This is a genomic window from Mesorhizobium sp. M0140, assembly GCF_040322475.1.
GTDB lineage: Bacteria > Pseudomonadota > Alphaproteobacteria > Rhizobiales > Rhizobiaceae > Mesorhizobium.
On sequence record NZ_JAMYTM010000033.1, the window covers coordinates 1 to 56,402 of the forward strand.

The following is a 56,402-nucleotide window of genomic DNA, read 5'->3' on the forward strand; positions in this document are numbered from 1 at the left end:
TCGTCGAAACCATCGAGGCAGCCGAATGCAAGAACTACTTCGAAAACGCAGGCTACGCTTCCGTCAAAATATGAAACGCTCTAGCGCAAGCCGCATGACGAAAAGGGGCGGGCGACCGCCTCTTTTTTTGTTTGGACTACGCCTTGTCGCGTATCTGCGTCATCGTCTTGGTCGGCGTGATCGCTTCGGGGTCGAGGCGGATTTCCACGATCGCCGGCTTGCCGCTGGCGCGGGCACGTTCGAAGGCGGGAGCGAAATCGGCGGTCTTGTCGACCGTTTCGCCATGGCCGCCATAGGCGCGGGCGAGAGCCGCGAAGTCGGGGTTCTTAAGATCGGTGGCGACGACGCGGCCGGGATATTCGCGCTCCTGATGCATGCGGATGGTGCCATAGATGCCGTTGTTGACGACGACCACAATGATAGGCAGGTCATACTGCACGGCGGTGGCGAATTCCTGCCCGTTCATCAGGAAGCAGCCGTCGCCGGCGAAGGCGACCACGGTGCGCTCCGGAAACAGCTCTTTGGCAGCGACGGCCGCAGGCGTGCCATAGCCCATCGAGCCCGATGTCGGCGCACCTTGAGTGGCGAAGCGGCGGAAGCGGTGGAAGCGATGCACCCAGGTCGCGTAATTGCCGGCGCCGTTGGTGAGAATGGCGTCGTCGGGCAGCATCTTTTCGAGGTAGTTCATGATCGGGCCCATCTGGACCGAGCCGGGGCCGCCTTCCGGTGGCGTCGACCAGTCGAGATAGGAGGCATGCAGCTTTGGTGTCTCGGCTGCCCAAGTCGGCTCAGAGGCCGGCTTGCGCTTGGCGAAAGCGTCGATGAAGGCAGAAGGCGAGGCGTTGATCGCCAGTGTCGGCCTGTAGACGCGGCCGAGCTCGCCAGCGTCGGCATGGACATGGACCAGTGTCTGGTCGGGGTAGGGGCTTTTCAGCAGCGTGTAGTCCGAGGACGGCATTTCGCCCATGCGGCCGCCGATCAGGAGCACGAGATCGGCCTGCTTGATCGCTGTGGCCAGCTTGGGGTTGATGCCGATGCCGACATCGCCGGCATAGTTCGGATGTAGATGATCGAACAGCATCTGCCGGCGGAAGGAACAACCGACCGGCAGCGACCACGCCTCGGCGACCGTGCGCATTTGCGCCACCGCCTCGGCGTCCCAGCGCGTGCCGCCGAGGATGACGAACGGCCGCTTGGCCTTAGCCAGCAGCTTTTCCAGCGCATCGAGCTCCGCTTCGCCCGGCCGTGTCTCAACCGGCGTGTGCGGCAAGGCGATAGGTGCTTCGACGATGCTGGTCAGCATGTCTTCGGGCAGCGAGATCACCACCGGGCCGGGCCGGCCCGATGTCGCCACCGCGAAGGCGCGGGTGACGAATTCGGGGATGCGCGAGGCGTCGTCGATCTCGACCACCCATTTGGCGATATCGCCGAAGAACCTCTTATAATCGACCTCTTGGAACGCTTCACGCTCCTTGGCGTGGCTGGCGACCTGGCCGATGAACAGGATGACGGGTATAGAATCCTGCATGGCGATGTGGATGCCGGCCGAGGCGTTGGTGGCGCCGGGGCCGCGGGTGACGAAGCAGATGCCGGGCTTCCCGGTCAGGCGGCCGTGGCAATCGGCCATCATCGCGGCACCGCCTTCCTGGCGGCAGACGATGGTGCGGATCGCAGAATCGTGCAGCGCGTCGAGCACCGCCAGATAGGATTCACCCGGCACACAATAGATGCGGTCGGTGCCGTTGGCTTCGAGCGCGTCGACGATGAGTTGTCCGCCGGTCTTCATTGTCCAGACTTCTCCAGTTCGGCAAGGATTTCTTGCGTGTGCTCGCCCAGGCGCGGCGAGGGGCGCTCATAGACCAGCGGCGTGCCCGACATCACCATCGGCGCACGCACCGAAGGCAGAAGATTGCCATGGCCGTCGTCGAGATCAAGCCGCATGCCGCGCGCGATCGTCTGCGGATCGGCAAACATCTGGCCGATCGTGTTGATCGGGCTCGCCGGCACGCTGGCCGCTTCCAGCTTGGCCAGCAGCGGATCGCGGTCAAAAACCTTCAGCGCCTCGATCATGCGCTCATGCAATTTCACCCGGTTGGCGACCCGGGCGGGGTTGGTGGCGAAGTCGGGATTGGCAGGCAGGTCGCCCAGTCCGACAGCGGCGCAGAATTTGGCGAACTGGCCGTCATTGCCGACCGCCAGGATGATGTGCCCATCCCGGACCGGCACCACCTCGTATGGGGCGATGTTCATATGCGCATTGCCCATCTGCACCGGCGATTTGCCGGAGACGAGATAGTTCAAATTCTGGTTGCCGAGCGCCGAGATCTGGGTGTCGAAGAGCGCCATGTCGACGTGCTGGCCTTCGCCGGTTTGTTCGGCATGGCGCAATGCTGCCTGGATGGCGATGACCGAATAAAGGCCGGTGAAGATGTCGGAGATGGCGACGCCCGCTTTTTGCGGCTCGCGGCCGACCTCGCCGGTGATCGACATCATGCCGGCCATGGCCTGGATGATGAAGTCGTAGCCGGCGCGCGGCGCATAGGGTCCGTCCTGGCCGAAGCCGGTGATCGAGCAATAGACGAGGCGCGGGTTGATCTTGCGCAGGCTGTCATAGTCGAGGCCGTATTTCTTCAGACCGCCGAGCTTGAAGTTCTCGATCAGCACGTCCGAGGTGGCGACCAGCCGGCGCACGGTCTCGGCCCCTTCCGGTGTCGAGAAATCGATGGCGATGGAGCGCTTGCCGCGATTGCAGGAATGGTAATAGGCGGCCGACAGGTTCTCGCCGTCCTTGCCCATGACGAAGGGTGGCCCCCATTTGCGGGTGTCGTCGCCGCCATCGGGGCTTTCGACCTTGATGACATCGGCGCCGAGATCGGCAAGCAACTGCCCGGCCCATGGCCCGGCAAGGATGCGGGCGAGTTCGACGACGCGGACGCCTTTCAGCGGGGGCTCAGCCATGGATCACCGTGGTTGCCGCAATCACCGTGACTGCTGCGAAAGCAGAGCCTCTATCAAGCCCTGCAACGGCTGTCACGGCTCTTGCAATGGGCCAATCCGTCACGCTTTGAGGACTTTGTCGGCCCAGGCGGCGAAATCATCCATGATGATGTCGCGATTCACCTCGTTCAGGCTTTCGTGGCGGGTGCCGGCGTAAACCTTTGAAACCAGATTCGAAAAGCCCATCGCGCGCATGCGGCTGGCAAGATGCGTGATCCCTTTGCCATAATCCGAGGCGGGATCTCTTTCGCCGCCGACGATGCTGATGGGCAGGTCGCGCCGGATGCCGGCAAAGCCGGCATCCTTGCCGCCGTTCAGCGCCATCGAGACCACATCGCGCCACATCGACACCGAGGCATCCCAGCCGCAGAGCGGATCGGCGATGTATTTCGCCACTTCCGCCTCGTCGCGCGACAGCCAGTCGAACAATGTGCGGTGATTGGGCACCGCCTTGCCCCAGGCCTGGAAGGTGAGCTTCGGCAGCAGACGCGATGGCACGTCGGAGCCGAGCCGCATCCGTTCCCAGGCAAGGATGCCCAGCGCCACCTGTCCGAGCAGGCCTTGGGAGAAATTGCCGTTCCAGATACCGGCGGCATGAACGCGCGGCGAGTGGCGTAACAGGTAGTTCAGCGCGACCGACGCTCCCATCGAATGACCAAACAGGATGACCGGTCTGTTTGGCTGTTCGCGGGCGATAAGATCATGGATGGCGCCGACGTCGGCTATCACCTTGGCCGGGCCGTCGCTGGCGGCGAACCTGCCGAGCGGCGCGTCGGGCGCCTTGGTCGCGCCATGGCCGCGATGATCGTGGACATAGACATCGAAGCCGCGGGAGCCAAGAAAATCGGCAAAGCGGGCATAGCGCGCTGCGTGCTCGGCCAGGCCATGATTGATCTGGACGACGGCGCGTGCCCGGCCATCGGCCTGCCTGACGAAAAGATTGAGCTCGGCACCGGTTGGGGAGCGAACCACGCGCTGCTGGCTGAATGACATGCCGCTCGGTCCCGCCCTTGCATTATCGTCGTTGGCTTTGTTTGCGCCGGCCCACATTATGCGTCAATCCAGCAAACCCGCTTTTCGCGACGATGTTTCTTGCGTTTGGCCAGCAAAATATCGCAATTCTGACATGGAGACAGCTTCAGTCTGTCGCCCACTTGTCCAGCCGAGGATTTTCCATGCGCATTGGTGTCGTTTTCGGATTGGCCATGCTGGCCGCGTCGCTGGCCGGTGCCGCGCGTGCCGACGTCAAGATGAGCGGCTCCTTTGTGGCCGACGCTGCCTGTCCGGCAACGCAAGCCATCAAGAACGGCAAGAACCCCGGCAATGTCTCGACCGATGCCGGGCAGAGCTATCGGCTGCTTGCCGGCAACAAGGATACGCCGACGCATTATCTCATCCTGGTGCCGGGCGCCGATCCGGAGCGCCGCTGGGTGAAGGTCAGCTGCGGCCACGTTTCCGGCAGCAGCGCGGCGACCGTGCCGGCCGCACCTGACGGGCAAGGCAAGCCGGCGGCATCGGGGAAACCCGAATACGTCTTCGCGCTGAGCTGGCAGCCGGCGTTTTGCGAGACAAAGTCGAACAAGACCGAATGCAGGGCGCAGAGTGCTGGTGATTTCGACGCCACGCATTTCACCTTGCACGGTCTCTGGCCGCAGCCGAACGGCAATTTCTATTGCCAGGCGACGGCGAGCGACAAGGCCAACGACAATCCGGCCCACTGGAAAGACCTGCCGCCGGTCAATCTTGACGCCAACACCCGCACGGAACTCGATCAGGTGATGCCCGGCACGGCCTCCCACCTCGATCGGCATGAATGGATCAAGCACGGCACCTGCTACGGCAAGAGCCAGCAGGACTATTTCTCCGATGCGCTCAACCTGATGCGCGCGGTGAACAGCTCGCCGGTGCGCGAACTCTTTGCCAAGAACATCGGCGGCAAGCTGACGGCGGACCAGATCCGCGGCGCTTTCGACACTGCCTTCGGGGCGGGAGCAGGGGATCGCGTGCGCGTTTCCTGCGTCATCGATCCGTCGAGCGGCAGGCGGCTGATCGGCGAACTGACGCTCGGCCTCGCGGGTCCGATCGGGCCCAACAGCTCGCTTAAGGATCTGCTGCTGGCTTCGGTGCCGACCAACAAGGCCGGCTGCCCGACAGGCAATGTCGACGCGATCGGCTTCCAGTAACTCTCAACAGAGATACCGGACTGTCGCGCTGCCGCGCCCTGGTGCTATGCTGCGAGCGCATCATTCTGGCGGGGGCGGCAATGGATGGCATGACGAGCAGCGCGCTGGCGCGGCTGGCTTTCTGGGCCAAGGGCATGGTCTCGATAAACGATGCCCGCATGGAATGGCCGGGCTTTTCGTATACCGACGCCGAGTGGGCACGCATGCGGACGCTCTCCGAACCGATCGGCGTCGGCACCTACCAGCTGTTCACGATCGTCAATGCGGCGATCTTCATCACGATCGCGGCGATCGGCATTTTCGGTGTCTTCCTGCCGCTGGCGACGCTGCTGTTTCCCATAGCGGCGGAAACCAGCGCGCTGAAGTTTTCGCTCCTGCTGGCCGCTTGCGCTTTCCTGATCATCGGGCTCGGTCTGCCGATCTCGATGCACCTTTCGGCCATGCTGGTGGGCGGCAAGACGGTGCGGGCGGTGCTGGTTCCAGCACTCGGCGACGAGGCGTTGGCGTCAAAAGTGTCCTGGCAGATCAACCGCATCATGCTGGTCATGTGCGGCTTGCTGGTGCCGGGCATCCTGCTGTTCATTGCCTACGATATCCAGGCCGGGCCGATCATCACGGTGCTGAAATGGCTGGCGATCGCGCTGATGGCGGTTTCGACCGTGACGGGCTTTCGACGGCAGAGGAATTCGTAACGAACTAGATCTGTGCGGATTTGGTCCGCGCAGCGGCTGTGTCGGCTTCTTGGCCGCCCGGCTCGCCGACGACGCGATCGCGGCCGGTCGACTTCGCCTTGTAGAGACGCTGGTCGGCAAGCGCGAACAGGTCGGCAAGGCAGCGCGTGGTTTCGCTGACGCTGGAAACGCCAGCGCTGACGGTGAGCTCGAAGCGACTGGTGGCGGCCGAGCCCTTGACCGCGTGGCGAATGCTTTCGCCGAACAGCCTGGCGACCGAGTGCGGACGCGAACTGAGGATGGCGAATTCCTCGCCGCCGATGCGGAACACCTGGTCCTCGGCGCTTGCCGTCTCGCCAAGCAGGGCCGCGACCGCCTTCAACACCTTGTCGCCTTCGGCATGGCCGAAACGGTCATTGATCGATTTGAAATGGTCGACATCGATGATCAGCAGGCTGAGCGGCCTGGCGGTGCGCAGGCTGGCCTGGACGGCGGCTTCACCGTCGGCGTCGAAGCGCCCGCGGTGCAGCAGGCCGGTCAGGCCGTCCCGCCCGACATGTTCGACCAGCGCTTCGTAGCGTTCGCGATAGGTCAGCGTATCGAAGATATCGGTCAATCCGCGCGGCGCGGTGACTTGGCGCTCCTCGAACCATTTGAGATAGGCGACGAGCATGGTGCTGAACGTCACCGCCGCCGCCATCTTGGCGAACCAGCCGCCGAAAAAGACGGCTATCGGCGCGCCGGCAACGAAATGCAGGGCGGTGAAAAACCCGGCCTGGTCGAATGTCAGCACGCAAGCGACCGAAATCAGGATGCGCGCGAACGGCGCCTTGCGCAGATAACGCCCGAGCTTTTCATAAAGCAGGATGATCAGGATGGCATCGACGAACAGCAGCGTCGTGCCCCACACCATCAGCCAGCCCATCTGGTCGATGAAGCCGATGTCTGGGAGCCTGCCGTCGGGAAGTGCCGCGATGACGTGCAGGCGCAGCAGCAGCACCAGCCCGATCATCAGCGCATTGCCGAGCAGCAGGCCGTAGATCGGCTGACGCACAGTTGCAGCGTCCTCTTTCATATAGAGCAGCAAAAGCATCACCAGCTTGCCGGAAAACAGCACCGCCGAGCCAGGCGAGACCATGCCGAACGGCAAGGCGACATAAAAAACGCTGGCGAGGTAGGTCTCGAGGAAGTGCATGACACCGAGCGCGCAGATGAACACGCCGAGGCCGATGCGCCTCCGGAAGCGGAAAAGCGTCACCATGACGCTGAAATAGACGACCGCTTCGGCAAGGAGCAGGAAACTGTTCAGCAATGCCGTCGACCCGATCTCTTTCTCGAAATCGCGAATAGCGAGCGATTCCACTCCGATCCTGTTTTGACGCCGAAGAGTTAACCGGAGATTTCAGCACGCTTCGTGCTGGTGGAAAACTTCGGCGGTTGGCGGACACTTCCGCGTGTGACCGGGCAGATATGGCAAAAGCGATTGCCGTTCGCCGCCGCATCGCCTACATAGCGGCCAACCTCCACTCAATTCGACAGATCCAGTCAGTTTTCTGGGCCAGTCAGTTTTTTTCAGGGAAAGCGCGCGTGGCACGCCAGTTCATCTATCACATGGCCGGCCTCAACAAGGCCTATGGCACCAAGAAGGTGCTCGAGAATGTCCATCTCTCCTTCTATCCCGACGCCAAGATCGGCATCCTCGGCCCCAACGGTTCGGGCAAGTCGACGATCCTCAAGATCATGGCCGGGCTCGACAAGGAGTGGAACGGCGAAGCCTGGCTGGCCGAAGGCGCAACCGTCGGCTACCTGGCGCAGGAGCCGGCGCTCGATCCGGACAAGACCGTGTTCGAAAACATCATGGAAGGCGTCGCCGCCAAGACCGCGATCATCGAACGCTATAACGAATTGATGATGAACTACTCCGACGAGACGGCCGACGAGTCGGCCAAGCTTCAGGACGAGATGGACCGGCTCAACCTGTGGGATCTCGAACAGCAGGTCGAGATGGCGATGGAAGCGCTGGGCTGCCCGCCCAAGGATTCGGAAGTCACCAAGCTTTCGGGCGGCGAGCGGCGCCGCGTCGCGCTTTGCCAACTCTTGCTGCGCCAGCCCGACCTTTTGCTGCTCGACGAACCGACCAACCATCTCGACGCCGAAACCACGGCGTGGCTGGAAAAGCATTTGCGTGCCTATCCGGGCGCCGTGATGATCATCACCCACGATCGCTACTTCCTCGACAACGTCACCGGCTGGATCCTCGAACTCGATCGCGGCCGCGGCATTCCCTATGAGGGCAACTACACCAAATACCTCGAAGCCAAGGCCAAGCGGCTCAAGCAGGAAGGCCGCGAGGACGATGCCCGCCAGCGCGCCATCGGCCGCGAGCGCGAATGGATCCAGTCGAGCCCGAAGGCCCGCCAGACGAAGTCCAAGGCGCGTATCCAGGCGTTCCAGGATCTTTTGGATGCAGCCGACAAGCGGCGTCCGAGCGATACGCAGATCGTCATCCCGCATGGCGAGCGGCTCGGCAATGTGGTGATCGAGGCGGAAGGCCTGTCGAAGGGCTTTGGCGACACGCTTTTGATCGACGGCCTGGAATTCAAGCTGCCGCCCGGCGGCATCGTCGGCGTCATCGGCCCGAACGGCGCCGGCAAGACGACGCTGTTTCGCATGATCACCGGCCAGGAAAAGCCGGATGCGGGCTCAGTGCGCGTCGGCGAAACGGTGAAGCTCGGCTATGTCGACCAGAGCCGCGATGCGCTCGATCCGTCAAAGACGGTATGGGAAGAGATTTCCGGCGGCGCAGAAGTGGTCAAGCTCGGCAAATTCGAGGCCAACACGCGTGCCTATTGCGCGTCGTTCAACTTCCGTGGCGGCGACCAGCAGCAGAAGGTCGGCAATCTGTCCGGCGGCCAGCGCAACCGCGTGCATCTGGCCAAGATGCTGAAGACCGGCGGCAATGTGCTGCTGCTCGACGAACCGACCAACGATCTCGACACCGAAACGCTGGCGGCACTCGAAGACGCGCTGGAAAACTTCGGCGGCTGCGCCGTCATCATCTCGCACGATCGCATGTTCCTCGATCGCCTGGCGACGCACATCCTCGCCTTCGAGGGCGACAGCCATGTCGAGTGGTTCGAAGGCAATTTCGAGGATTACGAGCAGGACAAGATCCGCCGCCTCGGGCCGGATGCCGTCAACCCGCACCGCATGACCTACAAGAGGCTGACGCGGTAAGGGGTTTTCCGGGCGGCGAATTCTCAAGAAGACGTGAGGAGTTCACATGGCTGATTGGTCCGCCGCCCAATATCTGAAATTCGAGGATGAGCGCACGCGGCCGGCGCGGGATTTGGTCGCGCAGGTGCCGGTGGACTTCCCGCGCCGGGTCGTCGACATCGGCTGCGGGCCGGGCAATTCGACCGCGCTGCTTGTCGAGCGCTGGCCGGATGCTGAGGTGAGCGGCTTCGACACTTCGCCCGACATGATCGAGAAGGCGCGGGCGCGCCTGCCCGAGGTCACCTTTGATCTGGCCGATGCCTCCAAATGGCAGCCGGCGGAGCCGGTCGACGTGACCTTCGCCAATGCTGTGTTCCAATGGCTGCCCGAGCATCCCGCGGTCTTCCAGCGGCTGATGGGTTTTCTCGCGCCAGGGGGCGCGCTCGCCATCCAGATGCCTGACAATCTGGGCGAGGACTCCCACCGCCTGATGCGGGAGACCGCCGCCGAGATGGCGTTTGCCGAAAAGCTCAAGGGCGCGGCACGCGGGCCGTTGCCGCCGGTGTCGTTCTATTATGATCTTCTGTCGCCGCTCAGCGATCGGCTGGATATCTGGCACACCATCTACAACCACCCGCTTGCCGATGCGCAGGCGATCGTCGAATGGGTGAAGTCGACGGGCCTGAAACCGTTCCTCGATCCGCTGGGTGCCGATGAGCGGACGCTGTTCCTCGAATGTTACACGGCCAAGATCGCCAAGGCCTATCCGAAGACGGCTGATGGCAAGGTGCTCTTGCGCTTTCCGCGCATTTTCATTGTCGCAAAACGAGCTTGATTATCCGTGTTGCGCGGCGTCTTAGGGCCGCTTGGCTTTGCCTGTGGCCATGTCAAGGATCGGCTTAAGTCGGCCCAGATCTTTGGTTTAAGCCGGCGTAAACCGCCTCGGTGAGAAAACTGTTGCGCCGGAGCATTCCGGCGCCCACATGAAGCCGCAGCGCCTGCGGATGGGACGGACTGGACATGCATCGCGTCATCATCAGCGGCATCGGCGTTGAAATCCCCGAACCCACAATCACCAATGAAGAACTGGTCGCCAGCTTCAATGCCTGGGTCGACACGGAAAATGCACGCCGCCAGGATACTGGCGAGCCGCCGCTGCCGAAATCGGACAGCGACTTCATCGTCCACGCCTCGGGCGTGCGCACCCGCCATGTCATCGAGCGCGAGGGCATTCTCGATCCGACCCGGATGGCGCCGCGCATTCCGGCGCGGCCCGACGACGCGCTGTCGCTGGAGGCGGAGTTCGGCATCGCCTCGGCGAAGAAGGCGCTCGACCACGCCGGGCTGCAGCCGTCGGATATCGACCTGGTGATCTGCTCGGCCTCGCATCACCAGCGGCCCTATCCGGCAATCGCCATCGAAATGCAGGAGGCGTTGGGCACCAAGGGCGCCGGCTTCGACATGGGGCTTGGCTGTTCCTCGGCCGCGGCCGCCTTGCACGTCGCCGTCAACCTGGTGCGGTCGGGCGCGCACAAACGCATCCTGGTGACGACGCCGGAGATCATCACCGGGCATCTCAATTTCCGCGACCGGCAGACGCATTTCATCTTCGGCGACGCTTCGGTGTCGATGGTGGTCGAAGGCCTGGCCAAGGGCGACAAGCGGCCGGGGCGCTTCGAGGTGCTCGACACGCGCGTCTGGACGCAGATGTCGAACAACATCCGCACCAATCTGGGCTATCACACCCGCACCGCCCAGGAAGATCCTTACATGATCAATCTGGAAGGCAATCTGATCAAGCAGGTCGGCAACAAGGTGTTCAAGGAAGTCACTGTCGCCGGGCAAAAATTCATCGTCGAATTCCTCGCCGAGCACGGGCTGACGCCGCAGGCGATCAGGCGCTTCTGGCTGCATCAGGCCAATGCGCGGATGAATGCCATGATCCTGAAACTATCGTTCGGCCACGAGGTCGACCACGACCGGGCGCCGATGGTGCTGGAGCGGCTGGGCAACACGGCGGGCGCCGGCGCCATCGTCGCGCTGTCGGAGAACCACGCCGACATGAAGCCCGGCGATTTCGGCCTGATCTGCGCCTTTGGCGCGGGGTATTCGATAGGCGGCGCGCTTCTCAGGATGCTGTAGAGAGCTATTCGTGTCAGACCGGTGCGAACGGCACCAGCATCGGCACCCGTCTGATATAGTCGTCATAGGCGCTGCCCAACTCGTCGTGCAGGAAACTCTCTTCCAGTCTTGCCTTCGTCACGATGCCGATGATGAGCAATGCGAGACCTCGATACCGGGCCTCCGCCCTTGAATCCGGCGCGCTGCTGGGCAGGGGCGGACCATATGGCGGCGGACCAGATCACCATCCAACCAAAGCAACGTGATTGCCGTCACGGGTCGCATGATCGGCCTCCGTGAATTGTCTGGACGTCACCATGAACGGCACGTCGGTAATGCGCCATCACATCGATGACAGGTAAGAAATGCGTGATCGCCATCATATCGATGGTGTTGATCGGACAATCAGTACTTTCGACTGGACGCCTCGAAGTCCGCCCGGCTACTTCGCTGGATGACGAAAGGAAAGAACGCCATGTTGGATCTCTTCCCCGAGGCTGAAAAGCCGACCGAAATCATCCCCGCGCGAAAGCTTGTCGCCAAGGCGGCAGCGCTTTACGTGGCGCCGTCGGATCATTTTCAGACGCGCCCGGTGGATGAATTGCGGTTGGGTTTCGACGGTATATCGGGTGATTTCCATGCCGGGCCAACGCGCCGTTCGGGCGGGCGCGAACCGTGGTATCCGCGCGGCACCGAAATGCGCAACGAACGGCAGATATCGATCATTGCAGCGGATGAACTCGCCATCGTCGCCGAACGGATGGATCTCACCGAAATCAAGCCGGAATGGATCGGCGCCAATCTTGTGATCGAAGGGGTGCCCAACCTCTCCATGCTGCCGGCCGGGACGCTGCTGTTCTTCAAGGGCGGCGTGACCATCAAGGTGGACGCGCAGAACGGCCCTTGCCGCATCGCCGGCCGGTCGATCGCCGAGAATGCCGGAATGGTCGACGTAGAAGCCGGCGCGCTACTGTTCCCAAAAATGGCGAAGCGGCTGCGCGGCGTCGTCGCCTGGGTCGAGAAGCCGGGAACGGTCAAGACCGGCGAAGAGATTTCGGTGCGCGTGCCGGAACAGTGGATCTATAAAGCCTGAGGGCGAGCTACGCCGCCCATGGAGCGGCGTAGCAAGAGTGCTGGACTTCAGCCCTTGCGGTTCTTCTTGGCGCCTTGCGCCATGATGGAGACGTCGTCCCACTTCTCCCAGCTGGCGATGCGGTTGGCGTATTCCTGTTTGATCATCGGCAGGCCGCCGTCGCCGAAGAACACCCTGAGCGGCGGCTCGGCGGCATCGACAATGGCCAGCATGGCCGGCCCGGTGGCCTCTGGATCGCCGGCGACTGAATTGGCGCGGCGCTCCGTCATCTTGGCACGGGCCGGTGCATAGGCCTCGATCGGTTGGGACACCTTGGCCGACGGGCCGGCCCAGTCGGTGGAGAAACCGCCGGGTTCGACCAGCGTCACATGGATGCCGAATTCCGCGACCTCGATGCTCAGCGACTGGCTGAAGGCCTCCAGCGCCCATTTCGAGGCGTGGTAGAGGCCGAGCGAGGCAAAGGCATTGACGCCGCCGATCGACGAGATCTGGATGATGTGGCCGAAATGCTGTGCCCGCATGATCGGCAGTGCGGCCTGAGTGACCCACAGCGCGCCGAAGACATTGGTTTCGATCTGGTCGCGGGCTTCCTGTTCGCTGACCTCCTCGATGGCGCCGAAATGGCCGTAGCCGGCATTGTTGATGACGACGTCGAGCCGGCCAAAACGCTTGTGCGCTTCGGCGACAGCGGCATCGACGGCTTTCTTGTCTGTGACGTCGAGCTTTATCGCGGCAATCCTGTCGCCGTATTTCTGGACGAGATCGGCGAGCGTGCCGGCGTCGCGGGCAGTCGCCGCGACGCTGTCGCCACGCGCGAGTGCCGCCTCGGCCCAGACGCGGCCAAAGCCCTTCGACGATCCGGTGATGAACCAAACCTTGTTTGTCATGATCTTGGAGTCCTTGCCCCTGCGGGCGTGATTTTTGGGTGAAAGCGGAGGCTTCTCCGCTTTCGGGCATATACGGTCGATCCTCTGATTTTCCAGAGCCGACGGGAATGTTTTGAAAAGACGCCTGAATTATCAGGGATAATTCACCTGGGACGACCAGGCCGCGTCATCGTGCTTTTGCCAGTAGCGCGCCATCAGCCGGCTGGTGATCGCGCCGACCTTGCCGTCGGCGATCCGAACTCCGTCGATCTCCGTCACCGGCATGATGCCGCCTGCGGTCGAGGTGATGAAAACCTCGTCTGCCTCGTGCAATGCGGCAACGCTGACATCGGTGGCGGTGGCTGCAAGACCTTCTTCGGCGCACAGATCAAAGACAGTGCGGCGGGTGATGCCGGGCAGCACACCGATGGAAGGCGTCGACAGTTTGCCATCCTTGACGCAGAAGACGTTGAAGCCCGGGCCTTCGGCGACATTGCCGTTGAAGTCCAGAAGCAACGCAGTCTCGGCGCCGCGATCATAGGCATCGTAGAGGCCGCGCACCAGATCGAGCCAGTGGTAGTTCTTGATCGCCGGATCGATCGAGGCCGGCGGAATGCGCACCTTGTCGCTGATGGCGACACGCAGGCCGCGATGCAGCTGCTCGGCATTGGCGACCGAGCCGAACGGCACGGCGAACGCCATGAAGCGGTTGAGTGCCTGGCGCGGGTCGCGGCTGAAAGTCGGGGAGGCGCCGCGCGTGCACAGCATCTCGACATAGGCGGCGCGATGACCCGACAGCGCCACGCAATTGTGCAGGATTTCGGCCACGCCTTTGCGGTCGAAGGGAATGGTCATGCGCAGTTTTTCCAGCCCGCCGAAGAAGCGGTCGAGATGCAAATCGAGGCGGAAGAAGCGGCCATTCCAGACATGCACGGTGTCGTAGGTTGCGTCGGAATGCAGAAAGCCCCAGTCCAGAACCGAGATCTTGGCCTGCGACATCGGCAAATATTGGCCGTCGAGGAAAGCGACGCCCTCGGGGTAGGAGTGCGGGTCGACATGGCGGTCGCCAACTATGGGCAGTTGCTTCTCGTCCTGTGTTGCCATCGTCCGGCTCATCGAGGCCTCCTGTCAAGCAGGCGAGAGGCTAGCGGCGCTGGGCAGAAGGCATAGAGCCACCCGCCCGGCGCTGTTCGGCCTCCATGACGATCTGGCCGATACATTCGATCGCGATTGCCCTATCGTTCCGGGTCTGAACGGGAGGGGAAAATGGGCAGGTTTGGGGCCGTCACAGCGGCAATGATGATGTTCGCCGCCGCGGGCCAAGCCAGCGCCCAGTGCCCACGCGAAGGCGAGGAATTGTGCCAGAGCGGCCAGACCTATCGCTGCGAGAAAACCGGCAGCGAATTGACGTCGATCTTCCAGAACGTGCCTTGCGCGGTGAATGTGCCGACGCTGAGCGGCACCTGGCTCGGCAGCGGCCACCAGAGCCCGGCCGGCGATGCCGGAGCTGATTGGGCGATCGCCATGACGATCAATGATGGGGGTGCGTCCATCGACTATCCGTCGCTCGGCTGCGGCGGATCCCTGTCGCAGACGTCCAGGGACGACATTTCGGCGGAATACCACGAGAGCATCACCTACGGGCAGGACAAGTGCATCGACGGCGGCAACATCACGGTCAGGTTTTTCAAGGGAAATCTGTCCTGGACTTGGGTCGGCCAGGCCGACGGCCAGCCTTATAATGCGGTCGCAGTGCTAAAGCGGAAGTAGCCGTGGTCATTCCTCCTCGTCGTCGGCGTCGAGCAGGCGGGTTGCGCGCCAGCGGGTGAGCACGATGTTGGTCTGCTCGATGACGAAGAAACGCGCCGAGTCGCGGTCATAGCCTTCGCTGAGCAGTTTTTCGTAATCGGTGTGCATGTGGCGGATATGGGCAATGGTCGCCAGCCATACGGCGATGCCCGGCGGCAGGGTCTTCATGTGAACCGCGCCGGCGTCGGTGCGGATCTTCTCCATATCGGCATAGGGCGCCAGCGGCAGAAGTGCGGTCAGCGCCTTGGCGATGGCGCGGCGGCGGCCGGTCGGCGCTGTCATCGCCGGATCCCATTGGGCTCGTCGCGCCCTTCGATGGTCGCCTCTGATATGGCGTCGGTCGAGGCGAAATAGGGTTTTAGGTCGATGACCGGCGTGCCGTCGAGCACGTCGATGGCGTCGAGATCGATGCGGCCGGTTTCGATGTTGACGGCAATCAGCCTGGCGATGTGCAGCCCGATGGGGTTCGGGCGGGCAGGGGAGCGCAGCGCAAATACACCTTTCGCTTCAACGGCATGGCGCGGTCTCTGCACAATCAGAGTCCGCGGCGCATGATGCAGCCAGGATAGGATGATGACGTGGCTGGCGCGCTCCAGCCCCTGCAGGCCCCTTCGGTAGGGCGCGTCGATGGTCAGCACCGCCTTCTGTCCGGTCTCGCGCGCGACGCGCATGTTCTTCGGGCAGGTTTCGCGCGTCGTCCACGGCGAGGCAATGCGGCCGATGAAGACGATGCCGCCATCAGGCGGCATCAGGGCCGGATCGTTTTCCAGCCTCTGCTCCCCTTCGCGCGCCTCAAACATCTCACGCGTTTCAGTCATGGCCCGCGTCTCTTAAAACGCCACACGAGCGGCATTTTCTGGTCCGGAAGCGACATAGCGCTTGCAAGGTTTCGAAAACCGACATAAACATATGTTTATATCTTTTCAAAGAGAATACGCTGATGCATGTCTCGCTCGACACCATGGTTGATACATTGAAGGCGGCGGCCGAATCCAGCCGATTGCGCATACTGGCACTTCTGTCGCGCGGCGACCTCACGGTTTCCGATCTTACCGAAATTCTCGGCCAGTCGCAGCCGCGCGTTTCGCGTCACCTGAAGCTCTTGCTGGAGGCCGGGCTGATCGGCCGCTACCAGGAAGGGTCCTGGGCCTTCTTCCGTCTGTCGGATGCGGATTCAGCGCGTGACTTCGTCATGGGACTGGTTTCCGGCATTCGCGGCGCCGATCCGCAGGTCGAGCGCGATCTTGAGCGTCTGGCCTCGGTCAAGCGCAAGCGGCAGGACCGCGCGGTCGCGTATTTTTCGGTGAATGCGGCAAGCTGGGACCATATCCGCTCGCTGCATGTGCCGGACCGCGCCGTCGAAGCCGCAATGTTGAAGCTGGTGGGCAAGCGGCCGTTCCAGTCGATGCTGGATCTCGGCACCGGCACCGGGCGGCTGCTTGAAATCTTCTCGCCGCTTTATCGGCGCGGTGTCGGCATCGACATGTCGCGCGAGATGCTGACCGTGGCGCGCGCCAATCTCGACAAGGCCGGGGTTTCGAACGCACAGGTTCGGCAGGGCGACATCTTCGCACCGCCGGTCGAGCGCGATGCCTTCGATCTCGTCACCATCCATCAGGTGCTGCACTATCTCGACGATCCCGCCCGCGCCATCCACGAGGCGGCGCGGCTTTTGCGTCCGGCCGGACGCCTGGTCATCGTCGATTTCGCGCCGCATGCGCTGGAATTCCTGCGCGAGGAGCACGCGCATATGCGGCTCGGTTTTTCCGACCGGCAGATCGCCGACTGGTTTTCGGAAGCCGGCCTCGATCTTGAAGACAGTCAGGAATTCGAGCCGCGCGGCGGCAACGAGGCCAGGCTCACCGTAAAACTCTGGCTTGGCCGCGACCGGCGCCTCTTGATCGCCGATCCTTCCAACGACACAAGGCAGGCCAAAGCGAACTCGATAGGGGAAATCGCATGAACCAGTTCCGCTTTTCCCGCCGCCCCGACATTGGCGACAAGGTCAGGGTTTCCTTCGAATTCTTCCCGCCGAAGACGGACGAGATGGAAGCGAGGCTGTGGGAGACGGTAACAAAGTTGGAGCCGCTGAAGCCGAAATTCGTCTCGGTGACCTACGGCGCCGGCGGCTCGACGCGGGAGCGTACCGCGCGCACTGTAAAGCGCATCCTGACGGAAACCGGTATTCCTGCAGCGGCGCATCTGACCTGCGTCGGTGCAACACGCGACGAGGTCGACGCGGTCATCCAGGATTACAGGTCGATCGGCATCAACCGGTTCGTGGCGCTGCGCGGCGACCCGGCCTCCGGCGTCGGCGAACCGTATCGGCCGCATCCCGGTGGCTACGAGAACGGCGCGGAGCTGGTCGCCGGGCTCAAGGCAATCGCGGACTTCGACATCTCCGTCGCGGCTTATCCGGAAAAGCATCCGCAAAGTCCCGATTTCGCCACCGACATCGAGATGCTGAAGCGCAAGGTCGACAATGGCGCGACGCGCGCCATCACCCAGTTCTTCTTCGACAATGATCTCTACGAGCGCTATGTCGAGCGCGTCCGCCGCGCCGGCATCTACATCCCGATCGTGCCGGGAATCCAGCCGGTTCACAGTTTCAGGCAGGTCGCGAACTTTTCCGCCAGGGCGGGCGCGCATGTGCCCGGCTGGCTGGCGGAGCGTTTCGAAGGCCTTGACCGGGACCCGCAGACGCATGCGCTGGTGGCGTCGGCGGTGGCAGCCGAACAGGTGATGGATCTGGTCGAGCGCGGTGTCGGCGATTTCCACTTCTACACCATGAACCGCGCCGATCTGGTCTTTGCCATCTGCCATATGATCGGCATCCGCTCGCACGAGGCGGCGGCGGCCGGATCAGCCGCGGCTTGAGGTCGGGTTCAAACAAAAGGCCGGGAAAAACCCGGCCTTTTGAATTGGTTGGACTATTTGGGTGCTGGTCTTCCCCGCTTTGGCGGTCAGGGAAGGAAGCCCATAATAAGGGCTCCGATAAAGGCGAACGCAGCACAGATCATCAATGCGTTGATAGGCCTCGTAAGTCCCATGACATAGCCTCCTCTTAAAGAGCTATGTCATGGAGTCTAGGTTCATTTGTGCCACAGGCAAGCGGAAAATGTGCTGCATTGCGACGTGATTGTGAAATCCGCGACATGTCTTTTGCCGTTAGGCTTTGAAACTCCTAGGCAAAAACCGGCTTCAGACCTGTGAATAAAATGTGGCCCGCTCGTGTCGCTGCTGTGTCATGGCAGCGCTACCCCCGCGAAAGCCGAATTCGGCTTTCGCGATGCGGGGGCAATTAGGCGGTTAGAGCATTCTTTGCGCGTCCAGTGGACGCGCGGCGCTCTAACGTCGGCCGAACAACCGCCCGTCGATGGTGACGAGGCCGAGCGCGATCAGCACCACGCCGCCGATTTCGAACAGCTCCAGCCGCTCGCCAAGGAACAGGAAGCCGAGCAGCATGGCGCTGGCCGGCACGACAAGCGTGACCAGCGAGGCGTTGGTCGCGCCGGCCGAGGCGACGAGGTTGAAATAGAGGATGTAGGCGAAGGCGGTGGACAGAAGCGCCAGCGCCAGCACCGCCGCCCAGACCGGGGGCGAGGCCGAGAACAGGCCGGATGGACCGTAGGTGAAGAGCACGATCGGGATCATGATGATGGTCGACGCCGTCAACTGTCCGGTGGCGATGACCGGTGAGGGCACGCCCTTGAAGCGGCGGGCGACCATCAGCGCAATACCATAGGACAGCGAAGCACCGATCAGCGCGAACTTGGCCCAGACCGGGCCGCCGAGCCCGGTAAGCAGGCCGGGGCCGATCATGACGGCCGTACCGGCGATGCCGAGCGCAATGCCGGCGAGCTTGTTCCAGGAGAGCTTTTCGTCGGATGTCAGCGCGTTCGCGAGGATCAGCGTCCAGAACGGCGTCGTCGCGTTGAGCACCGAGGCGACGCCGGCGCCAAGCTCCGTCTGGCCGACGAAGATCAGCGAGAAGGGCACGACATTGTTGGTGAGCGCCAGCAGGAAGAACAGGCCTGCATGCGGAAGCGCGAGGCGGAAGGACGGACCGCGCAGACCGAGATAGATCTGCAGCGCAATGGCGGCGATGGCGACGCGAAACAGCACCAGCACCAGCGGGGGGAGTTCCGCCACCGCGATGCGCGCAAAGAAGAACGAGCCGCCCCAGATCGCGCCGAGCAGCAGGAGTTGCCCCCAATCCTTGAGCACCATCGGCCCGCGTGGTGCGGATGTCGCGGCCATTGCCATGTGAGTCGCCCTCCCACTGCCTGAATGCCAGTCACTCAGGCAGAAGCCATATCGGCGCCAGTGACAAGGGCCACCCGAAACCTGATCGCTGGCAAACGTTGCTGGCAAAGACCTAGCGCCGCTGCGTCAGCCGCACGAGACACAGAATTGTTTTCATTAGCCGCTAGCTTGGATTAATTGTGCGCAGGCTAGGTCAAGGATTCGTCGATGCAGCTATTCGAAAATGCCCGCGAGGCGGCACTGGCGCTTCGTCCGGACGATCCGGTCTATTGCTTCCGCCCGCAAGTGCTGATGGCGGATGCCAGGCAGTTCATGGGCATGTTCCCCGGCAAGACCGCCTATGCGGTCAAGACCAATGGCGAGCAGATCGTGCTGAAGACCCTGGTCGAAGCCGGTGTCAAGGCTTTCGACGTCGCTTCGCCGGGCGAGTTCGCCGCCGTGCGCGCGGTCTCTCCGGATGCCGAGATGCTCTACATGCATCCGGTCAAGGCGCAGTCGGACATCAAGCTGGCGCTGGAGAAATACGCCATCCGCGTCATTTCGCTGGATCACGAGGACGAGATCACCAAGCTGACGCGAGTGGTGCGGGCGCTCGACATCGATCCGGGCTCGATCAGCGTGTTCGTGCGGGTGCAGACCAAGGGGCATGCCGCCTACGAATTGTCGAAGAAGTTCGGCGCCGGGCCGGCCTATGCGGTCGAACTGGCCGAGCGGCTCAACCGCACCGGCTACAAGGTTGGTCTGTGTTTCCATGTCGGCAGTCAGATCGAGGATCCCGACACCTATGAGCGGGCGCTGGCTTCCGCCGATTGGGTGCGCAACCGGCTGACCTTCGATATTGCAGGGCTCGACGTCGGCGGCGGTTTCCCCGCCGAATACGGCCACGATCCCAACCGCAAGCAGATCGAGATGCCGTCGCTCGGCCAGATCATGTCGCGGCTTTCGGGCGATCTGAAAGAGTATCAGTTCGACCAGATGCCGCTGGTGGCCGAGCCGGGCAGGGTGATCGTGGCGCGCTGCCTGTCGCTGATCGTGCGGGTGCTGTTGCGCAAGGGCAAGCGGCTTTACATCAATGACGGCATCTGGGCGTCGCTGTCGGATTCATGGACCGGCAAGATCACGCTGCCGGCCCGCTTCATTCCCGATCCTGCGATCCGCTCGCGCAATGGCGAGGAGAAGAACATCGTGCCGTTCAAGGTCTGCGGCGCGACCTGCGATTCCGTCGACATCCTGTCGCGGCCATTCTGGCTGCCGGAAACGGTCGATACCGGCGACTGGATCGAGATCGGCCATATCGGCGCCTATTCGCTGTCGCTGAGGACCCGATTCAACGGGTTTTACCCCGACACCTTCGTCGAGGTGACGACGCCGTTCGACGAGGGCGACGCGCCGCAGGGGTTTGCGAGTCTGGAGACGATGGCGGATTAGGGAATAGGGAATAGGGAATAGGGAATAGGGAATAGGGAATAGGGGTGGCAGGCACGGCTTTCGGAGTAATTTTCTACTGCCTACTGCCTACTGCCTACTGCCTACTGCCTACTGCCCTAAAATTTCCCCAATAGCTCCGGCGTCGGCCAGCCATCCACCGGCAGGCCTAGCCGCATCTGCTCCTTGCGGATCGCCTCGCGGGTGTTGGTACCCAAAATGCCGTCGACAGTGCCGACATCGTAGCCCCTGGCTTCCAGCTTGGTCTGCAACGCCTTCATCTGCTCGTTGTTGAGGCCGGTTTCGGGATTGCGCGGGTCGAGCGGCGGCGCGCCTGCGAGTCGTGCGGCAAGGTTGGCTGCCGTCAGCGCATAGGTGAAGGACTGGTTCCATTCGAGATAGACGTCGAAATTGTCGTAGGTGAGGAAGGCAGGCCCCTTGCGGCCCATCGGCAGCGCCAGGCCTGCTTTCAGGCCGTTGTCGACCAGCGGCGCGCCGCTAGGGTAGGTGACGCCCCATTGCGCCCACTGCGACAGCGGCAGCTTGTTGGTGCGGCCGGTCTGGTCCCACGGCATGTCTTCGGGCGCGCGGACTTCCTGGATCCAGGGCTGGTCGCGTTTCCAGCCGCGCGACAGCACTTTGTTGGCGGTGGTCATGATCACATCGGGCACGCTGCCGCGCAGGTCGATCTTGCCGTCGCCGTCGCCGTCGACGCCGCGTGCCAGATAGTCGGAGGGCAGGATCTGCGTCTGGCCGATCTCGCCGGCCCAGGCGCCCCTGACATCGGCCGGCAGCACGCCGCGATCGATCAGCTCCAGAAGCGGCACCAGCTGCTGCCGGAAGAGCTGCGGCCGGCGGCAATCATGGGAAAGCGTCACCAGGGCGCTCAGCGTGTGGAAGTCGCCCTGCACGGCGCCGAAATCGGTCTCCAGCGCCCAGAAAGCGGCGATGATCGGCGCCTGGACGCCGAACTGCTGGTCGGCGCGGGCGAAGACGTCGGCGTATTTCTTCAGGTTTGCCGCACCTTGCTTCAGGCGATAGGCCGAGATCATGCGGTTGGAAAACTCGACAAAGGTTTGGGTGAAGACGCCCTGGGCGCGGTCGCGTGCCAACACCTTGTCGTCGAAGGTTGCCGCTCCAAGGGCGTCGAGACCCGCTGTACCTACGCCAGCCGCCTTGGCTTCCGCAGCGACGCCCTGCTTCCAGGATTCGAAGTCGCCGCCGCATTCCTGCGCCATCGCCGGCAAGGCCGTGGCGCACAGGGTCAGCGCAGCCGCGAGGACTTTGGAACGCAGTCGCATCAGCTTCCTCTCGAAACGAATAGCGGGCAGTTGTTGTGCTCCCCGGAAGCCCAACGCCCTGAATTACTGGCGGTTGCACTGTTCACCGCTGGCTGTGTCGAAAAGCAGGCGGTAGGCCCGGTGTCAACGGGTGTTCTGCCGCAGCCACTTGTTCCAGGAGGCTTCACTGCCGTTGAAGACGTTGATGTCGGACTTGCCGCTTACGCCCGGAACGATGCCGGTTCCCGTGTATTGCCAGAAGGTGAAGGGGTGGCTGCCGTATTTCTCACGCGGATGGCCGGCGACGGAGCGCAGCCAATAGGGATAGCCGCGAAAGCTCGACAGCTCGTTATCGTCGAAGAAGTCGATCGAGGTGTAGATGATCGGCTTCTTGCCGTAGTGCCGTTCGACGATTTCAAGGAAGGTGGTCATCTCCGCGCGCACCGTGGCAGCGTCGGGACGCAGCCTGCAGGTCGGCGATTGCGGGTTCCATTCCATGTCGAGGACCGGCGGCAGCGCCGAGCGGTCGACGGGGACGTTGCGGATGAACCAGCGCGCCTGCACGGCAGCCGGGGTGCAGAAATAGTAGAAGTGATAGGCGGCTCGCGGAACGCTGGCAGCTTTCGTGCGGGTCCAATGCTCGTTGAAATACTCATCGAAGCGATCGCCGCCCTCGGTCGCCTTGATGAAGGCGAAGGAGATGCCGCTGGCCTTGGCCGCCGGCCAGTCGACCGAGGTCTGGTATTTGGAGACGTCGGTGCCGTGAACGGCATAGTTCCAGGGCGCGCCGCTTTCCCATTCATGCGGTTTGGAATCGGCAAAGCGCGGCGCGCGCACGGCAACCGTCGGGCTGCTCGAAGCGGACGGCGACAGCGGCGAGAGATCGTCCACGGTCGAGCAGGCGCCAAGCAGCGTCAGCATGATGAGGCCCGCAAGACGGCGCATCGCAATTCCCGAGCCGGATTCAGCCGGTCGCTGATGGGTCTATACACTGATGGCCGGTTTTGTGATCGGGCCCCCTCCGAGCGATCGCCCCACAGCATCGCTCAGCATATCCTGTGATCGCCGATCATGGTTGATAATCCGTTGATGGCGCTCGACAAGCATTGTGATTTGCGGAAGCAATGGCGGCAAATCGATGACATAAGGGTCGCGCAGGGCCCGGAGGAAATAAATGCGGATCGTGGTCAAGATCGTCAAATGGCTGCTTGGCCTGATCGTTCTGGCGATCGCCGCCCTTTTTGCCTGGCTTTATATCGCGCCGCCGGAGTTGATCAGGGTCGGCTCGGGCTACTCGGCCAAGATCGTCTGTTCGAACGTCTTCATTGCCGGCCGCGATCCCAATGAGGTGCTTGCCGTCGACGTGCAGGCGCCCGGGCATCCCCTGCTGCGGCTAATGCGGGTTTCGGTGGACAAGAACAGGGGAACGGTGTCGGCGGGCCTGTTCGGCTTCCTCGGCAAGAGCATCGCCGTCGCCCGTGACGGGCTGGGCTGCGCTTCGGTTCCGGACGGCGATGTAGGCAAGGCGCGGCGGACCGCGATCCAAGCGGAGCCGTCGGCGGCCACCATGGGCGACCTGTGGCCGCAAGGCGAGCGCGTCGAGGCATCACAGGATCCGGTGATTGCCAAGCTGCTGGACGATGCGGCGCTGGCCGGCACCGGCATGCGCGCGGTGGTGGTGGTCAAGAATGGCCGCGTCGTCGGCGAGCGCTACGGCGATGGCTTTTCCGCCAAGACGCCGCTGCTCGGCTGGTCGATGACCAAGACGGTGAACGCCGCCATCGTCGGCACGCTGGTCAAGGACGGCAAGATGGCTTTCGACGACAAAAACCTGTTTGCGCCGTGGAAGGCGGACGGCCGCACTGCCATCCGCCTCGCCGACATGATGGCGATGTCGAGCGGGCTGGAGTTCAACGAGGATTATGGCGACGTCGCCGACGTCACGCGCATGCTCTATCTCGAACCTGACATGGCGGGCTTCGCCGAATCCAAGCCGCTGGCTGCAGAGGTCGGCAAACAGTTTTCCTATTCGAGCGGCACGGCGGTGATGCTGTCGCGCCTCTGGCAGGACGCGATCGGCGACAAGGCCAAGGCGCTGACGTGGCCGCGCACGGCGCTGTTCGAGCCGCTCGGCATGCACAGTGCGGTGCTCGAGACCGACGAGCAAGGCACCTTCGTCGGCTCATCCTATCTCTACGCGACTGCCCATGACTGGGCGCGCTTCGGCCAGTTCCTGCTGCAAAGCGGGGTGTGGAACGGCAACCAGATCCTGCCGGCCGGCTTCGTCGACTGGATGCGGGAGCCGGCAGCTGCCTCGAAAGTCTACGGCAAAGGCCAGTTGTGGATCGAGGCCCCTGGCGATGAGGAAAACCCCGGCGCCGGCGTCGCCGCAGGCCTGCCCAAGGACACCTACTGGATGGAAGGTCATGACGGGCAGACGGTCGCCATCATTCCCTCGGAACAACTGGTGGTCGTGCGGCTGGGGCTAACGCCGGCCAAGCTCGGCTACCGGCCGCAGACGATGGTGGCGGCGTTAATCAAGGCGTTACATTAGACTAGCGCGCCGTAACTCTTGTCTATGCAGCTGTCGCCAAAGGCTTGGCGCGATCAACCCGCGCCCGCTCGTCGGGCGAGTTCATGACCTGCCAAAGATCGCTGCGGCGCTGTACGTTCAACCAGAAATCCGGGCTGTTGCCGAACACCCGTGCCAGAATGAGCGCGGTCGCCGCCGTCACGTTGCGGCGGTCGTTGCACAATTCGTTCACATGTTTGCGCTGGACCCCCATCGCCTCGGCCAAAGCTGCCTGCGTAAGGCCAAGCGGTTGCATGAATTCTTCCGTGAGAATTTCGCCAACCGTTGCTGGCTTGCGTGCGGTCATCAACATGTTCTCACCTCACTTATAGCTGTGGTCGTCGAGATAGATGTCCGACGCCTCACCGCGGCCGCCGTCCCAGCGGAAGATCAGCCGCCATTGCTTGTTGACGCGTATTGAATGGAAGCCTTCGAGAATGCCACGCAGCTTCTCGAAATGATTGCTGGGCGGCACACGCAAATCCTGATCGATCATCGCGTCGTCAATCATCTGGAGCTTGCGGAACAAACGGCTTTCGAGATCGGACGGAATGTTGCGAGAATGGGTGTCTTCCACGAAGAAGGCCCGCAGCCATTCATCCCTGAAGCCGATGATCACCACATGCTTCCATGCATGTGAGATAGTGTACCGCTCTCGGGGTCATAAGGCAACGTTGATCCAACGGATCGTGGCTGCTTCGCCTTTATGTGCCTTTCCCACGGCAATATTCAGGAAGTGATCTTGATAACCGCCAGCCAGGCATAGCCGCGATAAAGCGTGCGGAAACGGAAGCTTGCGCTGGTTCGCCGCGATTCCGATTCCAGCACTTCGCGCAACGATTCACGCGGCGCGACGTGGAATTTTTTCAGCCAGCCGCGCAGCAAGGTCCGGAGCCAGCCGGGCAGGCCTTCCTGCTGGCCGAAATCGACGATGTGCAGCGAACCGTTCGGTAACAGCGCGGCCAGCGCTGCCGACACAGTTTTTTCCCAGCCGGGGATCATCGACAGCGAATAGGACACGAAGACGCGATCGAAGCCGTTGCGCCCGAACAGCGCCTTGGCATCGAATCCCGTGGCGTCGCCCTGGGCGAGCGTGACACGATCGACCAGGCCCTCGCGGGCAATCGCGGCGCTGGCCGTCTCCAGCATTTCGGCTGAAATGTCGAGGCCGAAGAAGCCGGCGTCGGGGTAGCGACGCGCGGCCAGGATGATGTTGCGGCCGGTGCCGCAGCCGAGCTCCAGCACGGTGCCACCGACAGGCACGTCGAGCCCCGAGATCATTAGGTCGCGGCCGAGCAGGTAGTATTTGCGGGTCAGGTCGTAGATATGGCGCTGCCAGCGGTAGACGCGGTCCATCAGTTCGGCATGGTTGGCCTTGAATTCGGGGCTGGCCGGCAACTCGCTGGTGCTCATGCCGCACGCTTCACGTAGAGGTGGAAGCCGCCATAGATGGCCGAGCGGTCTCGGGCCAAAAATTCGCGCGAAGCCTGGTCCTGATAGTCCCACTGGTCGAGCAGCGAGCTGGAGACTCGGCCCGGCAACAGGCTGGGTTCGGCGGCGGTGCGGAAGATGACGCGGGCGTCGGCCGATGCGGTGCGGGTGATTTCCGCCCACAGCGCGTTGAGCTGATCGTCGGTCATCCAGTCCTGCGCATCGAGCAAGACGAAACGGTCGACCGCGCCGGCGTCCTTGCCGGTGAGAAATTCGATCAGATTGGCGTGGTGGATGGCGACGCGGTCGACATTGCCGCGGATGGTCTGGTAATTCTGTTTTTCGAGATAGGCGGGCAGGGCGGCCTCGCCGGGGTTCGGATAGCGCCGAGCGAAGGCCTGCCAGGCGAAGTAGTTGTTCTCCAGCGGAAAATCGCAAGCGAGCTTTTCCAGCCGGGCTTTCAGCACGCTGGCCATGGTGCCGTCGCCAGAAGTGATCAGCGAATCGTACTGCGCCGGTGGAATGCCGAGGCCGAACAGCGAAGCCTTGCGCGACGTCGCCCATTTCAAAAGCTTCTTGTCGAAGACCGGCGCCAGTTCCTCGTTGAAGAAGCGGCGCTGCTCGCCGATGTTGCGGGCCTGCATGATGCCGGCGGGGTCGACGCCGAAGAATTTTGCCGTGCGGTGGCCCATGGCGATGAACAGGCCGAGCAGGCCGGTCTGGTAGAAATTGCGGTCGAACACAGGGATGCGACGGCGGCCACGCCAGTTGCGGCGCTCCCAGTAGTGACGGCTTACCGGATCGAGATGCGGTGCGATGAAGCGGTCGTAGGCCGCCGAATTGTGGCTGGTGTCGGCGGCACCGAAGAAGCGGAACAGGTCGCCCTGTGAAGGCAAATGGCGCACCGCCTCCAGCTTCATGCGGTTCAGCGCGATGTGCGCGGCGTTGAGATCGACGGCGTCGACCCGGGCCGGCGAGCGGGTGAGGTAGGCCAGGATGTTGCAGCCGCCGGAGGCGATGGTGACGACGCGGTGGCCCTGGCCAAGCTGCATCGCCTCCATGTCGACATCGGGGTCCTCCCAGATCTGCGGATAGACGAGGCCGGAAAACAGGAAGGCGAACAGCCGCTCCGAAATGCCTGCCTTCGACAGCGGGCGGTTCTGGTAGACGGCCTTTCCAACTTCCTTGCCGCGGCGAAAAACCAGATCAGCGGAAACGTCCGTCATGGCAAGATGATTCCCCATTTGCTTTGCCGCAAGCGGGTAGCTCAGGGTCATGACAGGCCGGTGACAGCCTGTTGACGCCTCCTTACAGCTGTAGCGCGCAAAATCGTTTGGCACCTCCGCGCAACTTCATTTGGCACTAACTGTGCCGCGCGGCAGCACCCAGCTTCGAAATGGTTCCGGAACTTTTACACGCGGCCTGCTCAAGTTAAGAAAAGCGCACTCTCATCACTCTTCAAAGGGTTTTGACCGTCTAGGACCTTCCAACTCACCCCTGGAATACGCAGCCTTCACCCACTCATCAAAGGCAAGAATTTCAGTGGCACGAATGACTTGGCCTAGGTGCATCATGGACGCCATGCTGAATGTCGAGCCCTTCGAGAGTTGGATTTCCCCAGTGGTTGTCATGGTGGGTCCCGCATAGAGCACACCGACGAAGAACGATTTCAAACGACCCAGCTGGAAATCGTCCGACCCACGGTCATATCCACCAATCGGATCGTATACAAAAACAGGCGAACCAGACGATCCCGGGAAACAAGCAAGGTCTACTAGGAACTCGTTCTTCCCTTTGTATCGCGTGGTGATATCGGTCGCGGTGGACCCGCTTCTGATTATAGGCATATTGTTTGCCTCATCAAACAGGCCGTTTGGGCAACCAACCATTACTATTTTTTCGACAGCCTCCAGTTTCGCCCATGCATCGTCGGACGGAATGGCGCTAGCGTCGAGTGCGATATAGAAAAGCGGCGTCCCGGCGGCCTGCATGGCCACTAAGGCCTGACCCATAGGAAATGCGCACAGATCGACGTCGGGGTTCGGGTGACTGAGAATGGCCTCAGGGACAAGTTTGATATGAACAGGAACGAAACCAACATCGGGGTTGGGCTGCTGGGAGCCGTCATGTCTGTGGCAGCTGATACTGATTTGATCAGCGCCTTCAAGAACGTGCTTGTTCGTTACGAACAGTTGGACGTCCCTCGAATTGTCGGCTTTCAGATGGATGACATAAAAAAAGCCGGTGCCATTTTGTAGCGGCACTCCCTTTCCGTAGGTGGTGATTTTCGTCGCGCAATAGAACATTTGTTCCGCTCGCTTAAGAGCCATGGATAAATCCCTCTTGTTTGAATGCTCGATCCACCCGACAGGGTGAACCGGCCCTGCAGTTGCTCGCTGGCTGGCAACACGAAGACGTTATTCGTTCCCTACCAAGGTAGGAGCAACACCCGTCGGCCCTGTCAGATTTCGAGCCAAGCGCTCTAGGGTTAGAGCACCCGCATTGCGAGGATACGCTCCGGCAAGCATTCCGTAAAAAACATTGGTGCCAAGTGAAGTTGCGCGGCCGGTTTCTGGCGTTCTGGCTTTTCGGCCCCGCCAGTTCGCCAAAGAGCCCTTGTTTTCCGGGCTTCTAGCGGCTGTTCCCGCCAATTCTCACCTTTTCCCAGCATTAGGCCGGAGATGCCATCCGATCTTGCGCGTTACAACAGCTTGCCAAATCCGCCCGGCGTCGGCGTCGTCAGGATGACGGCGTCGCCCGCCTGAAGCACGGTCTGATCGCAGGCTTTCAGCATGTCGATCGTGCCATCCTTGCGGCGGACCTTGGTCGAGCCGACCTCGCCATCGCCGCCACCATCCAGCCCTTGCGGCGGGCGGTTGCGGTGCGAGGACAGGATCGCGCATTCCATCTTTTCGAGGAAGCGGATGGTGCGTTTGGTGCCGTCGCCGGCGCTCCATTTGCCCTTGCCGCCGGAGTTTTCCCGAATGTGGAAATCCTCGAGCAGCACGGGAAAGCGCAATTCCAGCACTTCCGGGTCGGTGAGGCGCGAGTTGGTCATGTGGGTATGGACGCCGGAGGTGCCGGCAAAGCCGCGGCCCGAGTTCATCTGGCCGGCGGGCGAGCCGGAACAGATCGTCTCGTAGTATTGGTAGGTCTTGTTGCCGAAGGTCAGGTTGTTCATCGTGCCTTGCGCGTTGGCCATGGCGCCCATGGCGCCGAACAGCGCATTGGTGACATGCTGCGAGGTCTCCACATTGCCGGCGACGACGGCGGCGGGGTAGGCGGGTTTCAGCATGCAGCCGTCGGGAATGATGATGTTGATTGGCCGCAGACAGCCGGCATTCATCGGGATCATGTCCTCGACCATGACGCGGAAAGCATAGAGCACGGCCGCTCGGGCGACGGGTTCGGGCGCGTTGAAATTGTTCTTCATGACCGGCGACGTGCCGGTGAAGTCAACGGTCGCCTCGCGCTTTTGCCGGTCGACAGTGATCTTCACCTTGATGATTTGGCTGGTGTCGGTCGGGTATTCGTACTGCGAACTGTCGGGCAGCCGCTCCAGCACGCGGCGCACGCTTTCAGCCGCATTGTCCTGGACATGGCCCATATAGGCCTCGACGACATCGAGGCCGAAATGCGCGACCATCTTGCGCAGTTCCGCGACGCCCTTCTCGTTGGCGGCGATCTGCGCTTTGAGATCGGCGATGTTCTGGTGCGGATTGCGGGCCGGGTAGCGGTGGTCGGTGAGCAGCGTTTCCAGCTCCTTCTCGCGGAATTTTCCACGATCGACGATGCGGAAATTGTCGAACAGCACGCCTTCCTCGTCGACCGTGGTGGCGAGCGGCGTCATCGAGCCGGGTGCCGTGCCGCCGATATCGGCATGATGGCCGCGCGAGGCGGCCCAGAACAGGATTTCGCGTTGGGCGTCGTCGAACACCGGCGTCACCACGGTGATGTCGGGCAGATGCGTGCCGCCATTGTAGGGCGCGTTGAGGGCAAAGACGTCGCCGGGGTGGATGTCGCCGGAATTCAGCCGGATGATGGTTTCGACCGAGCGGTCCATCGAGCCCAGATGCACCGGCATATGCGGCGCATTGGCGACCAGCGCGCCAGTGCGATCGAAGACGGCACAGGAGAAATCCAGCCGTTCCTTGATGTTGACCGAATAGGCGGTGTTCTGCAGCGTCACGCCCATCTGCTCGGCGATCGACATGAAGAGGTTGTTGAAGACCTCCAGCATGACCGGATCGGCCTCGGTGCCGAGCGCTGCCTGCCGGCGCTTTTTCTCGACACGGCGCAGGAGCACATGGTTCCTGGCGGTGATTTCGGCCTGCCAGCCCGGCTCGATGACGATTGTCTGGTTCGGCTCGATAATCAAGGCAGGTCCCGCAACCCTGTTTCCCGGCTTCAGCGCCTCGCGGCGGAAGATGGGTGAAGTGCGCCACTCTCCTTCGGTGAAGATTTCGCGGGTTTGCGAAGGGCTTACGGCAAGGTCTTCGGTTCGCGATTCAGTTTCGTCGCGCCCGGTGCCGCCGGTGTCCGCGCCTTCGACGCCGACGGTCTCGACGATCATCGGCTTGTCGTCATAAACGAAACCGAACTGCGCCTTGTGGGCGATTTCAAAATCGCGCCTGGCCTGGAAAATCGAATCCGCCTCGAAATTCACCGGCAGTGTCGTGTCGGTGCCGTCATAGCGAATGTGCAGCACCGGCTTCGTGGCGACCGTATCCTCGCCGATGCCTTGCGCCGCGAGTTCGGCGATGACGGCTTCTCTCAAGATGGCAATGAGGCTGCCGATCTCTGTTCTGGACTCTTCGGCAAGCGGCTTTAGCAGCGCCTGCTGGCGCGAGGCAAAGACCGAGGACAGGCCGATGCCATAGGCCGACAGCAGGCCAGAGAAGGGATGGATCAGCACCGCCTCCATGCCGAGCGCGTCGGCGACCAGGCAAGCGTGCTGGCCGCCGGCGCCACCGAAGCAGTTCAGGAGATACTCGGTGACGTCGTAGCCGCGCTGCACGGAGATCTTCTTGATGGCATTGGCCATGTTCTCCACGGCAATGGTGACGAACCCTTCGGCGACAGTCTCGGGCGACCGGCCATCGCCGATTTCGGCGGCGAGTGTTGCAAATTTTGCTCGCACCGTCTCGACGTCGAGCGGTTCGTCCTGGCCGGGTCCGAATATTGCCGGAAAGAAATCGGGCTGCAGCTTGCCCAGCATGACGTTGGCGTCGGTGACGGCGAGCGGGCCGCCGCGCCGGTAGGCTGCCGGGCCGGGATTGGCGCCGGCCGAGTCAGGTCCGGCGCGAAAACGGCCGGCCTCATAGTGCAGAATCGAGCCGCCGCCGGCGGCGACGGTATGGATGCGCATCATCGGCGCGCGGATGCGCACGCCGGCGACCTCGGTGTCGAAGGCGCGCTCATATTCGCCGTCATAATGGGCGACGTCGGTGGAGGTGCCGCCCATGTCGAAGCCGATGACCTTGTCGAAGCCGGCGAGCCTGGCCGTCTCGACCATGCCGACGACGCCACCGGCGGGCCCCGACAGCAGTGCGTCCTTGCCCTGGAACATGTCGGCGGCAGTGAGACCGCCCGACGACATCATGAACATGAGGCGAGGCGATTGGCCGATCTCCCCCCTTGTGGGGGAGATGCCCGGCACGGCAAAGGGGGGCGTGACAGAATAAGGCGTTGGCGGGACAGCGCCCCCCTCTGTCGGCTTCGCCGACTGCCCTTCGCTATGGCTCCGGGCGTTCGTCGCTGAAAAAGCCAAATCGTTGGTTTTTTCTCGGCCTTCGGCCGATCGCTCCTCACCTCCCACAAGGGGGGAGATTGGCGCCACGCCCAGCTCGCCCGCCACCCTTTGCACATAGCGCGACAGGATCGGCGACAGATAGGCGTCGACCACGGTGGTGTCGCCTCGGCCGACCAGCTTGATCAGCGGCGAGACCTCATGGCTGACCGAAACCTGGCTGAAACCAAGCTTTCGGCAGACCTTTGCCACGGCCTTCTCGTGGTCGGGGTATTTCCACGCATGCATGAAGACGATGGCGACGGCGTCGATGCCGTCGGCCCTGGCCTGTTCGATCGCCGGCCGGCAGGCGGCGATGTCGAGCAATTGTTCGACGCGGCCATCGGCGCGCACACGCTCGTTGATTTCGATGACGCGCTCGTAGAGCTGTTCGGGAAGGACGATCTCCTTGGCGAAGATGTCGGGGCGCGCCTGGTAGGCGATCTTCAGCGCATCGCGAAAGCCCTTGGTGATGAGCAAAAGCACGCGGTCGCCCTTGCGCTCCAGCAGCGCATTGGTGGCGACCGTGGTGCCCATCTTGATGTCGCCGATCAGGCCGCTTGGGATCGTGTCTCCGGACGACAAGCCAAGGAGGTCGCGAATGCCCTGGATGGCGGCGTCGTTATAGGCTTCGGGATTTTCGGAGAGAAGCTTGCGCGGGTGCAGCCGGCCTTCCGGATCTCGGCCGATGATATCGGTGAATGTGCCGCCGCGGTCGATCCAGAAATCCCATTTTTCGGTCATGACAGCCCCTGTCGCTCTTCTGTTCGATCGGTGGTTCGGCACATTCTGTTAGTTGGCCACGGCCCGAGCGGCAATCGCAAATGAACCAGACGATGTTACATGCGGAAACGCAACGTTACGAAACTCATGGTCGTCTGACGCATTTGTCCTTCGACCGCTCACGGCAACGTGAGCGTGTGTTGAAGGAGAGACAAAATGAAAAAGCTCATTCTCGCGTCCGTTTCCGCTCTGGCCTTGCTTGGCGTCGCCGCCTGCAGTGACAGCGGTACGGACAATACCACCACCCAGAGCACCAATCCGCCGGCCGCCGAGGAACCGATGAAGCCGGCTACCCCGGAAGCCACGCCGCCGGCCGCGACGCCTCCGGCAACGGATAATTCGACCACGAAGAGCATCACACCCGAGAAGCCTGCCGAGCCGGCTCCGGCAACACCAGCTCCTGCGCCCGCGCAGTAGTGAGCAAGCAGTACTTCGTGTGATGAATGAGAAAGGCCGGCTCGCGCCGGCCTTTTTCATATTGTCCGAGCGCCGTGGCGTTCGAGTCCGATCTATTTGTCGCGCAAAGCCTGCGGCACTGTCCCGGCTTGATAGGAGCGGGCGGTGGCTCTAAGAAGCAGGCCATGTCGATTTGGGATCGCCTCGGCGAATTCATCACCCGCGTTTCATCCTCAGCCTCGTCGGGTGTCGCCGACGTGGTCGAGGCCGTGCGCACGGTTTTCGCCGGCGATGCGGATTTGCGCCGGCGTGTCGCCTTTTCGGTGGCGATGATCGCGCTGTCGGCCAAGATGGCCAAGGCCGATGGCATCGTCACCCAGGACGAGGTGCGCGCGTTCCAGGAAATCTTCGAAGTGCCGCCGAAGGAGACGCGCAATGTGGCGCGTCTGTTCGATCTCGCCCAACGCGACGTGGCCGGTTTCGAGACCTATGCCGAGCGGATGGCGCAGATGTGCGGTTCCGGGCATTCCAATTGCGTGATGCTGGAAGACATACTCGACGGTCTGTTCCACATCGCCAAGGCCGACGGGCTGGTGCACGAGCGCGAAGGCCACTTCCTGCACCGCATCGCCGAGATTTTCCGCATCGACGAAGCGCATTACGAGGCCATCATGGCGCGGCACGTCAATCTCGGCGCCGGGGATCCCTATGTCGTGCTTGGCATCGAGCGCGGCAAGCCGTTCGAAGAGGTCAGGAAACGCTATCGCAAGCTGGTTTCCGACAATCATCCGGACCGGCTGATCGCGCGCGGCCTGCCTCAGGAATTCATCAAGATCGCGACCACCAGGGTGGCGGCGATCAACGCCGCCTACGAGATGATCGAGCGGGGCCTGCGCCACGCATGAGCGGCTTTCTGCCCGACGAGCCACGTGCCGAAGTCAGGGTATCGCCGAATTTCGGCCCGCGGCGCGAGACGCCCAGGCCGGACATGATCGTGCTGCACTACACCGGTATGGCGACCGGCGCCGGGGCCGAGGCTTGGCTTTGCGACCCGGCCAGCGAGGTCTCGTCGCATTATCTCGTCCACGAGAATGGCCATATCGTGCAGATGGTCAGGGAAAGCGACCGCGCCTGGCATGCCGGCAAGAGTTCGTGGTTCGGACGAGCCGACATCAATTCCTGTTCGGTCGGCATCGAGATCGTCAATCCGGGGCATTCGCTGGGTTATCCCGGTTTTCCCCGGCGGCAGATCGATGCGGTGATCGGGCTGTGCCGTGGGATCGCCGGTCGGCATTCGATCGCCGCCGAGCGGGTACTCGCGCATTCCGATATTGCGCCGGGGCGCAAGATCGATCCCGGCGAGAGGTTTCCGTGGCGGACGCTGTTCGAAGCCGGTGTCGGTCATCTCGTGGCGGCCGCACCCGTCAGGCGAGGCGCCACTCTGACAACCGGCGACACCGGCGGCGACGTCGAAGCGTTGCAGTCGATGCTGGCGCTCTACGGTTATGGCGTTGAAATATCCGGCGTTTTCGACCGGCAGACCGAGGCGGTGGTCGAGGCCTTCCAGCGTCATTTCCGGCCGCGCAAGGTGGACGGCGTTGCCGACGGCTCGACGCTGCGGACGCTGCAAAGGCTGCTTGCTTCCGTGAGGCGCTGACCCCCGGGAAGCCTCTTCCAAGCAATTCTTTCCAATCCTTAAGTTACAAGCTGTCACTCAAAGTGACTTGCCTGGCCTTGTTTGACACCAATTCGGGCGTCAAACGGCTGACGTGTAGATGTCGGACCCCAAGCCCCCGGGTTGTTCCGACGTTGGTTAGGCGTTGCTGCGCGAACATCTTCGCGCGGTTCAGACAGAACAGGATCACATGCAGAAATTTACCGTTTTAACGGCAGCTCTTGCTGCCGGCGTAATGACTTTTGCCTTCAGTGCCGCAGATGCCGCGCCCCTCAGCCCGCGAGCCGATCAAGGGCCTGTCGTGGCATCCGCGAAAGGCGGCAAGGCCCCACAGGCCAGAAGCGGCAAGGCAGGCCAGGACGCCAAGGCGACGAAGCGGGCTTCCGCGAAAATGGAAAAAGCAAGCTGGTCCAAGCCGAAGAAGTCCGCCAGAAAGCAGACGAAGCGTGGCCGAAAAACCGTCGACATGACGGCAACGGCGTCGATCGGTGTCCGGAACGCGGCAGCCTCGGCGGCCACGGTGGCCAGCAGCGGGCAGTATTCCGCAATCGTTGCCCGCTATGCGGCGATCGAAGGCGTTCCGGTATCGCTCGCCTCGGCGGTTATCCAGATCGAAAGCAACTATCGGCCCAACATCGTCGGCGGCGCCGGCGAGATCGGCCTGATGCAGATCAAGCCGGCCACGGCTCGGATGATGGGCTATAGCGGCTCCGCCAAGGGTCTGTTCGATCCCGACACCAACATCAAATACGGGATGAAATACCTTGCCATGGCGCGGAGCCTCGGCGGCGGCACGACCTGCGGCACGATTTTGAAATACAATGCCGGCCACGCCGCAACGCGGATGAACCCGGTGTCGGCAGCCTATTGCGGCAAGGTGAAGGTGCAGATGGCTGCGCTGGGATCGCCCGCATAAGTCTGCTTTTTCGTTTGCGTTTTCGGGCGTGAACCCCTTTATACGCTCTGCCAGCTGGCTGGGCGGTCGCACCCGCAAACGCCGAAAGGTCGTGGGTGAGGAAAGTCCGGGCTCCATGGAAACACGGTGCCGGTTAATGGCCGGCGGGGGCGACCCCAGGGAAAGTGCCACAGAAAGCAAACCGCCACGATCCGGCTTGCCGGATTCGGGGTAAGGGTGAAAGGGTGGGGTAAGAGCCCACCGCGCGACTGGCAACAGGAGCGGCACGGTAAACCCCACCGGGAGCAAGACCGAATAGGGACGGTGCGAGGGGAAACTCTCGAGGGCTGTTTCCGGCTCACCGTCCGGGTAGGTTGCGTGAGGCGCATGGCAACATGCGCCCAAGATGAATGGCCGCCACGTTCTCGCCTCGCAAGGGGCGAGGGCCATACAGAACCCGGCTTACAGGCCAGCTGGCAATTTTTTCTCCCGCGATATCGAAGAGAAGTCTCTTGATATCAACAGGTTGCGCCCTCGGGCGCGCCTGCTGATTCAAGTTTGTTCACCGATCCATCCATGCGAGCGAGGGCCGGCTATTGTTGCTTGAAACTGGTGCGATTAAATCGTACCATGGATCAGCTGATAGCATCGGGAGCCTCTCATGGGACAGGTCGACAAACGCAGCATCACGCTGTCGCCGGAACTGGCGGCGGCGGTGGACGATGTAGTCGCCGCCGGCGAATATGCATCGGCCAGCGAAGTGATCCGCGACGCGCTCAGACAGTGGAAAGACCGGCGCGACCTGCATGGCTACACGGTCGAGGAATTGCGCAAGCTGGTGCAGGAAGGGATCGACAGCGGGCCTGGTCGATTTGCGTCAATGGATGACATCAAGGCTGAAGCGAGGAGACGCCTGCGATCTGACGACGCGGCATGAATCTGCTGCCCATCGTCCGGAATGCGCGCGCAGAAGACGATTTGATCGCGATCTGGCTTCATGTTGCACGCGACAGCGAGGCTGCGGCCGATCGGTTGCTCGATCGCATCGAGGCGCGGTGGCGGCAACTGCACCTATCCCTTCTTAGGCGCACCGCGCGACGACATCGCGCCAGGCATCCGTCATCTGGTCGTTGGCGACTATCTCACCTTGTACCGGGTCGATGACGATGCGATCGAAATAATCCGCGTGCTGCATGGCAAGCGCAACATCGAGGCCGATGACGTCGGCGCGTAGCCGTTTCGTCAGCCGCCGATCTTGTCCAGTGACGCCTCGATCGCCTTCCAGAGCTCGTCCACCGGCTCGCAGCCGACCGAGAGGCGAACGAAGCCGGCGGCAACGGCATCGCCTCGCTTCAAGCGCCGCTCGGCGGAGGTGTGGACGCCGCCGAAGGATGTCGCGGCCTGCATCAAGGCGCAATTGTTGATGAAATCCTCGGCCTTGTCCTCCGAGGCGAGCTCGAAAGAAATGAGAAAGCCAAAGCGCTCCATCTGGGCGCGGGCAAGGTTGTGCGACGGATCGCCTTCCAGTCCGGGATAACGCAGACCGCTGATTGCCCCATGGCCCTGCAGCCGCCGCGCGATGACTTCCGCCGAGGAACACATGCGATCGAAGCGCACATCCAGTGTCTCCAGGCCGCGGTGCACCAGCCAGGCTTCGAATGGTCCGGGAATGCTGCCGGAAACTTCGCGCCAGCCGGTCACGGCGGCGATGATATCGGCATTGCGGCTGGCCACATGGCCGAACAGCACGTCGGAGTGGCCATTGGGTGCCTTGGTGTCGGCGGCAACGACGATATCGGCGCCATGGTCGAGCGGCCGCTGGCCGAAGGGTGTCATGGTCGTGTTGTCGACGACAAGGATCGCGCCGGCTTTGTGAACAGCATCGGCAACGGCGGCGATATCGCAGATATCCAGCCCCGGATTGGCAGGGGTTTCGACAAACGCCAGCCGATAACCATCGAAGCCGCCATCGAGGAAGGTCGAGGTCGGCCTGACATCGTAGGTGATGCCGAGCGGCTTGAGGAAGCGATCGGCCAAAGCCCGCGTCGTGTGATAGCCGTCTGAAGGCAGCAGGATACGGTCGCCGGCCTTGAGCATGGCAAAAAACGCCGCCGAGATTGCCGCCATTCCTGAAGGGAAGGCAACGCACGGCGCACTCTCCAGATGAGCCAGCATATGTTCGACCGCGTCCCAGGTCGGGTTGCTGAAGCGGCCATACTGGTTGAAGCCGGTGGCGTCGCCGGGCGCATGAAAAATGGCGGCCATGGTCAGGGGCAGGGGAATGGAATCGCCCATGGCAAGCCCGCTGCGACGCAGATGAGGAAGTGCTGCAGCGCGTGACTTTGCTGTTTCAGACATCGAATTTCCAACCCTGTTTGCGACCGACGAGATGTGGCGAGACGCTATGCCCGGCAGCGGCGCGCGGCAAGGCGCGTCCGGTTGGGCCAAGCGGCTCTAAACGCTTCGTTAGGCTTAATAGACGATAAAGACGAGACGTGTCGTCGAGGCTGTTCTCATTGGTCGCGGCGCGCGTGTTTGTGAAGCCTATTCCCGTTGACGCCCATAGTGCCCCATGATATCCCATCCAGACATCAAAGCCTTCGTTCCGCGTCAGGGTAAAGCGTACGCCAATCGGGCAGCCGCGGCGGCTGCGCGTTTGCCGGTCTTTGCCCGTGTGGACGAGGCTGATACGGGGCAGGGAACGCGCCGCGGCGGCGCGGGCGACAAGATGGAGAGGGGTGCGGCGGCGAAAGCGGCTGTAGCGTTTAATGGACCGGTTTCTGTCAAACACGGTGAGCAGGATCGATGCGAAGGGACGGGTGTCCGTTCCCGCGCATTTCCGTGCCGTCGTGCAGAAGCGCGGCTATTCGGAACTCTACGCGCTGCGCTGCCTCGACCTGCCGGCGATGGATGTCGGCGGGCTCGACCTGCTCGACCGCTACGAGCAGCGCATTGCGCTCGAGGATCCCTTCCTGCAGACGGCGGACGACATGTCGTTCTTCTGCCATGGCGATGGCACCTTCTTGAAACTCGACCAGGACGGCCGCATCACGATGAGCGATTTCATTCGCGAACACACCGGCATTTCGGCGGAAGTGGCCTTTGTCGGACGCGGCAATTTCTTTCAGATCTGGGAGCCGGGACGGCTTGCCGCCTATGGGGCGCAGGCGCGAGCCCGGCTTTTGCAGCTTCGGCAGGGGACGAAGCCTGGGGAGCGACCGGAATGACGGCGAGCCACGGCGATGACCTTCCTCACGCCGTTGGCGGATCGGCCCGCCACATTCCGGTCCTCCTTGGCGAAGTGCTCGAAGCGCTGGCGCCGGCGCAGGGCGACGTCATCATAGATGGCACATTCGGTGCCGGCGGCTACACCAGGGCCATTCTGGCGACGGGCGCCTCGGTTGTGGCGATCGATCGCGATCCGGATGCAATCGATGCCGGGCGCGATCTGGAAGCGCAGTCCGGCGGCCGGCTGCGGCTGGTGCAGGCGCCGTTCTCGACGCTGGACGAACATGTCGAGAGCGCCGAGGGCGTCGTGCTCGACATCGGCGTGTCCTCGATGCAGCTCGACCAGGCCGAGCGCGGGTTTTCGTTCCGCGCCGACGGGCCACTCGACATGCGCATGGCGCAATCGGGCCTCAGCGCCGCCGATGTCGTCAATTCCTTCAAGCCGGGCGACCTTGCCCGTATCTTCGGCTTTCTCGGCGAGGAGCGCCATGCCGGACGCATCGCCCGCATGATCGAGGCGCGCCGCGAAAAGCGCCCGTTCGAACGCACGCTGGAACTGGCCGACGCCATCGAGACGCATATCGGCCGGGCGCCGAAGGACAAGATCCATCCGGCGACGCGCGTCTTCCAGGCGCTGCGCATCTTCGTCAATGACGAGCTTGGCGAACTGGCCAAGGCGCTGTTCGCGGCCGAACGCGCGCTGAAGCCGGGCGGTCGGCTCGCCGTGGTGACGTTCCATTCGCTGGAAGACCGCATCGTCAAGCGCTTCATCGCCGACCGGGCCGATGTTGCGACCGGCTCACGTCACCTGCCCGAGGCTCATGCGCGCACCGCGACGTTCCGCAAGGCGGGCGGCGGCGTGACTGCCGGCGACGCCGAGGTGGCGGCCAATCCGCGCGCCCGTTCGGCCAGGCTGCGCGCGGCGATCCGCACCGAGGCGCCGGCGCGCAGCAGCGACTTTTCGATTTTCGGCCTTCCAAAGCTTCCCGGCCCAACACTTCCCGGCACAGGCCGACCGGGGGAGAGGTAGCTAAGTGTTTCGTACCAGCGACATTGTCCTGATCGCCGTCATGGTTGCGGTCGCGGCCCTTACCTACAAGGCCAAGCGCGAGGCCGAGGAACAATTGGCCGCGGTGCAGAAGATCCATGCGCAGATACGCTATGAGGAGGATACGATCGACCTGCTCAAGGCCGACTGGAGCCTGCTTACCCAGCCGTCGCGGCTGCAGAAGCTCGCCGAACTCTACAAATCGCAGCTCGAACTCGAGCCGGTCAGCGCTCGCCAGATCGGCGGCATCGGCGACCTGCCGGCCAAATCCCTTGACATCCAGGACATCCTGTCGGGACGCCAGGGAGGCATGGCCGACAATTCGGGTGGCAACGCGCCGCCGGACGGCAGGGATCCCGTGGTGACCGGAGGCATCGCCCAATGATCGGCAAACTGCTGAAGCGTCGCGCCAGGACGAGTGAAGATGGATCGATCGTGGTCGAGGGCGCCCGCAAGACGACCGGCGGCAAGGGCAGGACGCGCATCGTCATGACCATGGCGGTGTTCTTCGGTATCTTCTCGACCATATCAGGGCGGCTGGTCTATCTCGGCTTCCAGACCCCCGACATGTCGGGCGGTCCGCAGAGCCGGGTGACGGCATCGCGGCCCGACATCGTCGACCGCAACGGCGAAGTGCTGGCCACGGATATCAAGACGGCGTCGCTGTTTGCAGAACCGCGCCGCATTGTCGACGCCGACGAGGCGATCGAGAAGCTGTCGACGGTGCTTCCGGACATCGACTATGAGCAGACCTACCATAAGCTGAAGAGCGGCGCCGGTTTCGTCTGGCTGCAGCGGCAGCTGACGCCCAAGCAACAGTCCGACATCATGCAACTCGGCATTCCCGGTTTCGGCTTCCGCACCGAAAAGCGCCGCTTCTATCCGAGCGGCGAGACCTCGTCCTACATTGTCGGCCTCACCAACATCGACAACCAGGGCATCTCCGGAATGGAGAAATATGTCGACGAGCAGGGGCTGAGCGATCTGCAGGCATCGGGCCTTGCCATTGCCAAGGATCTCAAGCCGGTAAAGCTTTCGATCGATCTGCGCGTGCAGCATGTGGTGCGCGACGAGATCGCCGCCGGCCTGGAGCGCTATCGTGCCATGGGGGCCGGCGCCGTCGTGCTCAACGTCAAGACCGGCGAAGTGGTGGCCATGGCCTCGGTGCCGGATTTCGATCCGAACAATCCCTACAATGCACAGGACAAGGACCGGCTGAATCGCATGTCGGCGGGCCTCTACGAGATGGGCTCGACCTTCAAGAGCTTCACCTCAGCCATGGCGCTCGATTCCGGCAAGGCGACGATGGCGAGCCGCTTCGATGCTTCGCATCCAATCCGGGTCGGCCATCAGGCCATTCACGATTTCCACGGCAAGAACCGTGTGCTGTCGTTGCCGGAGGTGTTCCTCTACTCGTCCAACATCGGGTCGGCCAGGGAAGCCGAGATGGTCGGCATCGAGGGGCATCGCGAATTCCTGCATCGCCTTGGCCTTCTGGACAGGATGCAGACCGAATTGCCGGAGACTGCCCGTCCAACTGAACCGAAGGTCTGGAAACAGGTCAATTCATTCACCATCGCCTTCGGCCATGGCGTGTCGACGACGCCGTTGCAAGCGGCTGTGGGCTGCGCGGCGTTGATGAATGGCGGCTTCCTGATGAACCCTACCTTTCTGGTGCGTACGCAGGCGGAAGCGATGGCCACGGCCAAGAAGGTGGTCAGCGAAAAGACCGTTGAAGGCATGCGCTACCTCTATTCGCTCAACGCGGAGAAGGGCTCGGCCAGAAATGCCAGGGTCCCCGGCTACCGCGTTGGCGGCAAGACCGGAACGGCCGAGAAGGTCGTCAATGGCCGCTACTCCAAGGACTTGAATTTCAACACTTTCGTCGCCGCCTTCCCGATGGACGATCCACAGTATCTGGTGTTTACCATTGCCGATGCCCCGCACCCGGAAAAGCCTGGCATGACGGATGTCGCGGCCGCAAATGCGGGGGTCATGGCCGGCAATATCATCAGGCGTTCAGCTGCCATGCTTGGCGTGAAGCCAGATTTCAGCCATGAAAATGGTGCAACGCTGGTTTCCTATCAGTGATTCTTAGGGCGCGCCGGCAACAGCGCGCTATTTTGTTGCGGTGAACGGGACTCGATGAAGCTCAGAGATCTAGCCGGTATCCTGCCCGTCGAGGGAATAGCTTCCGTCGATCTGGAGGTTACAGGGATTTCTTCGGATTCCCGCCAGGTGAAACCGGGCGTTGTCTTTTTTGCGCTCGCCGGAACCAAGGCCGATGGTGCCGTTTATGCCGCCGACGCCGCCGCGCGCGGTGCGGCCGCGATCGTGGCGGGCAAGGGCAGCACCATTGCCGGGCTGTCGGTTCCGTTATTGGCGGTCGACGATCCCCGCCTGGCGCTGGCGCTGAGTGCCGCCCGTTATTCCGGCAAGCAGCCTGAGATCATGGTCGCGGTGACCGGCACCAGCGGCAAAACGTCGGTCGCCGCCTTCACCAGGCAGATCTGGGAGCAGGCCGGTTATGCCGCCGCTTCGATCGGCACCACCGGCGTGGTGGCGCCTGGACGCAACGACTATGGCTCGCTGACGACACCCGATCCGGTCGCCCTGCACCAATTGCTGCGGGAATTGGCGGATGCCGGCGTCACCCACGCTTCGATGGAAGCCTCCAGCCATGGGCTCGACCAGCGCCGCCTCGACGGCGTGAAGCTGGCCGCCGGCGGCTTCACCAATCTCGGCCGCGACCATATGGACTATCATCCGACCATCGAGGACTATCACCGCGCCAAACTGCGTCTGTTCGACACGCTGCTGCCGAAGGGCGCACCGGCCGTGATCTTCGCCGACGATCCATGGTCGGCGCCGACGATCGAGGCCGCACAGGCTGCCGGGCTCAATGTGCTGACGGTCGGCCGCCATGGCGATTTCCTCAGGCTGAAGCGGGTCGAGCACGAGCGCCACCGCCAACGCGCCGAAGTCGAGGCCGATGGCGTGCTCTACGAGATCGACCTGCCGTTGGCCGGTGATTTCCAGATTTCGAACGCGCTGGTTTCGGCGGGTCTTGCCATCTCCACGGGAACACCTGTCGCCAAGGCCTTGATGGCGTTGGAGAAACTGAAGGGCGCGCCGGGCCGGCTCGACCTCGTCGGCACCACCGCCAGCGGCGCGCCGGTCTATGTCGATTATGCCCACAAGCCGGACGCGCTGGAAAACGTTCTGGCCTCGGTCCGGCCGTTCACCACCGGCCGCGTCATCGTCGTGTTCGGCTGCGGCGGCGACCGCGACCGCGGCAAGCGACCGATCATGGGCGAGATTGCGACGCGACTTGCAGATGTCGTCATCGTCACCGACGACAATCCGCGCTCCGAAGTGCCGGAAACGATCCGCGCCGCTATTTTGGCCGCCGCTCCCGGTGCCATCGAGATCGGCGACCGGCGCCAGGCGATTCATGAGGCGGTCGCCATGCTGCATGCCGGCGACACGCTGATCGTGGCCGGCAAGGGGCACGAGGAGGGCCAGACGATCGGCTCCGAGACCTTGCATTTTTCCGATCACGAGGAGGTTCGCGCGGCACTCGTGGAGCGTGCCGCATGAGCTTGCTGTGGACCTCCGAGGCGCTGGTTGCCGCCATGGACGGGCGGCCGCTCGGGCCGATGCCGGAAGGCATTTCAGGCATTTCGATCGACAGCCGCAGCCTGCAGCCGGGCGACGCCTTCTTCGCTATCAAGGGCGAGGCGATGGACGGCCATGACTTCGCAACCGCCGCCATCAAGGCTGGCGCCGGCGTGCTGGTGGTGGCCGAAGGCAAGCTGCCGTCGCTCGGCCGGCTGACGGCGCCGATCATCGTCGTCGAGGACGTGCTGGTCGCGCTGGAAAAGCTTGGAGTTGCGTCGCGCGCCCGCTCGAGCGCGAAAATCATCGCTGTGACCGGTTCGGCCGGCAAGACCACCACCAAGGAAGCGCTGCGCCATGTGCTGCAAGCCGCCGGCAAGGTGCATGCCTCGGCGCAGTCCTTCAACAATCACTGGGGCGTGCCGCTGACTTTGGCACGCATGCCCGATGATTGCGACTATGCCGTGTTCGAGATCGGCATGAACCATCCCGACGAGATCCGTCCGCTGGTCAAGATGGTGAGGCCGCATGTCGCCATCGTCACCATGATCGCGGCCGCCCACCTAGGTTTCTTCCGCAATCTGGACGAGATCGCCAAGGCCAAGGCCGAGATTTTCGAGGGGCTGGAGCCCGAGGGGGCCGCCGTCCTCAACCGCGACGATACGCGCTTCAAGCTGCTCGACAAGATGGCCCATGCAGCCGGTGTCGAGCACGTCTACGGCTTCGGCGAGAATGCGCGCTCTACCTTCAAGCTCACCAAATGCGAACTGCATGCGGATCATTCCGATATCATCGCCAGGATCGGCGGCCACGAAGTGACGGCGCGGATCGGCGCGCCCGGCCGCCATATGGTGCAGAACGTGCTGGCGGTGCTGGGGGCGGCACATCTGGTCGGGGCCGATCTCGACAAGGTGACACTCGCACTGGCCGATCTTTCGGCCGAGCGCGGGCGCGGCAAGCGCCATGTGCTGCGCCATCCCGGTGGCTCGACTTCGAGCCACCCAGGTGGACCGATCACGCTGATCGACGAAAGCTACAACGCCAATCCGGCATCGATGGCTGCTGCCATGGCATTGCTCAACGCGACGCCTGTGACGGGCGAGGGCCGCCGCATCGCCGTGCTCGGCGACATGCTCGAACTCGGCGACCATTCGGCCAAGCTGCATGCAGCCCTTGCCGAACTCATCGTCGGCACCGGGACACAGACCGTCTTCCTCGGCGGCCCGGAAATGCGGGCGCTGGCCGAAGCGCTGCCGGCTGAGATCAAGACGGAATACCGCGCTGGTGTCGAGGAGCTGAAGCCGGTGCTGCTTGCCGCGCTTAAGCCGGGTGACGTGGTGATGATCAAATCGTCGAAGGGCATCGGTTTTGCAAAACTGGTCGATGCGCTGCTGGGCAAATTCCCGGCTGAATCGACAGCTAGAAAACAGACCTAGGTCGGGGGACGAAAACGCATGTTTACACTGCTCGTCGATTTTGCGGACAAGGTCTCGGTCTTCAATGTCTTCCGCTACATCACCTTCCGCACCGGCGGGGCGCTGATCACGTCGGCGCTGATCGTCTTCATCTTCGGACCGACCATCATCAATTCGCTGCGGCTGCGGCAAGGCAAGGGTCAGCCGATCCGCGCCGATGGGCCGCAGACACATTTCAAGAAGGCCGGCACGCCGACCATGGGCGGCCTGATGATCCTGTCGGGCATCATCGGCTCGTCGCTTTTGTGGGCGAACCTGTCGAGCATCTATGTCTGGGTGGTGCTGCTGGTGACGCTGGGCTTCGGGTCGATCGGCTTCTACGACGACTATCTCAAGGTAACCAAGCAGTCGCATCTCGGCTTTTCCGGCAAGGCACGCCTTGCGCTTGAATTTGTCATTGCCGGCATCGCCGCCTGGGTGATCATGCACAATGGCCAGGCGCCGTTCTCTTCGTCGCTGACATTTCCCTTCGCCAAGGAATTCATCGTCAATCTCGGCTGGTTCTTCATTCCGTTCTCCTGCTTCGTCATCGTCGGCGCCGGCAATGCTGTGAACCTCACCGACGGTCTGGACGGACTGGCGATCGTGCCGATCATGATCGCGGCGGCTTCCTTCGGTGTCATCGCCTATCTCTCCGGCAACGCCGTGTTCGCCGAATATCTGCAGATCCATTTCGTGCCCGGCACCGGTGAACTGGCGGTCGTGCTCGGCGCGGTCATCGGCGCTGGTCTGGGCTTCCTCTGGTTCAATGCGCCGCCTGCGGCGATCTTCATGGGCGACACCGGCTCGCTGGCCATGGGCGGCCTGATCGGCACCGTTGCGGTCGCCACCAAGCACGAGATCGTTCTGGTCATCGTCGGCGGATTGTTCGTCGTGGAAATCCTGTCGGTCATCATCCAGGTCGGCTACTTCAAGATGACCGGCAAGCGGGTGTTCCTGATGGCGCCGATCCACCATCATTTCGAAAAGCTCGGCTGGACCGAAAGCCAGGTGGTGATCCGCTTCTGGATCATCGCCGTCATCCTGGCGCTGGTCGGCCTGTCGACCCTCAAGCTGAGATAGGAAGCCCCTTGATCCCCGCCGCATCCTTTTCAGGCAAGCGCGTTTCGCTCTTCGGGCTCGGTGGCTCGGGGATCGCGACGGCGCGCGCACTGATCGAGGGCGGCGCGGACGTGCTGGCTTGGGACGACAATCCCGAAAGCGTGGCCAAGGCAACGGCTGCCGGCATCGCAACCGCCGATCTCCGCGGCGCCGACTGGGCGAAATTCTCGGCCTTCGTGCTGTCGCCAGGTGTGCCGCTGACGCATCCCAAGCCGCATTGGACGGTGGAGCTGGCGCGCGGTTCGGGCGTCGAGATCATCGGCGACATCGAGCTTTTCTGCCGCGAGCGGATGCTGAGCGCGCCAAATTCGCCTTTCATCGCCATCACCGGCACCAACGGCAAGTCGACGACGACCGCGCTGACCGCGCATATCCTGAAAGCCGCGGGACGCGACACCCAGATGGGCGGCAATATCGGCCGCGCGGTAATGACGCTCGATCCACCCGAGCCCGATCGGCACTATGTGGTCGAATGCTCGTCCTACCAGATCGACCTCGCGCCCTCGATCAATCCGACGGCAGGCATCCTGCTTAACCTGACGCCCGATCATCTCGACCGCCACGGCACCATGCAGCACTACGCCGCGATCAAGGAGCGGCTGGTGGCCGGCAGCGAGACGGCGATCGTCGGCATCGACGATTCCTGGTGCGCGCAGATCGCCGAGCGGTTGGAGCGGGCGGGCCGGCCTGTCATCCGCATTTCCAAGCGCCTGCCGCTGACCGATGGCTATTTCGCCGATGGCAGCAATCTGATGGAAGCCGTGCACGGCCGTTACAGCCGTGTCGCCTTCCTCGAAGGCATCGGCTCGCTGCGTGGCCAGCACAATGCCCAGAACGCTCTGGCGGCGGTCGCCGCTTGCCTCAAGGTCGGGCTGGAGCTTGGCGAGATCCAGTCGGGGCTGGAAAGCTTTCCCGGCCTCGCGCACCGCATGGAGCAGGTCGGCCGCAAGGACCATGTGCTGTTCATCAACGATTCCAAGGCGACCAATGCCGATGCGGCGGCGCCGGCGCTGTCCAGCTTCGCGCGCATCTACTGGATCGCCGGCGGCCTGCCCAAGGAAGGCGGCATCGAACCCTTGCGCGGCTTCTTCCCGCGCATCGCCAAGGCCTATCTTATCGGCGAGGCGGCGCCGGCTTTTTCGGCGACGCTGGGCGAGGCAGTTCCCTACGAGATTTCAGGCACGCTGGCCGCGGCGGTCGAGCACGCCGCGCATGATGCGGCCAAGGACGACAGCGGTGAGGCGGTGGTGCTGCTGTCGCCGGCCTGCGCCAGCTTCGACCAGTTCAAGAATTTCGAAGTCCGCGGCGAAGCCTTCAGGCAAGCTGCGAATGCTATCGAGGGTGTGAAACCCATCGGAGGGGCACGATAATGCAGAGCCGTCTCGACAAAAGTCCGGTTGCGACCTGGTGGTGGACGATCGATCGCTGGTTCCTGGCGGCGTTCCTGTCGCTGATGGGGCTTGGCATCGTCTTGTCCTTCGCTGCCAGCCCGGCGGTGGCCGAACGCATCGGCCTCGACAGTTTCCACTTTGCCACCAGGCAGATCATCTTCACCGTGCCGGCGCTCGGCGTGATGCTGGCCGTTTCCTTCCTCGATTCCAGGCAGATCCGGCGCATGGCGCTGGTCATCCTGTGCCTGATGCTGGTGCTGATGGTGGCGGTGCTCTACATCGGCGTCGAGGTGAAGGGTGCGCGCCGCTGGGTGTCGCTTGCAGGCCTGTCGATCCAGCCGTCGGAATTCCTGAAGCCGGCCTTCGTCATCATGTGCGCCTGGCTGTTCGCCGAGCACAAGCGCCAGCCTGACATTCCGGGCAATCTGTTTGCCATGCTGCTGCTGGTGCTGGTCGTATCGCTGCTGGTGGCGCAACCGGACCTCGGCCAGACCATGCTGACGACCGGCACCTGGGGCATCATGTTCTTCATGGCCGGGCTGCCCTGGCTGTGGATCGTCGCGCTCGGCGCGGCCGGCGTCGGTGGCGTCTTTGCCGCCTATACGGTGTTCCCGCACGTTGCCTTGCGCATCGACAAGTTCCTCACCGGCGAGGGCGACACGTTCCAGGTCGACATGGGGCGCGAAGCGCTGATCAATGGCGGCTGGTTCGGTGTCGGGCCGGGCGAGGGCACAGTCAAGCGCGTCATTCCCGATAGCCATGCCGACTTCGTCTTCTCGGTCGCGGGCGAAGAGTTCGGGCTGATCATGTGCTTCTTCATCATGTCGATCTTCGCCTTCATCGTGCTGCGCGGCCTCAACACGGCGCTGAAGGAGCATGACGATTTCACCCGCTATGCGGTCGGCGGCCTCGTCACCGTGTTTGGCCTGCAAGCGGTCATCAACATGTGCGTCAATCTCCAGCTTGTGCCGGCCAAAGGTATGACGCTGCCGTTCATCTCCTATGGCGGCTCCTCGCAGATCGCCATCGCCATCTCGATGGGCATGGTGCTGGCGCTGACACGCAAGCGGCCGGAAAAGCGCAAGCAGATGGGCTTTGGCCTGTCGCAACGCGCCCTGCCGGCGGAGTGATATGGCCAGAGGCGTCATCCTTCTCGCGGCAGGCGGCACCGGTGGGCATCTTTTCCCGGCCGAAGCGCTGGCGCATGAGCTGAACGAGCGCGGCTGGTCAGTGCATCTGGCGACCGACGACCGTGCAGAGCGTTTCGCCGGCCATTTCCCGGCCGCAGCCGTCCATCCGATCCAGTCGGCGACGATGGGCTCGAAAAACCCCTTTGCCCTGCTTGGTGCCTTCTGGAAAATCTGGCGCGGCGTGCGCCAGGCTTCCGCCGTCATCGCCAGGATCAAGCCGGATGCGGTCGTCGGCTTTGGCGGCTATCCGACCTTGCCGCCGCTCTACGCGGCGACACGGCGCAAGGTGCCGACGCTGATCCATGAGCAGAACGCGGTGATGGGGCGCGCCAACCGGGCGCTGGCCGGCCGTGTCGATGCCATCGCCGGCGGCTTCCTGCCGCAGGACACCAGTGCTGCCGGGGTCAAGACGATGACGACAGGCAATCCGGTCAGGCCGGCCGTGCTGGAAGCGGCCAGGACGAATTATGCGGCATCGACCGGGGAACAGCCGTTCCGCCTGCTGGTGTTCGGCGGCAGCCAGGGCGCTCAGTTCTTTTCCGATGCCGTGCCGGGGGCGATCGCGCTGCTTTCCGATGCTCAGCGCAAGCGGCTGGTCATTACCCAACAAGCTCGCGCCGATGATGTGGCGCGGGTCAAGGCGGCCTATGCGGCACTGGGCGTTGCTGCCGAGGTCTCACCCTTCTTCACCGACATGGCGCAGCGTATGGCGGCTGCTCATCTGGTGATCTCGCGTTCCGGCGCCTCGACCGTTTCGGAGATCGCCGTCATCGGCCGGCCGGCGCTGCTGGTGCCTTACCCCTATGCGCTCGATCACGACCAGGCGGCGAACGCGGCGGCCCTTGCCGCGGCCGGCGGCGGTGAAGTGCATCCGCAATCCTCGCTCTCGCCCGAACGCATCGCAGCGCTCATTGGCGAGCTGATGGACGACCCCGATCGGCTTGTGGCGATGGCGGCGGGCGCGAAATCGGCCGGCCGGCCGAACGCGGCACGGTTGCTCGCTGATCTTACAGAGGCTATTGCGTCCAAAAAAACCATTTCGGATTTCAGGAAGGGGACGCAAGCATGAAGATGCCGCAGACCATCGGCCTTGTGCATTTCATCGGCATTGGCGGCATCGGCATGAGCGGCATTGCCGAAGTGCTGCACAATCTCGGCTACAAGGTGCAAGGGTCCGACCAGGCCGAAAGCGCCAATGTGCAGCGGCTGCGCGACAAGGGCATCGAATGCTTCGTCGGCCACAGGGCCGAGAATCTCGGCGATGCCGAGGTGGTGGTCGTCTCGACGGCGATCAAGAAATCCAACCCGGAGCTGAAGGCCGCGCGCGAAAAGCTGCTGCCGATCGTGCGCCGGGCCGAAATGCTGGCCGAGCTGATGCGCTTTCGCCAGGCGGTGGCGATCGGCGGCACGCATGGCAAGACGACGACGACCTCGATGGTGGCGACCTTGCTTGATGCCGGTGGGCTCGATCCGACCGTCATCAATGGCGGCATCATCAATGCCTACGGCACCAACGCGCGCATGGGCGACGGCGAGTGGATGGTGGTCGAGGCCGACGAGAGCGACGGCACTTTCCTGAAACTGCCGGCCGAGATCGCGGTCGTCACCAACATCGATCCTGAGCATCTCGATCACTATGGCAGCTTCGACAAGGTGCGCGAGGCGTTCCGCCAGTTCGTCGAGAACGTGCCGTTCTACGGTTTTGGCGTGATGTGCACCGACCATCCCGAGGTGCAGGCGCTGGTCAGCCGCATCGAGGACCGCCGGGTCATCACCTATGGCGAGAATGCGCAGGCCGACGTGCGCTTTACCAATCACCGCATGGCAGGTGCCATTTCTGAATTCGACGTGGTGATACGCGACCGCAAGACAGGCGGCCAGACTGTCATAGCAGGCCTGCGCCTGCCGATGCCCGGCCGCCACAACGTCTCCAACGCGACGGCAGCGATCGCGGTCGCGCATGAGCTCGGCCTGTCGGCCGAGGCGATCAAGAAGGGCCTGTCGTCCTTCGCCGGCGTCAAGCGCCGCTTCACCCATACCGGTTCGTGGGACGGCGTCGAAATATTCGACGATTACGGCCACCATCCGGTCGAGATCTCGGCGGTGCTGAAGGCGGCGCGCAGCGCCACCCAGGGTCGCGTCATCGCCATTGCCCAGCCGCATCGCTTCACCCGGCTGCATGATCTGTTCAACGAGTTTTCCACCTGCTTCAACGACGCCGACACAGTGATGGTGGCGCCGGTCTACGCGGCCGGCGAGGAGCCGATCGACGGCGTCAACTCGGACGCGCTGGTGTCGCGTATCCGCGCCGGCGGCCATCGCGACGCGCGCTACATCGAGGGTCCGGCGGCGATCGCGCCCATCATCCGCGACCTGGCAAAATCAGGTGACTTCGTCGTCTTCCTGGGCGCCGGCAACATCACCCAATGGGCCTATGCGTTGCCCAAGGAGCTTGGCGGGACCGTCTCATGATGCACGGCCAGGCCCTGATCGACAGACTTGGCGACCGGCTTGCCGGCCTGCGCGGCCGTCTCACGCCGAACGCCGAGATGGACAAGATCACCTGGTTCCGTGCAGGGGGTCTGGCTGAAGCGTTGTTTCAGCCGGCTGATGAGGAGGATCTTGCGGTGTTCCTCAAAGCCGTTCCTGAAGAAATACCTCTTACCGTCGTTGGCGTCGGCTCCAACCTGCTGGTCCGCGACGGCGGCATCGAGGGCTTTGTCATCCGCCTTTCGGCCAAGGGCTTCGGCGAGGCCGAGGTGATTTCGCCGATCAGGATCAAGGCGGGAGCTGCGACCCCCGACAAGCGTGTCGCAGCGGTGGCGCTCGAGGCCGGCATTGGCGGCTTTCATTTCTACCACGGCATTCCGGGTGCAATCGGCGGTGGGCTGCGGATGAATGCCGGCGCCAATGGTGTCGAGACGCGCGAGCGCGTCGTCGAAGTGCGGGCGCTCGACCGCAAGGGCAATGTGCAGACGCTGAGCAATGCCGATATGGGATACGCCTATCGCCATTCAGCGGCGCCCTCCGGGCTGATCTTCACCTCGGCCGTGTTCGAAGGCTTTGCCGAGGACAAAACGGCGATCAAGGCGGCGATGGAGGCCGTGCAGAACCATCGCGAGACCGTGCAGCCGATCCGCGAGAAGACCGGCGGCTCGACCTTCAAGAATCCGGAAGGCACGTCGGCCTGGAAGGAGATCGACAGAGCGGGCTGCCGCGGCCTGATGATCGGCGGCGCCCAGATGTCGCCGATGCATTGCAACTTCATGATCAACACGGGAACCGCGACCGGCTACGACCTGGAATATCTCGGCGAGACGGTGCGCACGCGGGTGCTGGAGAATTCCGGTATCCGGCTGCAATGGGAAATCAAGCGAATCGGCAATTTCCGGCCGGGGCATGCCGTGCAGGAGTTTCTCGGGCAGCTTCTTTAAAGCGCAGCATGGCGCGCGTTGAAGTTCATGTGATGCATGAACTTCAACGAGGCTGAAACGGTCGGCGACCGTTGCCGCAAAGACTCAACGACACGCTTTTCGCATCCATTTTCTCAGAAAGTGAATCTCTCGGAATCGTAAGCACTTGCCAGTGAATCAACTCTCTGATTCTCTGCTCGAAAGCGTTTCCTGATTTGAGTCGTTCGACGCGTTTTCAGCGTTTTCCGTCTGGGGGGCAACCTGCCGGGAGACTCTGACTCAATGTTGCGGAAAATCTGGTTTTGGTCCGCCGTGAGAGAGGGGATGCCGGGGAATGAAAAACAAGCATGTGGCCGTCCTGCTGGGTGGTTTTTCGTCCGAGCGGCCCGTGTCTCTTTCGTCGGGGAAGGCTTGTGCCGATGAACTCGAGAGGGAAGGCTACCAGGTCACCCGTGTCGATGTTGGGCGCGATGTCGGCTCCGTGCTTGCCGAGCTCAAGCCCGATGTTGCCTTCAATGCGCTGCATGGCCCTTTTGGCGAGGACGGCACCATTCAGGGCATCCTTGAATATCTCGGCATTCCCTACACCCATTCTGGCGTGCTCGCCTCGGCTCTGGCCATGAACAAGGAGCAGGCCAAGCGGGTTGCCAAGTCGGTCGGCATCGTGGTCGCCGAATCGAAGATCGCCAGCCGCTTTGCCATCCAGAACAAGCATCCGATGAAGCCGCCCTATGTGGTCAAGCCGGTCAATGAGGGTTCGAGCTTCGGTGTCGTCATCGTGCATGAGGGCCAGTCGCATCCGCCGCAGGTTCTTGGCTCGTCGGAGTGGAAATATGGCGATACCGTCATGGTCGAGCGCTACATCCACGGCAGGGAGCTGACCTGCGCGGTGATGGGCGATGTGGCGCTGGGGGTCTGCGAGATCATCCCGACCGGCCATTCCTTCTACGACTATGATTCAAAATATGTCGCCGGGGGATCAAAGCACGAATGCCCCGCAAAAGTTTCACCGAATATTTACCAAAAAATACAAACACTGGCGCTCAAGGCTCACCAAGCGATCGGCTGTCGAGGCGTTTCCCGTTCGGACTTCCGTTATGACGATCGTCATTCCGAAAACGGCGAGATTGTCTGGCTCGAGGTCAACACCCAGCCGGGTATGACGCCGACGTCTTTGGTGCCTGAAATCGCCGCCCATGCCGGGCACTCGTTTGGCGATTTGTTGAGTTGGATGGTGGAGGACGCTTCGTGTCTGCGTTGAAATGGGGACAAGGTAGGGAGAGGGGCGCGGCCGGGCCGGCGCTGTTCGGCCTGTCATTGTCGTTGGACCATTTCGTACTGCCGCGCATGCTTCGCCGCCCGGTGCGCATTCTGGCGCGCCTGGGCGTTGGGGAATTCCAGGCGCCGCGCTTTTCCGCGGCCATGATGTCGGCCGTGCTGATTTTCTCGAGCAGTGCCTATGGCGCCTATCTCGGTGGTCATGTCGACGGTATCGTGCAGAGCATCACCGCCCGCACCGGCTTTGCCGTCGATCAGGTCAAGGTGGTCGGCAATCGCCAGACCTCCGAAATCGATATACTCGACAGGCTTGAACTTGATGGCTGGACGTCGCTGATCGGCTTTAATGCCGAGGCAGCGCGCGAACGGATCTCCGGCCTGCCGTGGATCGAGGTTGCGGCGGTGCGCAAGGTCTACCCGCACACGCTGGAAGTACGTGTCGAGGAGCGCGAGGCTTTCGCGCTCTGGCAGCAGGGCGACGAGCTTTCGGTCATCGAGAGGAATGGTGCCATGATCGCGCCGTTCTCGGGTGGCAAGCAGGTGCTTCTGCCGCTGCTGATCGGCACCGGCGCGCCGGCGAGCGCGCCCGATTTCCTGGCCAAGGTCGAAAAATATCCCGAGCTCGCGAGCCGGATCAAAGGTTATATCCGCGTCGGCGAGCGGCGCTGGGACCTGAAGCTGGACAATGGCATCACCGTCAAGCTTCCCGAGGACGACGAGGATCAGGCGCTCGCCGAACTCGTGAAGATGGATCATGATAGCGGCTTGCTGTCGCGTGACATCGCCGCCGTCGACATGCGCCTGACGGACCGGCTGGTCGTGCAGTTGACGGCGGAAGCGGCGACGCAGCGCGAAGCCGCCCTCAACGAGAAACCCAAGAGCCTGAAGCGCAAGCCGGAGACGAAGATATGAACTGGCTTGGCGGTCCTGGCGATGCCGCGTCGCGCCGGTCCGGCACCCTGACGGTGCTGGATGTCGGTTCGAGCAAGGTCTGCTGCATGGTGGCCAAGCTGAAGCCGTGCGATGACGGCAAGCTGCTGCGCGGCCGCTCGCACCGGATCCAGGTGATCGGCATCGGTCACCAGAAGTCGCAAGGCGTGAAGTCGGGTGTCATCGTCGATCTCGACCGCGCCGAGCACGCCATCCGCCTTTCCGTCGACGCGGCCGAGCGCATGGCCGGGCTGACGGTCGATTCTCTGATCGTCAACATGACGGCCGGCCGGCTCAAGAGCGAAGCCTTCTCCGCCACCATCAATCTTGGCGGCCATGAGGCCGACGAGGCCGACATCAAGCGCGTTCTCGGTGCTGGCGCCAAGCAGGCGCTGAAGGCCGAGCGCGAGGTGATCCATTCGCTTCCCGTCGGCTTCTCGCTGGATGCCGAACGCGGCGTGCGCGATCCGCGCGGCATGGTCGGTGACGCACTCGGCGTCGACATGCATGTGCTGACCGGCGACGCCGCGCCGATGCGCAATCTGGAGCTTTCCATCAACCGCTCGCATCTGTCGGTCGAGCGCATGGTGGCGACGCCCTATGCCAGCGGTTTGGCGGCCCTGGTCGACGACGAGCTGGAAATGGGTGCGGCCTGCATCGACATGGGCGGCGGCACGACAACGATTTCGGTGTTTTCGGAAGGCAAGTTCGTCCATGGCGACGCCATCGCCATCGGCGGCAACCACGTCACGCTGGACATGGCCAAGGGGCTGTCGACCTCGCTCGATGCCGCGGAACGGCTGAAGGTGATGCATGGCTCGGCGCTGCCGGGCAGCGCAGACGACCGCGACCTGGTCTCGATCCAGCCGATCGGCGACGATGGCGACGTGCCCTTGCAGATCCCGCGCTCGGTGATGACGCGCATCGTGCGCGCCCGCATCGACGAGACGCTCGAACTGCTGCGCGACCGGCTGAACAGGTCCGGCTATGGCAATGCAGTGGGCAAGCGTGTGGTTCTTACCGGCGGTGCCAGCCAGCTTGCCGGCCTGCCGGAGGCGGCGCGCCGCATCCTGGGACGCAATGTGCGCATCGGCCGCCCGCTCGGCGTGGCCGGCCTGCCGGAAGCGGCGAAGGGGCCGGCCTTCTCGGCCGCGGTGGGGCTTCTGATCTATCCGCAGATGGCGAGCTTCGAGAGCCATCCTGCGAAAGGAATTTCCGGTCTCAAAATGACCGGAACGGGCGGAAAACTGCATCGCATGAGTCAGTGGTTGAGAGACAGTTTCTAAAATTGACGGGGACAGCCCCATAGGCGGCCGCGGCGGCGAAGCGGCGTGAAAGGCAAAGGACGGAGACAATGACCATCAATCTGCAGAAGCCGGACATCACCGAGCTTAAGCCGCGCATCACCGTGTTCGGTGTCGGCGGCGGCGGCGGCAATGCCGTCAACAACATGATCACCGCCGGTCTGCGCGGTGTCGAGTTCGTGGTGGCCAACACCGACGCGCAGGCGCTGACCATGTCGAAGGCCGGCCGCCTGATCCAGCTCGGCGCGCATGTCACCGAGGGCCTCGGCGCCGGCTCGCAGCCGGAAGTCGGCCGTGCGGCGGCGGAAGAGTGCATCGACGAGATTCTCGATCACCTGACCAACACCCATATGTGCTTCGTCACCGCCGGCATGGGCGGCGGCACCGGCACCGGTGCTGCTCCCGTCGTTGCCCGCGCGGCGCGCGAAAAGGGCATCCTCACCGTCGGCGTCGTCACCAAGCCGTTCCACTTCGAAGGCCAGCGCCGCATGAAGACCGCGGATTTCGGCATCGAGGAATTGCAGAAATGCGTCGATACGCTGATCGTCATCCCCAACCAGAACCTGTTCCGGCTGGCCAATGACAAGACCACCTTCGCCGATGCCTTCGCCATGGCCGACCAGGTGCTCTATTCCGGTGTCGCCTGCATCACCGACCTGATGGTCAAGGAAGGCCTGATCAATCTCGACTTCGCCGACGTCCGTTCCGTCATGCGCGAGATGGGCAAAGCGATGATGGGCACCGGCGAGGCTTCCGGCGAGGGCCGCGCGATGGCCGCCGCCGAAGCGGCGATCGCCAACCCGCTGCTCGACGAGACCTCGATGAAGGGGGCCAAGGGCCTGCTGATCTCGATCACCGGCGGCCGCGACCTGACGCTGTTCGAAGTCGACGAAGCCGCGACCCGTATCCGCGAGGAAGTCGACCAGGACGCCAACATCATCCTGGGCGCCACCTTCGAC

Annotated in this window: 51 protein-coding genes, 1 other RNA gene and 1 pseudogene (1 of these 53 running past the window's edge); 34 read left to right on the forward strand and 19 right to left on the reverse strand. The window is 63.0% G+C overall.

What is annotated here, in order from left to right:
* Nucleotides 1-136 precede the first annotated feature (136 nt).
* From NKJ37_RS26060 to NKJ37_RS26070, 3 genes are all read right to left on the reverse strand, one after another.
* A complete protein-coding gene (locus NKJ37_RS26060) occupies nt 137-1,786 on the reverse strand; it encodes a thiamine pyrophosphate-binding protein (RefSeq protein WP_023813179.1) in 1,650 nt (549 codons plus the stop codon).
* Nucleotides 1,783-2,958, reverse strand: a complete 1,176-nt coding sequence (locus NKJ37_RS26065; RefSeq protein ID WP_128303462.1) for a CaiB/BaiF CoA transferase family protein — start codon at nt 2,956-2,958, stop codon at nt 1,783-1,785. The genes NKJ37_RS26060 and NKJ37_RS26065 overlap by 4 nt, the downstream gene beginning before the upstream one ends.
* A 99-nt stretch (nt 2,959-3,057) precedes the next feature.
* Complete coding sequence (locus NKJ37_RS26070; protein ID WP_128303463.1) at nt 3,058-3,990, reverse strand: alpha/beta fold hydrolase; 933 nt, start codon at nt 3,988-3,990, stop codon at nt 3,058-3,060.
* Nucleotides 3,991-4,172: 182 nt separating this feature from the next.
* Here NKJ37_RS26070 and NKJ37_RS26075 point away from each other — a divergent pair, with 182 nt between their 5' ends.
* A complete protein-coding gene (locus NKJ37_RS26075; RefSeq protein ID WP_128303464.1) occupies nt 4,173-5,180 on the forward strand; it encodes a ribonuclease T2 family protein in 1,008 nt (335 codons plus the stop codon).
* A gap of 89 nt (nt 5,181-5,269) precedes the next feature.
* The gene (locus NKJ37_RS26080) at nt 5,270-5,872 is read left to right on the forward strand and encodes a hypothetical protein (protein ID WP_352442212.1); all 603 of its coding nucleotides are present in this window, start codon (nt 5,270-5,272) and stop codon (nt 5,870-5,872) included.
* Between the two features lie 4 nt (nt 5,873-5,876).
* On the opposite strand, the gene NKJ37_RS26085 is transcribed toward NKJ37_RS26080, so the two are convergent.
* Nucleotides 5,877-7,163 carry a GGDEF domain-containing protein gene (locus NKJ37_RS26085; RefSeq protein ID WP_023813174.1) on the reverse strand — a complete coding sequence of 429 codons (1,287 nt, stop codon included), beginning with the start codon at nt 7,161-7,163 and terminating at the stop codon, nt 5,877-5,879.
* 275 nt (nt 7,164-7,438) lie between these two features.
* Here NKJ37_RS26085 and ettA point away from each other — a divergent pair, with 275 nt between their 5' ends.
* The 3 genes from ettA to NKJ37_RS26100 all read left to right on the forward strand — a co-directional run bounded on the left by ettA (nt 7,439) and on the right by NKJ37_RS26100 (nt 11,209).
* Nucleotides 7,439-9,088, forward strand: coding sequence for an energy-dependent translational throttle protein EttA (gene ettA, locus NKJ37_RS26090; RefSeq protein WP_013530923.1), 1,650 nt, complete (start codon nt 7,439-7,441; stop codon nt 9,086-9,088).
* Nucleotides 9,089-9,134: 46 nt separating this feature from the next.
* Nucleotides 9,135-9,902, forward strand: a complete 768-nt coding sequence (tam, locus tag NKJ37_RS26095; RefSeq protein WP_352630891.1) for a trans-aconitate 2-methyltransferase — start codon at nt 9,135-9,137, stop codon at nt 9,900-9,902.
* A gap of 185 nt (nt 9,903-10,087) precedes the next feature.
* Nucleotides 10,088-11,209: a beta-ketoacyl-ACP synthase III gene (locus tag NKJ37_RS26100; RefSeq protein WP_023813172.1), complete on the forward strand. Its 1,122-nt coding sequence runs from the start codon at nt 10,088-10,090 to the stop codon at nt 11,207-11,209.
* A gap of 13 nt (nt 11,210-11,222) precedes the next feature.
* Here NKJ37_RS26100 and NKJ37_RS26105 read toward each other — a convergent pair whose 3' ends face one another.
* The gene (locus tag NKJ37_RS26105; protein WP_352775598.1) at nt 11,223-11,348 is read right to left on the reverse strand and encodes a hypothetical protein; all 126 of its coding nucleotides are present in this window, start codon (nt 11,346-11,348) and stop codon (nt 11,223-11,225) included.
* 315 nt (nt 11,349-11,663) lie between these two features.
* On the opposite strand from NKJ37_RS26105, the gene NKJ37_RS26110 reads away from it, so the two are divergent.
* Entirely contained in the window at nt 11,664-12,281 is a 618-nt protein-coding gene (locus NKJ37_RS26110; protein WP_352630888.1) for an MOSC domain-containing protein, read from the forward strand.
* A gap of 47 nt (nt 12,282-12,328) precedes the next feature.
* Here the strand turns inward: NKJ37_RS26110 and NKJ37_RS26115 are convergent, their stop codons facing one another.
* Together NKJ37_RS26115 and NKJ37_RS26120 are read right to left on the reverse strand one after the other, a co-directional pair.
* Nucleotides 12,329-13,168 carry an SDR family oxidoreductase gene (locus NKJ37_RS26115; protein WP_128303469.1) on the reverse strand — a complete coding sequence of 280 codons (840 nt, stop codon included), beginning with the start codon at nt 13,166-13,168 and terminating at the stop codon, nt 12,329-12,331.
* Nucleotides 13,169-13,300: 132 nt separating this feature from the next.
* Nucleotides 13,301-14,263, reverse strand: coding sequence for a D-amino acid aminotransferase (locus tag NKJ37_RS26120; protein ID WP_352674502.1), 963 nt, complete (start codon nt 14,261-14,263; stop codon nt 13,301-13,303).
* 150 nt (nt 14,264-14,413) lie between these two features.
* Here NKJ37_RS26120 and NKJ37_RS26125 point away from each other — a divergent pair, with 150 nt between their 5' ends.
* Complete coding sequence (locus NKJ37_RS26125) at nt 14,414-14,917, forward strand: hypothetical protein (protein ID WP_352442216.1); 504 nt, start codon at nt 14,414-14,416, stop codon at nt 14,915-14,917.
* Nucleotides 14,918-14,923: 6 nt separating this feature from the next.
* Here NKJ37_RS26125 and NKJ37_RS26130 read toward each other — a convergent pair whose 3' ends face one another.
* Nucleotides 14,924-15,238 carry a DUF2293 domain-containing protein gene (locus tag NKJ37_RS26130; protein WP_127260329.1) on the reverse strand — a complete coding sequence of 105 codons (315 nt, stop codon included), beginning with the start codon at nt 15,236-15,238 and terminating at the stop codon, nt 14,924-14,926.
* Nucleotides 15,235-15,774 (reverse strand): tRNA (N6-threonylcarbamoyladenosine(37)-N6)-methyltransferase TrmO, encoded by a 540-nt coding sequence (tsaA, locus tag NKJ37_RS26135; protein WP_352442217.1) that lies wholly within the window; start codon nt 15,772-15,774, stop codon nt 15,235-15,237. The genes NKJ37_RS26130 and tsaA overlap by 4 nt, the downstream gene beginning before the upstream one ends.
* 122 nt (nt 15,775-15,896) lie before the next feature.
* Between tsaA and NKJ37_RS26140 the strand changes: the two genes are divergently transcribed.
* Both NKJ37_RS26140 and metF read left to right on the forward strand, forming a co-directional pair.
* Complete coding sequence (locus tag NKJ37_RS26140) at nt 15,897-16,919, forward strand: ArsR/SmtB family transcription factor (protein WP_128303474.1); 1,023 nt, start codon at nt 15,897-15,899, stop codon at nt 16,917-16,919.
* Nucleotides 16,916-17,833 carry a methylenetetrahydrofolate reductase [NAD(P)H] gene (gene metF, locus NKJ37_RS26145; RefSeq protein WP_352442219.1) on the forward strand — a complete coding sequence of 306 codons (918 nt, stop codon included), beginning with the start codon at nt 16,916-16,918 and terminating at the stop codon, nt 17,831-17,833. The genes NKJ37_RS26140 and metF overlap by 4 nt, the downstream gene beginning before the upstream one ends.
* A gap of 471 nt (nt 17,834-18,304) precedes the next feature.
* Here the strand turns inward: metF and NKJ37_RS26150 are convergent, their stop codons facing one another.
* Complete coding sequence (locus NKJ37_RS26150) at nt 18,305-19,222, reverse strand: DMT family transporter (protein ID WP_352551765.1); 918 nt, start codon at nt 19,220-19,222, stop codon at nt 18,305-18,307.
* 207 nt (nt 19,223-19,429) lie between these two features.
* Here NKJ37_RS26150 and NKJ37_RS26155 point away from each other — a divergent pair, with 207 nt between their 5' ends.
* The gene (locus NKJ37_RS26155; protein ID WP_352775601.1) at nt 19,430-20,650 is read left to right on the forward strand and encodes an alanine racemase; all 1,221 of its coding nucleotides are present in this window, start codon (nt 19,430-19,432) and stop codon (nt 20,648-20,650) included.
* Nucleotides 20,651-20,766: 116 nt separating this feature from the next.
* Here NKJ37_RS26155 and NKJ37_RS26160 read toward each other — a convergent pair whose 3' ends face one another.
* Both NKJ37_RS26160 and NKJ37_RS26165 read right to left on the reverse strand, forming a co-directional pair.
* Nucleotides 20,767-21,948, reverse strand: coding sequence for a lytic murein transglycosylase (locus tag NKJ37_RS26160; RefSeq protein WP_128303477.1), 1,182 nt, complete (start codon nt 21,946-21,948; stop codon nt 20,767-20,769).
* Nucleotides 21,949-22,071: 123 nt separating this feature from the next.
* Nucleotides 22,072-22,872, reverse strand: a complete 801-nt coding sequence (locus tag NKJ37_RS26165; protein WP_352442222.1) for a glycoside hydrolase family 25 protein — start codon at nt 22,870-22,872, stop codon at nt 22,072-22,074.
* 229 nt (nt 22,873-23,101) lie between these two features.
* Between NKJ37_RS26165 and NKJ37_RS26170 the strand changes: the two genes are divergently transcribed.
* Nucleotides 23,102-24,481, forward strand: coding sequence for a serine hydrolase domain-containing protein (locus NKJ37_RS26170; protein WP_352442223.1), 1,380 nt, complete (start codon nt 23,102-23,104; stop codon nt 24,479-24,481).
* A 22-nt stretch (nt 24,482-24,503) separates the two neighbouring features.
* Here the strand turns inward: NKJ37_RS26170 and NKJ37_RS26175 are convergent, their stop codons facing one another.
* The 6 genes from NKJ37_RS26175 to NKJ37_RS26200 form a co-directional block, all read right to left on the reverse strand.
* Nucleotides 24,504-24,812, reverse strand: a complete 309-nt coding sequence (locus tag NKJ37_RS26175) for a HigA family addiction module antitoxin (protein ID WP_023813159.1) — start codon at nt 24,810-24,812, stop codon at nt 24,504-24,506.
* 9 nt (nt 24,813-24,821) lie between these two features.
* A complete protein-coding gene (locus tag NKJ37_RS26180; RefSeq protein ID WP_352442224.1) occupies nt 24,822-25,118 on the reverse strand; it encodes a type II toxin-antitoxin system RelE/ParE family toxin in 297 nt (98 codons plus the stop codon).
* A 110-nt stretch (nt 25,119-25,228) separates the two neighbouring features.
* A complete protein-coding gene (locus NKJ37_RS26185; protein ID WP_352775605.1) occupies nt 25,229-25,912 on the reverse strand; it encodes a class I SAM-dependent methyltransferase in 684 nt (227 codons plus the stop codon).
* Nucleotides 25,909-27,207 carry a BtaA family protein gene (locus NKJ37_RS26190; RefSeq protein WP_352775608.1) on the reverse strand — a complete coding sequence of 433 codons (1,299 nt, stop codon included), beginning with the start codon at nt 27,205-27,207 and terminating at the stop codon, nt 25,909-25,911. Before NKJ37_RS26190 ends, NKJ37_RS26185 begins: the two co-directional genes overlap by 4 nt.
* Nucleotides 27,208-27,381: 174 nt before the next feature.
* On the reverse strand, nt 27,382-28,260 hold the full coding sequence (locus NKJ37_RS26195; RefSeq protein ID WP_352775611.1) for a S1 family peptidase: 879 nt from the start codon (nt 28,258-28,260) through the stop codon (nt 27,382-27,384).
* Nucleotides 28,261-28,631: 371 nt separating this feature from the next.
* Complete coding sequence (locus tag NKJ37_RS26200) at nt 28,632-32,462, reverse strand: hydantoinase B/oxoprolinase family protein (protein WP_352775613.1); 3,831 nt, start codon at nt 32,460-32,462, stop codon at nt 28,632-28,634.
* A gap of 195 nt (nt 32,463-32,657) precedes the next feature.
* Between NKJ37_RS26200 and NKJ37_RS26205 the strand changes: the two genes are divergently transcribed.
* The 7 genes and pseudogenes from NKJ37_RS26205 to NKJ37_RS26235 all read left to right on the forward strand — a co-directional run bounded on the left by NKJ37_RS26205 (nt 32,658) and on the right by NKJ37_RS26235 (nt 36,701).
* Complete coding sequence (locus NKJ37_RS26205; protein WP_081734943.1) at nt 32,658-32,918, forward strand: hypothetical protein; 261 nt, start codon at nt 32,658-32,660, stop codon at nt 32,916-32,918.
* A 164-nt stretch (nt 32,919-33,082) separates the two neighbouring features.
* On the forward strand, nt 33,083-33,802 hold the full coding sequence (locus tag NKJ37_RS26210) for a J domain-containing protein (protein ID WP_023813154.1): 720 nt from the start codon (nt 33,083-33,085) through the stop codon (nt 33,800-33,802).
* Nucleotides 33,799-34,554: an N-acetylmuramoyl-L-alanine amidase gene (locus tag NKJ37_RS26215; protein ID WP_128303484.1), complete on the forward strand. Its 756-nt coding sequence runs from the start codon at nt 33,799-33,801 to the stop codon at nt 34,552-34,554. Before NKJ37_RS26210 ends, NKJ37_RS26215 begins: the two co-directional genes overlap by 4 nt.
* A 208-nt stretch (nt 34,555-34,762) precedes the next feature.
* The gene (locus NKJ37_RS26220; RefSeq protein WP_023813152.1) at nt 34,763-35,488 is read left to right on the forward strand and encodes a lytic transglycosylase domain-containing protein; all 726 of its coding nucleotides are present in this window, start codon (nt 34,763-34,765) and stop codon (nt 35,486-35,488) included.
* A gap of 50 nt (nt 35,489-35,538) precedes the next feature.
* Nucleotides 35,539-35,948, forward strand: an RNA gene (gene rnpB, locus NKJ37_RS26225) — RNase P RNA component class A.
* Nucleotides 35,949-36,128: 180 nt separating this feature from the next.
* On the forward strand, nt 36,129-36,404 hold the full coding sequence (locus tag NKJ37_RS26230) for a type II toxin-antitoxin system ParD family antitoxin (RefSeq protein ID WP_023813151.1): 276 nt from the start codon (nt 36,129-36,131) through the stop codon (nt 36,402-36,404).
* A pseudogene (locus NKJ37_RS26235) lies at nt 36,401-36,701 on the forward strand (type II toxin-antitoxin system RelE/ParE family toxin). The gene NKJ37_RS26230 and the pseudogene NKJ37_RS26235 overlap by 4 nt, the downstream one beginning before the upstream one ends.
* An 8-nt stretch (nt 36,702-36,709) precedes the next feature.
* On the opposite strand, the gene NKJ37_RS26240 reads toward NKJ37_RS26235, so the two are convergent.
* On the reverse strand, nt 36,710-37,825 hold the full coding sequence (locus NKJ37_RS26240) for a cystathionine gamma-lyase (RefSeq protein WP_352775615.1): 1,116 nt from the start codon (nt 37,823-37,825) through the stop codon (nt 36,710-36,712).
* 410 nt (nt 37,826-38,235) lie between these two features.
* On the opposite strand from NKJ37_RS26240, the gene mraZ reads away from it, so the two are divergent.
* From mraZ to ftsZ, 16 genes are all read left to right on the forward strand, one after another.
* Nucleotides 38,236-38,694: a division/cell wall cluster transcriptional repressor MraZ gene (mraZ, locus tag NKJ37_RS26245; protein ID WP_056582893.1), complete on the forward strand. Its 459-nt coding sequence runs from the start codon at nt 38,236-38,238 to the stop codon at nt 38,692-38,694.
* Entirely contained in the window at nt 38,691-39,725 is a 1,035-nt protein-coding gene (gene rsmH, locus NKJ37_RS26250) for a 16S rRNA (cytosine(1402)-N(4))-methyltransferase RsmH (protein WP_352775617.1), read from the forward strand. Before mraZ ends, rsmH begins: the two co-directional genes overlap by 4 nt.
* A 4-nt stretch (nt 39,726-39,729) precedes the next feature.
* The gene (gene ftsL / locus NKJ37_RS26255) at nt 39,730-40,128 is read left to right on the forward strand and encodes a cell division protein FtsL (RefSeq protein ID WP_128303489.1); all 399 of its coding nucleotides are present in this window, start codon (nt 39,730-39,732) and stop codon (nt 40,126-40,128) included.
* Nucleotides 40,125-41,834, forward strand: coding sequence for a peptidoglycan D,D-transpeptidase FtsI family protein (locus tag NKJ37_RS26260; protein WP_128303490.1), 1,710 nt, complete (start codon nt 40,125-40,127; stop codon nt 41,832-41,834). The genes ftsL and NKJ37_RS26260 overlap by 4 nt, the downstream gene beginning before the upstream one ends.
* Before the next feature lie 54 nt (nt 41,835-41,888).
* Complete coding sequence (locus tag NKJ37_RS26265) at nt 41,889-43,343, forward strand: UDP-N-acetylmuramoyl-L-alanyl-D-glutamate--2,6-diaminopimelate ligase (protein ID WP_128303491.1); 1,455 nt, start codon at nt 41,889-41,891, stop codon at nt 43,341-43,343.
* The gene (locus NKJ37_RS26270; protein WP_352442236.1) at nt 43,340-44,797 is read left to right on the forward strand and encodes a UDP-N-acetylmuramoylalanyl-D-glutamyl-2,6-diaminopimelate--D-alanyl-D-alanine ligase; all 1,458 of its coding nucleotides are present in this window, start codon (nt 43,340-43,342) and stop codon (nt 44,795-44,797) included. Before NKJ37_RS26265 ends, NKJ37_RS26270 begins: the two co-directional genes overlap by 4 nt.
* A gap of 18 nt (nt 44,798-44,815) precedes the next feature.
* Complete coding sequence (mraY, locus tag NKJ37_RS26275) at nt 44,816-45,898, forward strand: phospho-N-acetylmuramoyl-pentapeptide-transferase (protein ID WP_013530954.1); 1,083 nt, start codon at nt 44,816-44,818, stop codon at nt 45,896-45,898.
* Between the two features lie 8 nt (nt 45,899-45,906).
* On the forward strand, nt 45,907-47,307 hold the full coding sequence (murD, locus tag NKJ37_RS26280; protein ID WP_128303493.1) for a UDP-N-acetylmuramoyl-L-alanine--D-glutamate ligase: 1,401 nt from the start codon (nt 45,907-45,909) through the stop codon (nt 47,305-47,307).
* Nucleotides 47,307-48,458 carry a putative lipid II flippase FtsW gene (ftsW, locus tag NKJ37_RS26285; protein ID WP_128303494.1) on the forward strand — a complete coding sequence of 384 codons (1,152 nt, stop codon included), beginning with the start codon at nt 47,307-47,309 and terminating at the stop codon, nt 48,456-48,458. Before murD ends, ftsW begins: the two co-directional genes overlap by 1 nt.
* Nucleotide 48,459: 1 nt before the next feature.
* On the forward strand, nt 48,460-49,587 hold the full coding sequence (gene murG / locus NKJ37_RS26290) for an undecaprenyldiphospho-muramoylpentapeptide beta-N-acetylglucosaminyltransferase (RefSeq protein WP_352775622.1): 1,128 nt from the start codon (nt 48,460-48,462) through the stop codon (nt 49,585-49,587).
* Complete coding sequence (gene murC, locus NKJ37_RS26295) at nt 49,584-50,990, forward strand: UDP-N-acetylmuramate--L-alanine ligase (RefSeq protein ID WP_352775625.1); 1,407 nt, start codon at nt 49,584-49,586, stop codon at nt 50,988-50,990. The genes murG and murC overlap by 4 nt, the downstream gene beginning before the upstream one ends.
* The gene (gene murB, locus NKJ37_RS26300; RefSeq protein WP_352775628.1) at nt 50,987-51,952 is read left to right on the forward strand and encodes a UDP-N-acetylmuramate dehydrogenase; all 966 of its coding nucleotides are present in this window, start codon (nt 50,987-50,989) and stop codon (nt 51,950-51,952) included. The genes murC and murB overlap by 4 nt, the downstream gene beginning before the upstream one ends.
* Before the next feature lie 313 nt (nt 51,953-52,265).
* Complete coding sequence (locus NKJ37_RS26305) at nt 52,266-53,192, forward strand: D-alanine--D-alanine ligase (RefSeq protein WP_352775631.1); 927 nt, start codon at nt 52,266-52,268, stop codon at nt 53,190-53,192.
* Nucleotides 53,180-54,121, forward strand: coding sequence for a cell division protein FtsQ/DivIB (locus NKJ37_RS26310; RefSeq protein WP_023813137.1), 942 nt, complete (start codon nt 53,180-53,182; stop codon nt 54,119-54,121). The genes NKJ37_RS26305 and NKJ37_RS26310 overlap by 13 nt, the downstream gene beginning before the upstream one ends.
* Nucleotides 54,118-55,425: a cell division protein FtsA gene (gene ftsA / locus NKJ37_RS26315; RefSeq protein ID WP_023813136.1), complete on the forward strand. Its 1,308-nt coding sequence runs from the start codon at nt 54,118-54,120 to the stop codon at nt 55,423-55,425. The genes NKJ37_RS26310 and ftsA overlap by 4 nt, the downstream gene beginning before the upstream one ends.
* Before the next feature lie 68 nt (nt 55,426-55,493).
* Nucleotides 55,494-56,402, forward strand: the 5' portion of a protein-coding gene (gene ftsZ / locus NKJ37_RS26320) for a cell division protein FtsZ (protein ID WP_352674473.1). Its footprint extends 771 nt past the window's final position; 909 of the gene's 1,680 nt are visible here — the first part of the coding sequence; it begins with the start codon at nt 55,494-55,496; the stop codon falls past the right edge of the window.

Excerpts from the sequence above, each read along its gene's own strand:
- NKJ37_RS26210 (WP_023813154.1), top strand. The coding sequence starts at position 33,083 with ATGTCGATTTGGGATCGCCTCGGCGAATTCATCACCCGCGTTTCATCC.
- NKJ37_RS26125 (WP_352442216.1), top strand. The coding sequence starts at position 14,414 with ATGGGCAGGTTTGGGGCCGTCACAGCGGCAATGATGATGTTCGCCGCC.
- NKJ37_RS26200 (WP_352775613.1), bottom strand. The coding sequence starts at position 32,462 with ATGACCGAAAAATGGGATTTCTGGATCGACCGCGGCGGCACATTCACC.
- NKJ37_RS26155 (WP_352775601.1), top strand. The coding sequence starts at position 19,430 with ATGCAGCTATTCGAAAATGCCCGCGAGGCGGCACTGGCGCTTCGTCCG.
- NKJ37_RS26170 (WP_352442223.1), top strand. The coding sequence starts at position 23,102 with ATGCGGATCGTGGTCAAGATCGTCAAATGGCTGCTTGGCCTGATCGTT.
- NKJ37_RS26185 (WP_352775605.1), bottom strand. The coding sequence starts at position 25,912 with ATGAGCACCAGCGAGTTGCCGGCCAGCCCCGAATTCAAGGCCAACCAT.
- NKJ37_RS26080 (WP_352442212.1), top strand. The coding sequence starts at position 5,270 with ATGACGAGCAGCGCGCTGGCGCGGCTGGCTTTCTGGGCCAAGGGCATG.
- NKJ37_RS26150 (WP_352551765.1), bottom strand. The coding sequence starts at position 19,222 with ATGGCAATGGCCGCGACATCCGCACCACGCGGGCCGATGGTGCTCAAG.
- NKJ37_RS26140 (WP_128303474.1), top strand. The coding sequence starts at position 15,897 with ATGCATGTCTCGCTCGACACCATGGTTGATACATTGAAGGCGGCGGCC.
- NKJ37_RS26065 (WP_128303462.1), bottom strand. The coding sequence starts at position 2,958 with ATGGCTGAGCCCCCGCTGAAAGGCGTCCGCGTCGTCGAACTCGCCCGC.
- mraY (WP_013530954.1), top strand. The coding sequence starts at position 44,816 with ATGTTTACACTGCTCGTCGATTTTGCGGACAAGGTCTCGGTCTTCAAT.
- NKJ37_RS26195 (WP_352775611.1), bottom strand. The coding sequence starts at position 28,260 with ATGGCTCTTAAGCGAGCGGAACAAATGTTCTATTGCGCGACGAAAATC.
- NKJ37_RS26265 (WP_128303491.1), top strand. The coding sequence starts at position 41,889 with ATGAAGCTCAGAGATCTAGCCGGTATCCTGCCCGTCGAGGGAATAGCT.
- NKJ37_RS26240 (WP_352775615.1), bottom strand. The coding sequence starts at position 37,825 with ATGTCTGAAACAGCAAAGTCACGCGCTGCAGCACTTCCTCATCTGCGT.
- NKJ37_RS26160 (WP_128303477.1), bottom strand. The coding sequence starts at position 21,948 with ATGCGACTGCGTTCCAAAGTCCTCGCGGCTGCGCTGACCCTGTGCGCC.
- NKJ37_RS26215 (WP_128303484.1), top strand. The coding sequence starts at position 33,799 with ATGAGCGGCTTTCTGCCCGACGAGCCACGTGCCGAAGTCAGGGTATCG.
- NKJ37_RS26130 (WP_127260329.1), bottom strand. The coding sequence starts at position 15,238 with ATGACAGCGCCGACCGGCCGCCGCCGCGCCATCGCCAAGGCGCTGACC.
- rsmH (WP_352775617.1), top strand. The coding sequence starts at position 38,691 with ATGACGGCGAGCCACGGCGATGACCTTCCTCACGCCGTTGGCGGATCG.
- NKJ37_RS26110 (WP_352630888.1), top strand. The coding sequence starts at position 11,664 with ATGTTGGATCTCTTCCCCGAGGCTGAAAAGCCGACCGAAATCATCCCC.
- NKJ37_RS26100 (WP_023813172.1), top strand. The coding sequence starts at position 10,088 with ATGCATCGCGTCATCATCAGCGGCATCGGCGTTGAAATCCCCGAACCC.
- NKJ37_RS26070 (WP_128303463.1), bottom strand. The coding sequence starts at position 3,990 with ATGTCATTCAGCCAGCAGCGCGTGGTTCGCTCCCCAACCGGTGCCGAG.
- tam (WP_352630891.1), top strand. The coding sequence starts at position 9,135 with ATGGCTGATTGGTCCGCCGCCCAATATCTGAAATTCGAGGATGAGCGC.
- NKJ37_RS26165 (WP_352442222.1), bottom strand. The coding sequence starts at position 22,872 with ATGCGCCGTCTTGCGGGCCTCATCATGCTGACGCTGCTTGGCGCCTGC.
- NKJ37_RS26075 (WP_128303464.1), top strand. The coding sequence starts at position 4,173 with ATGCGCATTGGTGTCGTTTTCGGATTGGCCATGCTGGCCGCGTCGCTG.
- NKJ37_RS26175 (WP_023813159.1), bottom strand. The coding sequence starts at position 24,812 with ATGTTGATGACCGCACGCAAGCCAGCAACGGTTGGCGAAATTCTCACG.
- NKJ37_RS26115 (WP_128303469.1), bottom strand. The coding sequence starts at position 13,168 with ATGACAAACAAGGTTTGGTTCATCACCGGATCGTCGAAGGGCTTTGGC.
- NKJ37_RS26220 (WP_023813152.1), top strand. The coding sequence starts at position 34,763 with ATGCAGAAATTTACCGTTTTAACGGCAGCTCTTGCTGCCGGCGTAATG.
- ftsA (WP_023813136.1), top strand. The coding sequence starts at position 54,118 with ATGAACTGGCTTGGCGGTCCTGGCGATGCCGCGTCGCGCCGGTCCGGC.
- NKJ37_RS26260 (WP_128303490.1), top strand. The coding sequence starts at position 40,125 with ATGATCGGCAAACTGCTGAAGCGTCGCGCCAGGACGAGTGAAGATGGA.
- murG (WP_352775622.1), top strand. The coding sequence starts at position 48,460 with ATGGCCAGAGGCGTCATCCTTCTCGCGGCAGGCGGCACCGGTGGGCAT.
- mraZ (WP_056582893.1), top strand. The coding sequence starts at position 38,236 with ATGGACCGGTTTCTGTCAAACACGGTGAGCAGGATCGATGCGAAGGGA.
- NKJ37_RS26305 (WP_352775631.1), top strand. The coding sequence starts at position 52,266 with ATGAAAAACAAGCATGTGGCCGTCCTGCTGGGTGGTTTTTCGTCCGAG.
- NKJ37_RS26060 (WP_023813179.1), bottom strand. The coding sequence starts at position 1,786 with ATGAAGACCGGCGGACAACTCATCGTCGACGCGCTCGAAGCCAACGGC.
- NKJ37_RS26270 (WP_352442236.1), top strand. The coding sequence starts at position 43,340 with ATGAGCTTGCTGTGGACCTCCGAGGCGCTGGTTGCCGCCATGGACGGG.
- ftsW (WP_128303494.1), top strand. The coding sequence starts at position 47,307 with ATGCAGAGCCGTCTCGACAAAAGTCCGGTTGCGACCTGGTGGTGGACG.
- metF (WP_352442219.1), top strand. The coding sequence starts at position 16,916 with ATGAACCAGTTCCGCTTTTCCCGCCGCCCCGACATTGGCGACAAGGTC.
- tsaA (WP_352442217.1), bottom strand. The coding sequence starts at position 15,774 with ATGACTGAAACGCGTGAGATGTTTGAGGCGCGCGAAGGGGAGCAGAGG.
- NKJ37_RS26190 (WP_352775608.1), bottom strand. The coding sequence starts at position 27,207 with ATGACCCTGAGCTACCCGCTTGCGGCAAAGCAAATGGGGAATCATCTT.
- murC (WP_352775625.1), top strand. The coding sequence starts at position 49,584 with ATGAAGATGCCGCAGACCATCGGCCTTGTGCATTTCATCGGCATTGGC.
- NKJ37_RS26230 (WP_023813151.1), top strand. The coding sequence starts at position 36,129 with ATGGGACAGGTCGACAAACGCAGCATCACGCTGTCGCCGGAACTGGCG.
- NKJ37_RS26120 (WP_352674502.1), bottom strand. The coding sequence starts at position 14,263 with ATGAGCCGGACGATGGCAACACAGGACGAGAAGCAACTGCCCATAGTT.
- NKJ37_RS26205 (WP_081734943.1), top strand. The coding sequence starts at position 32,658 with ATGAAAAAGCTCATTCTCGCGTCCGTTTCCGCTCTGGCCTTGCTTGGC.
- murB (WP_352775628.1), top strand. The coding sequence starts at position 50,987 with ATGATGCACGGCCAGGCCCTGATCGACAGACTTGGCGACCGGCTTGCC.